Consider the following 57,095-nt stretch of genomic DNA (forward strand, 5'->3'; position numbering starts at 1 on the left):
TTCCTTCTTACTTGTGGTGAGTAAGCTGGAATATTCCGGCATGGGTTTCCTTCAGGCTAGAGCCTCACAGGTTCAATCACCACCTCCTTAGGAGGTGGTTTAAGGCTTACAATAAAAAAGGGCGCCTGAGCGCCCTTTATCGTTTTGCTGCCGCTACTTACTTGGCGGCGCCTTCCATGCCCACCAGCCCCACTTTCAGGTAGCCGGCTTTACGCAGGGTGTCCATCACGCTCATCAGCGTTTCATAGTCCACGCTCTTGTCCGCCTGGAAGAAGATGGTGGTTTCTTTGTTGGCCTGAGTGCGTTGATCCAGCACCGAAGTCAGCTGATCGGCATTCACCGGCTGATCGCCAACGTAGAGCTGCTTGTCGGCCTTCACCGACAGGAACACCGGTTTCTCCGGCCGCGGCTGCGGTTTGGCGGAAGAAGCCGGCAGATCGACGCGGATATCTACCGTTGCCAGCGGCGCGGCCACCATAAAGATGATCAACAGCACCAACATGACGTCGATAAACGGCGTCACGTTGATTTCATGCAGTTCGCCGCTGTCGTCCAGATCTTCATTTAAGCGCATCGCCATGACTCACCCCGCCCGCAGTTGGTGTGCGTGCTGTGAGCGCTTGGCTTCCGCCGTCGCGGCCAGATCCAGATCGCGGCCCTGCAGCAGCAAGACCTGCGCCGCCACGTCGCCCACCTGGGCGCGATGGCCGCTGATGACACGGGCAAAGATGTTGTAGATAACGACGGCAGGGATCGCCGCGACCAGGCCCAGCGCGGTCGCCAGCAGCGCTTCCGCGATGCCCGGCGCCACGACCGCCAGGTTGGTGGTCTGCGAATGGGCGATGCCGATGAAGCTGTTCATGATGCCCCACACGGTGCCGAACAGGCCGACGAACGGCGAGATGGCGCCGATGGTGGCCAGGAAACCGTTGCCGCGGCCCATGTTGCGGCTGTAGGCCGCCACGCGGCGCTCAAGGCGGAAGCCGGTACGCTCTTTGATGCCGTTGTTGTCGCTGGACTCTGCGGACAGCTCCAGCTCATTTTGCGCGTCGTTCAGCAAGACAGCGCTGACGCTCTGCGAGCCGAAGTTTTGCGCCAGCTCGGAAGCTTCATCCAGCGAGCGCGCGTCGGCCAGCGCCAGCTGTTCGCGGCGCAGGCGGCGTTTGGCGCGCAGCAATTCACTGCCTTTGGAGAACAGAATGGTCCAGGTCACGATCGAGGCCAGCACCAGGCCGATCATTACCGCTTTCACCACCGCGTCGGCGTGCTGATACATGCCCCAAACGGACAGATCCATGCCGCGGGTTTCCGGTGGCTGGATCGTTGGCGCCGGGTTCACCGGCGTGATGCTTTCCGGCGCGGCGGCTGCAGGTGCAGGCGCGGCGGTCGGCGCAACGCTTTCGGTAACGGCCGGATTGGCCGCCGGCGCCGCCTGCGCGCTGCCGGCCAGCCCCACGACCAACACCATTGAAGCCATCAGGCTGCGGCCAAAGGCCTTGCCCCACTGCGCCCGGCCTTGGCCGAACGATCCTTGATTTAAATTCTTGCCAGCCGTTTTCACGCTGTGCCTCCACCCATTACCGATCAAAATTAAGGAATAATTCAGCGTGCGATCATATCAAACCAACCGGGGATTGATAGTAGTTCTCATTATTATTTACCAAATAAACGAGAAAATTTTAGCCAACCCCGCGGCAAAGCGCCAATCCACGTCCGTTCACCGCCAAACGCCCCTTTTATGGGATTATTTCGTTACTTTTCCCCCACAACGGCGCAACAAGGCCACGCTGCCGAACGGCATCTCGACCGATGAATGGGCTTCTCTCTCGCCGCTCGGCAGAAGGATGAGGCGAGAAATGCGCAGTCGGCAGCCAATTATAGCCGTTTCTGTATCTGGAAGTTAAAACGTCTGGATGGCTATATTAACTCATGATAACGTAAGGGCTATCGCAAACGGGCACGTGCAGAGCAACCAGAGGTGAGCCAGGTACCATGACGTCAAAACATATCGAAACCACGCTGATCGGCGCCGGCCGTGGCAAGCGCTACACCCAGGGCTCCGTCAATCCCGTCACGCAACGCGCCTCTTCTTTGGTCTTCGACTCCGTCGCCGCCAAAAAACACGCCACCGCGCAGCGCGCCCACGGCGAGCTGTTTTACGGCCGACGCGGCACCCTGACCCACTTCGCGCTGCAGGATGCGATGGTGGAGCTGGAGGGCGGCGCCGGCTGCGTGCTGTATCCCTGCGGCGCGGCGGCGGTAGCCAATGCGATCCTGTCGTTCGTCGGCGCCGGCGATCACCTGCTGGTCACCGGCTCGGCGTACGAACCGACCCAGGATTTCTGCACCCATATCCTCGGCCGCATGAACGTCAGCACCACCTATTTCGATCCATTAATTGGCGCCGATATCGCCACGCTGATCCAGCCCAATACCCGCGTGGTGTTCCTGGAATCCCCCGGCTCCATCACCCTGGAAGTGCAGGATATCCCGGCGATGGTGCAGGCCATCCGCGCCGTGGCGCCGGAGGTGGTGATCATGATCGACAACACCTGGGCGGCGGGCGTGCTGTTCAAGGCGCTGGATTTCGACATCGACATTTCGATTCAGGCCGGCACCAAATATCTGATCGGCCATTCCGATTACATGCTCGGCACCGCCGTCGCCAACGCGCGCTGTTGGGATCGGCTGCGCGAGTACTCCTACCTGATGGGGCAGATGGTGGATGCCGACACCGCCTACATGGCGAGCCGCGGCCTGCGCACCCTGAGCGTGCGCCTGAAGCAGCACGAGCGCAGCAGCATCGAAGTCGCCAACTGGCTGGCGGCACGGCCGGAGGTGGCGACGGTCAATCACCCGGCCCTGCCCAGCTGCAAGGGCCACGAGTTCTACCGCCGCGACTTCAGCGGCTGCAACGGGCTGTTCTCCTTCGTGCTGAAAGAGCGGCTGGATGATGCGCAGCTGGCCGCCTACCTGGACAACTTCAGCCATTTCAGCATGGCCTACTCCTGGGGCGGCTTCGAGTCGCTGATCCTGGCCAACCAGCCGGAAGAGCTGGAAGCGATCCGTCCGGCGGGCGGCGTCGATTTCTCCGGCACGCTGGTGCGCCTGCACATCGGCCTGGAGAACGTCGAAGACCTGATCGCCGATCTGGCGGCCGGCTTCGATCGCCTCAGCGGCGTGCGCCAAGACGGATTCCGGTAATTTTCTTCGCCTTGTTTAATGTCGGCTTAAGCTATTAGCGGTACACTAATCGGGTAACTGTCAGATACGGTAACCGCCGCATCCTGGAGAACGTGACCCCGGGCGCAACCGGCATGCAACAGGACATAAAATGGATGTATTACGAGAGATTATTCATGCGCTTTGGCAGCAGGACTTTATCGCCCTCGCCGATCCAAGCGTAATTTGGGTGGTTTACGCCGTACTTTTCACCACCCTGTTTTTGGAAAACGGACTGCTGCCCGCCTCCTTCCTCCCCGGCGACAGCCTGCTGCTGCTGTCGGGCGCGCTGATCGCCAAAGGCGTGATGGGCTTTGCCCCCACCCTGCTGATTCTGACCGCCGCCGCCGGCCTCGGCTGCTGGCTGAGCTATATCCAGGGCCGCTGGCTGGGCCACACCGGCCTGGTGAAGAGCTGGCTGCTGCAGCTGCCGGCGCAGTACCACCAGCGCGCGCACAACCTGTTCAATCGCCATGGGCTGACGGCGCTGCTGATCGGCCGCTTCCTCGGCTTCGTGCGCACGCTGCTGCCGACCATGGCCGGCATTTCCGGGCTCAACAGCTCGCGCTTCCAGGTGTTCAACTGGCTGAGCGCGGCGATCTGGGTCTGTGCGCTGGTGGGCCTCGGCTACGCTTTCAGTCAAATCCCTCTGGTAAAACGCTACGAAAGCCAGGTGATGACCGGCCTGATGCTGCTGCCGCTGCTGCTGCTGTTCGTCGGCCTGCTGGGCGCCATGCTGGTGATCTGGCGCAAAAAGCGCGCTTCCTCTTCCTAAATCCGGCGCGCTACAGCGCCTTCTCGACCAGCGCCCGGCAAGATCGTCCTGCCCCCGTAAACGCGGCTCAGCCCTCCAGCAGCAGCGGGTTGGCCTCGCGCAGCCGGGCGACTTCATCGCTCGGCGTCATGCCGAACAGCCGCTTGAATTCACGGCTGAACTGCGACGCGCTCTCGTAGCCGACGCGGATCGCCGCGGTGCTGGCCTTCAGGCCGTCATGCACCATCAGCAGGCGCGCCTTATGCAGCCGGTACGACTTCACGTATTGCAGCGGCGAGGTGTTGGTCACCGCCTTGAAATTGTGGTGGAACGCCGAGACGCTCATGTTGACCTCGCCGGCCAACTGCTCGACGTTGAGGTTGTCGGCATACTGATGTTCGATGCGCCGCAGCGCCTTGGCGATCTGGCTGAAGTGGGTATGGCGATTGACCAACTCCTGCAGCGACGCGCCGCAGGTACCGCGCAGCACGTAGTAAAGGATCTCGCGCACGATCTGCGGCCCCAGCACCCGGGCGTCGAGCGGCTTGGCCATCACGTCCAGCAGGCGTTCGGTGGCGCACAGCAGCGCTTCCGTCAGCTCGGCCAGGTTCACCCCGTTGCTCTCCGCCCGCGGTTGCATCAGGTAGTCGTCGTCGCCGATGTCGATCAGCAAATCCTGCAGCATTTGGGTATCGATATTGACCGCCAATCCAACCAGCGGCAGTTCCGGGCTGGCGAAGGTTTCGCATTCGAACGGCAGCGGCACCGTCATCAGCAGGTAGTTGCGCGGATCGTACTGGAACACCTTACTGCCGCAATAGCCGACCTTGTGCCCCTGAAAGATGATGACGATCCCCGGTTCGTACATCACCGGTTGGCGCGGGCAATGGCGATCGACATACAGGATCTTCACCCGCGGCACCGGCGACGGCGTGTAGCCGTTGCCGGTGGCGATAGCCATCGCCTGGCGCGCCATGCGGCTGCGCTGCGCATCGATTTCAATCACGGAAACACCCTCTTACAGTCAGAACGATTCGGCATAAATCATAATTTAAAATTCGCCATTCCTACAGAGGATTGTAGAAATAGGCAAGAACCAAACAGGAATGTGCATTGTGCGCTGCCGGCAGGTTGCTGACAATACGGGCCAGAAACCTTTGCGCCATTTTGGCGCCCGCCTGACAGAAAGAGAGAAATCAACCATGCAAAACTTCATTCTGCATACCCCAACCAAAATCCTGTTCGGCAAGGACCAAATTGCCGAAGTGGCCGGCCAGATCCCGGCGGACGCACGCATCCTGATCACCTACGGTGGCGGCAGCGTGAAGAAAAACGGCGTGCTGGATCAGGTGTATAGCGCGCTGGCCGGCCGCGACGTGCGGGAGTTCTCCGGCATCGAGCCGAACCCAACCTACGAAACGCTGATGAAAGCGGTCGAGGTGGTGAAGGCAGAAAACATCGATTTCCTGCTGGCGGTCGGCGGCGGTTCGGTGGTTGACGGCACCAAGTTCATCGCCGCCGCCGCCCGTTACACCGCCGACGGTGATGCCTGGCATATCCTGCAGACCGTCGGCAGCCACATCGCCGACGCGGTGCCGATGGGCTGTGTGCTGACGCTGCCGGCCACCGGTTCCGAATCCAACAGCGGCGCGGTGATCACCCGTAAAAGCAGCGGCGACAAGCAGCACTTCTTCTCGCCGCTGGTGCAGCCGCGCTTCGCCGTGCTGGATCCGGTGGTGACCTATTCGCTGCCGCCGCGCCAGATCGCCAATGGCGTGGTCGACGCCTTCGTGCACACCCTGGAGCAGTATCTGACCTACCCGGTCGACGCCAAGGTGCAGGATCGCTTCGCCGAAGGCCTGCTGCTGACCCTGCTGGAAGACGGCCCGCGCGCGCTGGCCGAACCGGAAAACTATGCGGTGCGCGCCAACGTGATGTGGAGCGCCACCATGGCGCTGAACGGCCTGATCGGCGCCGGGGTGCCGCAGGACTGGGCAACCCACATGCTGGGCCACGAGCTGACCGCCATGCACGATCTCGACCACGCGCAAACGCTGGCCATCGTGCTGCCGGCGCTGCTGCACGAGAAGAAAGCGCAGAAGCGCGCAAAACTGCTGCAGTACGCTGACCGCGTTTGGGGCCTGCGCGAAGGCAGCGAAGACAGCCGCATCGACGGCGCCATCGCCGCCACTCGCGCCTTCTTCGAGCTGATGGGCGTACCGACCCGCATGGCGGATTATCAGCTCGACGGCAGCAGCATTCCGGCGCTGCTCGACAAGCTGCATCAGCACGGCATGACCGCCCTGGGAGAGCATCAGGACATTACCCTGGACGTCAGCCGCCGCATTTATGAAGCGGCGCGTTAATCGCAAAACGGCGATTTTTTGCTAGGCTTTAGTCTCCGCCAGCCATTTTTCGCCGCATCCGGCGCCCGGCCGATCACCGGGCGCCGTCAGGGGCCTCAGCGCGCCGCCGATCGTTTCGCACCACCCGTCTTACCGCTCATTCGCAGGGAGAGCGGCGAGAAAATCGCCCTCCCGCCACCGCTGAAATTAGGCTGGCAAACCCGGCAACCGCCCACTTTGCCAACTAGAATTTATCTATAGCCGTTTCGGTGCCGCAGGCGCCGCAATCCGTACACAAGGAGATGCGCATGACAACGCAACAACCCATCATCAAACTCCACGATGGTAATCTGATGCCGCAGTTGGGTCTCGGCGTTTGGCAGGCGAGTATTGAAGAGACCACCCGCGCGGTGAGCAAAGCGCTGGAGATCGGTTACCGCTCCATCGACACCGCCGCGATCTACAAAAACGAGGAAGGCGTCGGCGCCGCGCTGCAGTCCAGCGCGCTGCCGCGCAGCGACCTGTTCATCACCACCAAGCTGTGGAACGACGATCAGGGCGATCCGCTGGCGGCGCTGGAAACCAGTTTGGAAAAACTCAAGCTGGACTATGTGGATCTGTACCTGATCCACTGGCCGCGCCCGCAGCAGGATCAATACGTCTCCGCCTGGCGCGAACTGATCAAACTGCGCGATCAAGGCCTGGTGAAAAGCATCGGCGTATGCAACTTCCATACGCCGCACCTGCAGCGCCTGCTGGATGAAACCAACGTGGCGCCGGTCGTCAACCAGATAGAGCTGCATCCGCTGCTGCAACAGCGCCAGCTGCGCGCCTGGAACGCCACGCACCACATCGCCACCGAATCCTGGAGCCCGCTGGCGCAGGGCGGTGAAGGGGTGTTCGACCAGCCGCTGATCAAGGCGCTGGCCGAAAAATACGAGAAAACCCCGGCGCAGATCGTGGTGCGCTGGCACCTGGACAGCGGCCTTATCGTGATCCCGAAATCGGTCACGCCGTCGCGCATCCGCGAAAACTTCGAGGTGTTTGATTTCAAACTCGATAAGGACGAACTGGGCGAGATCGCCAAGCTGGACATCGGCAACCGCCTCGGGCCGGACCCGGATACCCTGTAAGTCCTCCCCAAGCCCTCTCCCGTCGGAGGGGGCTTTTCCTTTCCGCACATTGCTCCCTTGCGCCGCCTGACGTTATGATGACGACGCCGGAGGCTCCGCCCGCCGGTTAATACCGTTAAAAAACAGACAAGCACGGAGCACCATGAAATTCTCTTTCTCACACGGGTCACGGCTGGGCATGCTTTGCATCATGCTGGTGCTGGCGGGTTGCGCCGGCAAGAAACAGCGCGTCAGCTACGATCGCCACGCCTTCGACAGCGCCATTAAAGACGCCGCCAGCGAATACGGCGTAGACGCCAAGCTGATCACCGCCATGATCCAGGTGGAGTCCGGTTTCAACCCCGCCGCAGTGAGCAGATCCAATGCGATCGGCCTGATGCAGCTGAAAGCCGATACCGCCGGCTGCGACGCCTATCGTTACAAAGGCAAACGAGGTTGCCCGGACGATGACGATCTGCTGGATCCCGACACCAATATCGATCTCGGCGCCGCCTATCTGGCCACCTTGCAAAAACAACAGCTTAAAGGGATCGCCAATCCAGTTACGCTGCGCTACGCCACCATCATCGCCTACGTCAACGGCACCGGCGCGCTGCTGCGCACCTTCTCCAGCAACCGCCAGCAGGCCATCGCGATGATCAACAACCTGTCGCCGGAAGCCTTTAACTGGCACGTGCGCAAATACCATCCCGCTCCGCAGGCGCCGCGCCATTTGATGAAAGTGGAAGCCGCCTACGATCGGCTGTGATGAGTAAAAGTAAAAAGGAGAACCCGAGGGTTCTCCTTTTTGTTTGCGCCCGCGGCGTGGCCGTTACGGCTTGGCTTTGCGAATCGGTTTGCGTGGCGGCCGGTTGGACGGCGTGCGCTGCCGATTGATATCGGTATGTTTGGTCAGCGCCGGCCGGGTATGGCGCTGCAGGCGTTTCGCTTCGCGCTGCTCGTCGATGCTCGGCGCCGGCACCAGACACTCGCGGCGGCTGCCGATCAGGTGCTTCAGCCCCATCTCTTCCAGCGCGGCGCGGATCAGCGCCCAGTTGGCCGGATCGTGGTAACGCAGCAGCGCCTTGTGCAGGCGGCGCTGGCGATCGCCGCGCGGCACCACCACGTCTTCGCTCTTGTACCCCACCTTGCTCAGCGGGTTTTTGCCGCTGTAATACATGGTGGTGGAGTTGGCCATCGGCGAAGGATAGAAGTTCTGCACCTGATCGAGGCGGAAACGGTTCTTCTTCAGCCACAGCGCCAGGTTCACCATGTCTTCGTCGCGGGTGCCCGGATGCGACGAGATGAAGTACGGGATCAGGTACTGCTCTTTGCCCGCCTGCTTCGAATAGTGATCAAACAGCTGCTTGAAGCGATCGTAGCTGCCCATGCCCGGCTTCATCATCTTCGACAGCGGCCCTTCTTCGGTGTGCTCCGGCGCGATCTTCAGGTAGCCGCCGACGTGGTGGGTCGCCAGCTCCTTGATATAACGCGGATCTTCCACCGCCAGATCGTAACGTACCCCGGAGGCGATCAGGATCTTCTTGATGCCCTCCAGCGAACGCGCGCGGCGATACAGCTTGATGGTCGGCTCGTGGTTGGTGTCCATGTAGGTGCAGATCTCCGGATACACGCACGAGGCGCGGCGGCAGGTCTGCTCGGCGCGCGGGTTGGTGCAGCGCAGCATATACATGTTGGCGGTCGGGCCGCCGAGATCGGAGATCACGCCGGTAAAGCCCGGCACCTTGTCGCGGATCTCTTCGATTTCGCGAACGATCGAATCTTCCGAACGGCTCTGGATGATGCGCCCTTCATGCTCGGTGATCGAACAGAACGAGCAGCCGCCGTAGCAGCCGCGCATGATATTCACCGAGAAACGGATCATGTCATAGGCCGGAATGCGATCCTGGCCGTAGGACGGGTGCGGCACGCGCTGATAAGGCAGCGCGAAGACGCTGTCCATCTCCGGCGTGGTCAGCGGGATCGCCGGCGGGTTGATCCACACGTAGCGGTCGCCGTGTTTCTGCATCAGCGCACGGGCGCAGCCCGGGTTGGTTTCATGGTGCAGAATGCGCGAGGTGTGCGCATACAGCACCTTGTCGCCCTTCACTTTCTCGAAGGACGGCAGCAGCACATAGGTCTTCTCCCACGGCTTCGGCTTGGCGGCGCGCACGGTGACAGGCTTGGCTTCCGGCTCTTTCGGCTTGGCGCCGTCGGCGCACGGCAGATCGTCGCCGTACGGGTTCGGGATAGGTTCGATGCGGCCCGGCTTGTCGAGGCGGGTGGAATCCACGCCGCTCCAGCCCGGCAGCGCTTCTTTGCGCATTACGGCGGTATTGCGAATATCGTGGATGTCGCCAATCTTCTCACCGGCGGCCAGGCGATGCGCCACTTCCACCAGCGGGCGTTCACCGTTGCCGTAGATCAGCATGTCGGCCTTGGAATCCACCAGCACCGAGCGGCGCACGGTATCCGACCAGTAATCGTAGTGGGCGATGCGGCGCAGGCTGGCTTCGATGCCGCCCAGCACGATCGGCACGTCTTTGTAGGCTTCTTTACAGCGCTGGCTGTAGACCAGGGTGGCGCGATCCGGGCGCTTGCCGCCGACGTTGCCGGCGGTGTAGGCATCGTCGTGGCGCAGTTTGCGATCGGCGGTATAGCGGTTGATCATCGAGTCCATGTTGCCGGCGGTGATGCCGAAGAACAGGTTCGGTTTCCCCAACCGCATGAAGTCTTCTTTGTTGCTCCAGTCCGGCTGCGCGATGATGCCGACGCGGAAGCCCTGCGCTTCCAGCATGCGGCCGATGATCGCCATGCCGAAGCTCGGGTGATCGACATAGGCGTCGCCGCTGATGATGATCACATCGCAGCTGTCCCAGCCCAGTTGATCCATCTCTGCTCGCGACATCGGTAAAAACGGCGCGGTGCCAAAACATTCCGCCCAATAAGGCTTATAGGAAAACAGTTCACGATCGGGTTGGATCAGGCTGGTGGTGCTCATTCTGCTGCTCTTTTTACAGGTTAATTAATCGCCGGGCGGCGATTATACGCACTAGCTGCAAAAAGAGCATGGTTATTTCGCTAACCGTTCACTTCGAATTCATAAACGTCGCTGCGGCACAAGATATCGCTGAACTCCAGCGCCTCACCCTGGGCATTGCGGCTGGTCTGGGTGATGTGCAACAACGGCGCGCCGCACGGCACGTTGAGCAGCTCGGCAACCTCGTCGCTGCAGGATACCGCCTTCAGCAGAAAGTGTTTATCTTCGGGCACGATGCCGCGCGATTGCCATAACGCATACAGCGAATGTTCCAGCTGCCCCGGTTCGGGCAGGAAGCGCGGCGGAATATAGGTGGTTTCCAGCGAGACCGGGCTGCCGTTCAGCAAGCGCAAACGCCGCAGTTTGACCACCTCATCCCCTTCCGTCAGCCCCAGCGCCGCCGCGGCCTTGGCCGGCGCGCCGACCCGGGCGCGCAGCAGCCATCGATTGCTGACGCTGCTGCCGTGACGCAGCGCCTGAGCGGTGAAACCGCTGTCCTTATCGAGGGAATAGCCAATGTGCATCGCCACGCGGGTGCCAACGCCCTGCTGTCGCAAAATCAGCCCCTTCTCCTCCAGCAGTTTCATCGCCTTGCTGACGGTGACGCGCGACAGCGCCAGGCCTTCAGCCATCTGCCGTTCGGGCGGCAAAAACGCCTCCGCCGCCAGCACCTGCTGCCTGATTGCGGTTTCTATCGCCATCGCCAGCTGAATATAACGCGGCGCTACCGCCCCCTGCGCCAGATGGCCACGCAGCCAGGCCATAAAATCCGTCATTCGCCCGCCCTCTTACCTATGCCATTTGTCTGGATTTCGTTTTTTATCCTATCGCCGATCCGGCGATAAGCCCCTCACCTTAACTAAAATATCGCTAATGTTTTCAGAGTGGCATCACAATTTTTGCCTAATGGACTTTCATTGGATCTAGATCGCGCGTAATCTGTGCTTATTGATGTTGATACATCAATCGCACCAACACCAGGGACCCACTTTAAAAACAATAAAAAACCCGCTGCCAGCCCTAAAGGATACCCTTGATGGCCGGTAGCGGGGATATACTGTCAGCACAAACGGCCGAGAATAAGCAACGTAGCTAATGGATAGCTTGCTCACTGCTCATAGCCACATCACAGGATCCCCTCGCGGTGGGCGCAACGGATCGATGTCGGCAAATAGAAACGTTCCCGCTTCGCCAAACCCCGCTGCAGACCCACTCTTTGACTACACTCATTGGCGCCGTGCGGCCGACGTGCCTCACCCGATAAGGCGGATACCGCCCTCACTTTGACAGACCCGGCGGTCTCAGCCGCTACACACTGCGCGGAATCGGCGTCTTCACCGACAACGGAATAGCCGGCGTCAACCGCGCCAACGGAATCGATTTTCAGTCAACTGCGGCGGCCCTCGCGGCCCTGCGCTACAGGGATCATTTGCTATGACCGATATCAATCGCAATGAAGCATGGAAGGTAGAAAGCACCGGTATCGATCGGGTGCCGGACGCGGAACAGACCGGCAAGCCCATCGAGCTGTTTTGGATCTGGTCGGCGGCCAATATCGGCATTCTCGGCGTGGTGTACGGCGCCATTATCGTCGGCTTCGGCTTATCCTTCCTGCAATCGGTACTCGCCGCGCTGGTCGGCGTCGCCAGCTTCGTGCTGGTCGGCCTCACCAGCTTCGCCGGCAAGCGCGGGCGCACCTCTACGCTGACGCTCTCGCGGGTGATTTTCGGCCTGAAGGGCAACGTGGCGCCCACCCTGTTCAGTTGGATCAACCTGATGGGCTGGGAAGCGGTCAACGTGATCACCGGCACCCTGACGCTGGCGGCGCTGTTCGAGGCCTTCGGGTTGGGTAGCAGCCACCTGCTGACCGCGCTCAGCCTGCTGCTGTTCGGCGGGCTCACTGTCGTCGTCAGCCTGCTGGGGCAAAATACCGTGGTCTGGATGCAAAGCTGGTTCAGCCGCATCTTCGGCACCATGACGCTGATCGTGGTGCTCTATATCCTGTTCAACACCGAGTGGAGCCAGGTGCTGGCGCTGCCTTCCGGCAGCTGGTTGACCGGCTTCCTGCCGGCGGTATCGGTGATTGCCGCCGGCACCGGCATCAGTTGGGCGATCGCCGGCGCCGATTACAGCCGCTATCAAAGCCCGAGCTCGTCGAGCAAAAGCATTTTCGCCGCGGTGATGGGCGGCGCCTGTTTGCCGCTGATGCTGCTGATGCTGGCCGGCATCCTGCTTTCCGTGCAGCTGCCCGATCTGGCCAGCGCCGCCAACCCCATCGCGCTGATAGGCTCGGTGCTGCCCGCCTGGATGGCCATTCCTTATCTGCTGGCCGCCACCGCCGGCATCGTCACCATCGCGGTGCTCAGCCTGTATTCCGCCAGCCTTAACCTGCTGACCATCGGCGTGCAGGTCAAGCAGTGGCTGGCGGTATCGATCGACGCGGTGGTGGTGTTGGGCATCGCCCTGTATGTGCTGTTCATCTCCGGCGATTTCATGGGGCCGTTCATCTCCTTCCTGGTGTTCTGCGGCGTCTTCCTGGCGGCCTGGGAGGCGATTTTCCTGCTCGATTACCTGTGCCTGCGCCGCCGCCACGGGTATGATGGCAACGCTTTGTACGGCCTGCATGGCCAGAACCGCGGCGTGCGCAAAGCCCCGCTGTTCTGCTGGTTCCTCGGCGCCCTGTGCGGCCTGCTGGTCACCAAAACCGGTTTTATCGACGGCCCGCTGGCCAAAGGCCTGTTCGCCGATTCCAGCCTGGGGCTGTTTGTGTCGTTCGCGGTGAGTCTGATCGCTTACGGTCTGTACCTGACCCAACGCAGAGAACATCAATGAGTGAGTGGGAAGCTGTAACACCTGTCCTGGTGATTGGGGGCGCGGTCGGCGATCTGGTGATGACGCTGCCGCGCCTGCCGACCAGCGGCGAAGATATCGAAGCCCAGCCGCAGGCGCGGCAAATCGGCGGCTGCGCGTTCAACGTGGCGCGCGCGCTGGTGCGCCTGGAAACGCCGGTGATTAACGGCATGCCGGTTGGCAACGGCGAATGGGGCGCGGCTGCCGAAGCCGCCATGGGCGAGCTGGGGCTGGAGGTGCTGCTGCGCCACGGCCAGATGGACAACGGCTGGTGCCTGGCGCTGGTGGAGCCGAACGGCGAACGCACCTTCATCACGGTTTCCGGCTGCGAAAGCCAATGGAATAAAGCGCAGCTGGCGACGCTGCCGCTGACGGAGCACACCCTGATCTACGCCAGCGGCTACGAGCTGGCGGGCGAAAGCGGCGAGGCGCTACGCGAGTGGCTGACGCGCATGCCGTTCGATCAACCGCGCCTGATCGATCCCGGCCCGCGCATCGCTCAGCTCAGCGAAGATTTCTTCGCCATGCTCAGCGACAGCCACACCCTATTGACGCTCAACCGCGACGAAGTGGCCGCGCTGTGCGGCGCCGGCGACGCCGTGGAGGCCGCGCAGCGCTATGCCGCCGCCCGTAACCTGACGCTGATTTGCCGCCTGGATCGCGACGGCGCGTGGATCTGCGACGGCCGCACGCCGCCGCTGCACGTGCCCGCCTATCCGGTAGACGTCGTCGACACCATCGGCGCGGGCGATGCCCACTGCGCCGGTTTGCTGGCGGGCCTGTCCGCCGGCTGGCCGCTGCCGCAGGCGGTCGATCTGGCCAACCGGGTCGCCGCTTGCGTGGTGGCCAGCCTCGGCGCCGCCAATCCGCCGGACCGGCAGCAGTTGCAACAGCGCTTCCCGCAGGCCTGACGTTTCAGGGCGCAGCCAGCTGCGCCCCCAGTCTTACTGCGCCGCTACCGCACTCTCCTGCGGCGGGTGGCGATAGTTGAAGCTCAACGCGAACACGATCCCCAACACCAGCGTATACAGCGCAAACACCAGCCAGATGCTCTGCCAGTCTTTCACGCCGTCATGGCTGAAGAAGTCCACCACCTCGCCGCTGGCGAGCGCCCCCAGATAGGCGCCCAAACCGTTCACCATGGTCATGAACAGCCCCTGCGCGCTGGCGCGGATGCGGCGATCGGCCTCTTTCTCGACGAAGATGGCGCCGGAGATATTGAAGAAGTCGAACGCACAGCCGTAGACGATCATCGACAGCAGCAGCAGAACGAAACCAAAGCCGACCGGCGTGCCATAGGCCAGGAACAGGAAGCGCAGCGTCCAAGCCGCCATGCTGATCAGCATCACCTGCTTGATGCCGTAACGGCGAAGGAAGAAGGGAATGGTGAGGATAAAGAACACTTCGGAGATCTGCGACAGCGACAGCAGCACCGCCGGATACCGGACGCTAAGGCTGTCCTGATACAGCGGGTTGAGCGACAGATCGTGCAGGAACGGGTTGCCGAAGGTATTAGTTATCTGCAGCGCCGCGCCAAGTAACATGGCGAACAGGAAAAACAGCGCCATGCGCCGCTGGCGGAACAGCACCAGCGCATCCAGCCCCAGCACGCTCACCCAGCTCTTCGACTCGGCCGCGCGGTTGGTCGGGCAGCGCGGCAGCGTCAGTGAATAAGCGGACAGCAGCAGCGACGCCGCAGAAGCCAGATACAGCTGCAGATTGCTGAGCTCGATTCGGCTGAAGCCGACCAGCCACATCGCCAGAATGAACCCCACCGTGCCGTACACCCGCACCGGCGGAAAGTCCTTCACCGTGTCAAAGCCGTGCTTTTCGAGACAAAAATAGGAAATGGCGTTAGAGAGCGCGATGGTCGGCATATAGACCATGGCGTTGAACAGCATCACCCAGAACATCAGCATCGGCTGCTCGACCTGCGCCGCGCAGTACAGCGCCAGCGCCCCGAGCAGGTGACAAAGCGCATACAGGTAGTTGGCCTTCATCCACCGATCGGCGATGATGCCCGCCAGCCCCGGCATGATCAGCGCGGCGATGCCTTTGGCGCTGTAAACCATCCCCACCTGCATGCCGCTGAAATGCAGCGTGTTGATCATGTAGGAGCCCAGCGTCACCAACCAGGCACCCCAGATAAAGAACTGCAGGAAAATCATGACCTTCAATCGTGCTTTTATCGCCATCGCCATCACCTTGTTATTATGCTTTCAACGATGATTGGTGCGGCGGGCCCCCTGCAGCCCACCGCCGGTTTGCCTGCGGTGTTACAGCGTTTTGAACAGCTCGCGGATCAGGCGCATGAAATCGTCCGCCGCCAGCGCCGCGCAGCTGAGCGTTTGTTCATGAGAGAGTGGCGTATCCGACAGCCCTTCGGCGTAGTTGGTCATCGCGGACACCACCAGCACCTTGAGGCCGCAGTGGCGCGCCGTCAGGACTTCCGGCACGATCGACATGCCCACCACGTCGCAGCCCAGGGTCTGCATCATGCGGATCTCCGCCGGCGTTTCGAAATTCGGCCCGGTGTAGGCGGCGAACACCCCTTCCGCCAGCGGAATGCCCGCGCTTTCGGCCACCGCCGCCAGCCGGGCGCGCAGATCGCGATCGTAGGCGTTCGCCAGGCTGAAGAAGCGCGGCCCGAAGCGCTCGTCGTTGGCGCCGACCAGCGGCGATTCCGGCATGAAGTTGATGTGATCGGTGATGGCCACCAGGCTGCCCGGCGCCACCGAGCGGCGCAGCGAACCGGCGGCGTTGGTCGCCAGCAGGAATTCGCAGCCCAGCAGTTTGAAGGTGCGCACCGCGGTGGTCATCACCTGCATGCCGCGCCCTTCATAGAAATGACCGCGCCCTTTCATGCACAATACCGGCACGCCTTCCAGCTTGCCGGCGACCAGCTGCCCGGCATGACCGGCGACGCCGCTCACCGGGAAGCCCGGCAGCTCCCCGTAGTCGATGGTGACGGTTTCGGTCATCACCTCCGCCAGGGCGCCGAGCCCGGAGCCGAGAATCAAGGCCGCTTTCGGCTGGAAACCCGGCAGGCGTGCGCGGACGACATTGGCGCAGGTAAAAGCATCTTCTTGATTAAACATCGTATTCTCTCTTTCAGCGGGGGATAATAATCCCCATAGTAGAGAGCGAGGCGCGGCCGAGACCAATACATTCTTGGCGGCCGATTTATTCCATTTACCTATAAGTTGAGCTGCGTCACAAGGAGGCGATACCCCGGATGAACCCGCCCCATGCCCTGCCCGATCCCGGCCGGATTAACTTCCGCCTGCTGCACTATTTCCGCGTGGTGGCGGAAGAGATGAACTTCACCCAGGCGGCGCGGCGGCTGAATATGTCACAGCCGCCGCTCAGCAAGCACATCAAGGAGCTGGAAAGCCAGCTCGGCGTGGTGCTGTTCAAACGCACTACCCGCTCCATGACGCTGACGCCGGCCGGCCGCACGCTGCTGCGCAACGTCGAGCGGCTGCTGGATCAGGCCGACAGCGCGCTGCATCAGGTGCAACAGATGGGGCGCGGCGAAGGCGGCCACATGGTGGTCGGCATGGTCGGCACCTCGGCCTGGGGCGGCCTGATCGCGGCGCTGCGGCGGTTCAGCGAGCAAAACGCCGGCGTCACCTGGTCGTTGAACGAGCTGACGCCCAGCCAGCAAATCGCCGCGCTGCAAAAGCGGCATATCGATATCGGGGTCTGGCGAGAGGCGCAGCAGCAGACGCTGCCGGGGTTGACCTGCCAACGCTTGGCGAGCGAGAGCATCGCCGTGGTGCTGCCGCTCGATCATCCGCTGGCGCAGCAGGAAAGCATCCCGTTGGCGGCGCTGCAGAACGACAGTTTCATCGTGCTGCCGCCGCACGAGGCCAGCCTGGGGCTGTATCTGCACAATCTGTGCCTGCAGCAGGGATTTTTGCCGGACGTCGCTTATCAGGTCAACGAACCGCAAACCCTGCTGGCGCTGGTGGCGGAGGGCTGCGGCATTACGCTGCTGCCGGACAGCTACGGCCGCATCCCGTGGCCCGGCGTCCGCTTTTGCTCGCTGCAGCAGGCGCCGCCGGCGGATCTGTACGCGGTTTACCGCGCCGACAGCGTCACGCCGGTCGTAGAGGCCTTTCTGGAGATGCTGCGGGCGCCGTAAGCGGCCCGCAGCGCAGATTACATCGTCGGCTGCACCATCAGCTGGCCGGCGGTGCCGCGATCGGCCATCTCCAGCGTCTGGCTGTAATACAGGAACGGGAAGTGTTCGGAGGTAGGTTGGTTGAAATACACCAGCAGCTCGACGTCGCCATCGACCCAGACGGTGTCCTTCCAGCCGCGATCTTCCGCCATCGGCTGCGCGCCGTTGACGCGTTTGATCAGGAACTGCACGCCCTGAATATGGAACGACTGCGGCGTATCCGCATGAATGTTCCAGCGTTCCCAGGTGCCTTGCTGCGCCTGCACGTCGATGCGGTTCATGTCCCAAATCGCGCCGTTGATGCCGACGCCGCCGTCGCCCAGGCGGAAATCGCGGGTGCGGCTGGCGCTGCCGTCCAACAGTTGATCCGCCAGCAGGCGCATCGGCAGGTTGTCGGTCACCAGCGGCAGCAGGCCGGTCGGGCGCAGCGTCAGCACCTGGGTGGACACCAGAATGCTCGACGGCTCGAACAGGCCGCGCAGGCGATCCATGATGCCCGCCGCTTCACCGGCGGTGATGGTCACCTCCTCGCCCTTCGACATGTCGATCAGCACTTCCCGGCGTTCGCCCGGCGCCAGCGACAGCTGCTGCACCGCGACCGGCGCGGGCAGGAAGCCCTGATCGCTGGCGATCACGTTGAATGGGCGCCCGTCGCTGAGCTGCAGGGTATAGCGGCGCGCGTTGGAGGCGTTGAGCAGGCGCAAACGCACCCAGCCGCGCGACACCTCTACATACGGATTTTGCACGCCGTTGACCAACAGCGTATCGCCGACGAAACCGCCCTGCGACGGCGCATCGTATTGCGGCGTGCCGAAGTTATCGAAGCGCTTGTCCTGAATGATCAGTGGGAAATCGTCGACGCCGTAGTGGTTGGGCAGCGGCAGCGCTTTGCTGACGGCATCCTCCACCAGCCACAGCCCGGCCAGCCCGTTGTAAACGTGCGGCGCCATGCGGTTCGGCGTATTGGCATGGTACCAACAGGTGGCCGCCGCCTGGCGAATAGGCAGCACCGGCGACCAGTCGACGTTGGGCGACATCATGCGCGGCGCGCCGCCCATCAGCGTGCCCGGCACCTGCAGACCGCTGACGGTCATCGCCACCGGCTCCTGCAGGCGGTTGCTGTAGATCAGTTTGACGTCGTCACCGCTGTAAACCCGCACCGTCGGCCCCAAATACATGCCGTTGATGCCCCACACCGCCGCCTTGCGGTTATCCATAAACGCCCAGTGGGCGCGCTGCAGGGTCAGGAACAGCGGCTGACCGCGGCGAGACTCCAGCAGTGGAGGAATGGGTAATGGGGTCTGCGTTCCGCTCGCCTCTGCCCTCAGCGGCACGGCGCTCGCGCACAGCGCCAGGCCCGATGCCTGTATAAACTGACGTCGACTGAGTGACATATTTTCTCCATGAAAAGCAATAACTAAACCGTGTGCAAAACCCAAACGCCCGCCAATCAAGATTAGCAGGCGCTCAGGCGTTAACGGCGCTGAACGCCAATTAAAAACGTATTCTTTGAAGCCGGTAGACTCTTATTTTTTGGCGGCGTTGCGCTGGGCGACTTCGGCGTCCAATTGGGCGATTTTCGCCTCCATCAGCTTGCGGCAATGCGCCGCCAGCTCGCGCACGTTTTCTTTGCCGTATTTGCTGGTATCCACCGGCGCCAACATCTCGACGATCACGTGACCGTTATTCCAGCGATTAAGATTTATATTACCGCTGGTGGTCGATACGCAGATCGGCACAATCGGCACGCCGGCGGCGATGGCCGCGTGGAACGCGCCGGTTTTAAACGGCATCAGCCCGCGACCGCGGCTGCGGGTCCCTTCCGGGAACATCCAGATCGAAATGTCTTTCTTTTTGAACTGCTCCGCCACCTGGGCGATGGTGCCGTGCGCCTTAGCGCGATTATCACGATCTATCAGCAGATTACCGGTCAGCCAATACAGCGGGCCGAAAAACGGGATCCACACCAGACTTTTTTTACCGACGGTCACGGTGCGTGGCTGCACGATATTGGCGGCCGTCACCATGTCGTAGTTATTTTGGTGGTTGGCGATATAGATGCAGTTGCCGTTGTTGGCCGCATCGGCCGGCACGCGGGTTTCAACCTTGATGCCGAACAGCGTCGACAGGCGGCCGAAAAGGTGGCCGAAGGTCGCCACATGGCGGGGATTGCGCGGGCTGAACAAGCAATAAACAGAACCGAAAATACACACCAGAATACAGAAAAGAGTGGCGAGAACGGCACGCAAAATCAATAACATAACAACCTCATTAGCACACTGCCAACGCAGTTTACTTCGCTGCGCAGATTCCTTTACTCATTATTTGCCGGCCAGGCGATAAGCACGCCGATGTCGCCTGCCTTTCTCGCTATTTTCCCGCCAGCCGGCAATACGCACAATAATTTTATGCGCAGAAATGTTAACTATTTGGAAAATAAACGCCAGTAAAAATAAATAAGGCGGCCACAGCATGCTGCGACCGCCCGTTAACGCTGGCGCCAACGCTTACTCTTCGCTGTCGCCGCCCGACGCCCGCATCGGCGCATCCACTTCGACGCGATCGATGCGCTGCAGGCCGCGCGGCAGCTGGGTGCCCTTGCGCCCGCGCTCGGCGCGGAATTTCTGCAAATCCTCCGGCCGCAGCGTCAGCTTGCGTTTGCCGACGTGCAGCGTGACGGACGCCTGCGGCGGCAGCACGAACAGCCAGGCCAGCTTGTCGTCACCGGCCGCCGCCTGGGCTGCCGGAATGGAGACGATCTTGTTGCCTTTGCCCTTCGACAGCTGCGGCAGATCGGCGACCGGGAACATCAGCATGCGCCCGGCGGCGGTGATCGACAGCAGCATGTCGTCTGCGCCGTGGATTTCCATCGGCGGCAGCGCCCTGGCGTTGTCCGGCAGCGTGATCATCACCTTGCCGGCGCGGTTGCGCGCCACCAAATCGTTGAAGGTGCAAACGAAGCCGTAACCGGCATCGGACGCCATCAGCAGCTTCTGATCGTCGGCCGCCATCAGCACTTGCTCAATGGTGGCGCCCGGCGGCGGCGTCAGCTTGCCGGTCAGCGGCTCGCCCTGCCCGCGCGCTGAAGGCAGCGTCATCGGATCGAGTGCATAGCTGCGCCCGGTGGAGTCGATGAATACCACCGGCTGGTTGCTCTTGCCGCGCGCCGCGCCGCGGAAGCTGTCGCCGGCCTTGTAGCTCAGGCCGGCCGGATCGATGTCGTGGCCCTTGGCGCTGCGCACCCAGCCCATTTCCGACAGCACGATGGTCACCGGCTCGGACGGCACGAAGTCGTGCTCGCTCATCGCCTTGGCCTCCGCACGCTCGGTCAGCGGCGAACGGCGATCGTCGCCGTAGGTCTGCGCATCGGCCTGGATCTCTTTCTTGATCAGCGTGTTCAGCTTGCGCTCGGACGCCAGCAGCGCCTGCAGCTGATCGCGCTCTTTCGCCAACTCATCCTGCTCACCGCGGATCTTGACCTCTTCCAGCTTGGCCAGGTGACGCAGTTTCAGCTCGAGGATCGCTTCCGCCTGGGTATCGGAGATGCCGAAACGCTGCATCAGCACCGGCTTCGGCTCATCCTCGCTGCGGATGATGTGGATCACCTCGTCGATATTGAGGAACGCCACCAGCAAACCTTCGAGGATATGCAGGCGTTTCAGCACTTTCTCGAGGCGGTAGTTCAGGCGGCGGCGCACCGTGTCGCGACGGTAGGCCAGCCATTCGGTGAGGATCTCCACCAGCCCTTTGACCTGCGGGCGGTTATCCAGACCGATCATGTTCATGTTGATGCGGTAGCTGCGTTCCAGATCGGTGGTGGCGAACAGGTGGTTCATCACCTGCTCCAGATCGATACGGTTGGAGCGCGGCACGATCACCAGGCGCGTCGGGTTTTCGTGGTCGGACTCATCGCGCAGATCTTCGACCATCGGCAGTTTCTTGGCGCGCATCTGGCTGGCGATCTGCTCCAGCACCTTGGCGCCGGACACCTGGTGCGGCAAGGCGGTGATCACCGCGCTGCCGTCTTCTTTCTTCCACACGGCGCGCATGCGCACCGAGCCGCGCCCGCTCTGGTAAATTTTGCGGATTTCGTCGCGCGGGGTGATGATCTCGGCTTCGGTCGGGAAGTCCGGCCCCTGCACGAATTCGAGCAGATCGTCGAGCGAGGCGCCCGGCTTGTCGAGCAGCGCCACCGCAGCGGCGGCGACTTCGCGCACGTTGTGCGGCGGAATGTCGGTCGCCATGCCGACGGCGATGCCGGTGGTGCCGTTCAGCAGGATGTTCGGCAGGCGCGCCGGCAACATCTTCGGCTCTTGCAGCGTGCCGTCAAAGTTCGGGATCCAGTCGACGGTGCCCTGCCCCAGCTCGGCTAGCAGCACTTCGGCGTATTTGGAGAGGCGCGATTCGGTATAACGCATCGCCGCAAACGACTTGGGATCGTCCGGCGCCCCCCAGTTACCCTGGCCGTCCACCAGCGGATAGCGATACGAGAACGGCTGCGCCATCAACACCATGGCTTCATAACACGCGCTGTCGCCGTGCGGGTGGTATTTACCCAGCACGTCGCCCACGGTGCGGGCGGATTTCTTGAATTTGGCGCTGTTGTTCAGCCCCAGCTCAGACATGGCGTAGATGATGCGGCGTTGTACCGGCTTCAAACCGTCGCCAATGTACGGCAACGCCCGATCCATGATGACGTACATGGAATAGTTCAGATAGGCGTTTTCAGTGAATGTGTGCAGCGGTAAACGCTCTACACCATCATGAGTCAGATCACTCATTACTCAATTATCCTCAGACCGTGGCTTGGCAATCCCTGGACGACAATAAGGCATCGCTTGTCGATTCTGCCCGCGATAGTAACCCATCTGCGGGGTGGCTGTCACAGTTGGCGCAAGGATCGCCGGCCGAAGGCGCTACCGCCGGGACGTTTAGGCAAAATTCCATCGCGATTGTTGATTAAGAATCAACACTGTTGTGTCTGTCGTCACGTTTTTACTTGCCTGGCCAGCGATTACACTCTCGTTCAGCAAGCTGTTTTTGCGCACCGCAGCGGAAAACGGCATCTATCTTAACTCTGACGGGAGACGCAAAAGATGAGCAATATCCTGATTATCAACGCTAAAAAGCAATTCGGCCATTCCAACGGCGAACTCAACCAAACCCTGAGCGACGTGGCGGAAAGCTTCCTGCGCGATCTGCAGCACGAGGTGCAGGTCACGGTGGTCGACGACGGCTATGACATTGAGGCCGAAGTGCAGAAATACCTGTGGGCCGACGCGGTCATCTATCAGATGCCGGGTTGGTGGATGGGCGAGCCGTGGATCCTGAAAAAATACATCGACGAAGTGTTCACCGCCGGCCACGGCAGCCTGTACGCCAGCGATGGCCGCACCCGCTCCGACGCCGGCAAGAAGTACGGCTCCGGCGGCCTGATTCAGGGCAAAAAATACCTGCTGAGCCTGACCTGGAACGCCCCGCTCGAAGCCTTCACCGATCCGAACCAGTTCTTCCACGGCGTCGGCGTCGACGGCGTTTACCTGCACTTCCACAAGGCCAACCAGTTCCTGGGGATGGAAGCCTTGCCGACCTTTATCTGCAATGACGTGATAAAACAACCGGATATCGAAACGGACATCGCACGTTATCGCGAGCATCTGGCGGGAATTTTTGCTTAACTGGCAGCGAAGGGCTTAACCAACGAGGTAATGATGATCACCGTAATCGCAGAAATCAAAGTCAAACCCGGCCACCGCGCCACCGTGTTACAAGCCATTGAAAAACTGGTGCCGCTGGTGCTGGCGGAAGAAGGCTGCGGCGAATACACGCCGATGGTAGACAGCCACACGCAGGCCCCCTGGCAGAAACTGTCGCCGGATTCGGTGTTTATGCTGGAAAAATGGCAAAGCCAGGCGCATCTGGAAAAACACCTGCAGATCGACCATATGCTCAAGCACCGCGAGACCATCAAGGACTACGTGCTGGGCACCGAGATCTACGTGCTGGAAAACGCGCTGTAATCCCTTCAGAGGCCCTCTGCGGCCTCTGGCGGCTCTCCCTCAAGGCGGGCGCTGACGTAGTCGAGAAAACAGGTGAGACGCGCCGCCAGCTGAGCGTCGTGGTAATACACCGCGTTGATCGGCTGGCGCACGTCCAGCGTCTCCCGCACCAGCAGCGGTACCAGCCGGCCCGCTTCCCGATCGCGGCGGGTCATGAAGTCCGCCAGCTGGACAATGCCCGCTCCGCGCAGCGCCAACTCACGCAGCGTCTCCCCGCTGGAGGCCGAGATCGTCGGTTCGATGGCGAAATGCCGCGCCTGCCGGTGACGCAGCGGCCACTGGTTCAGCGATTCCGGGTAGGTGAATCCCAACAGGCAATGGCGGTGCAGATCTTCCACGCCGCGCGGTTCGCCATGCCGTTGCAGGTAATCCGGGCTGGCGAGGATGCGCAACCGGCTGTGCCCCAGCAGGCGCGCATGGAGCGTGGAGTCACGCAGCGCGCCGATGCGGATCGCGATATCGGCGCGTTTCTCCAACAGGTCGATATTGCGATCGTCGGTGTCCAGCTCCAGCTCAATCTGCGGATAACGGCGGCGGAACTCCGCCACCATCGGCACCAGCACGTGCGCCATGAAAGGGGCGGCGGCGTTGACCCGCAGCCGACCGGCGGGCAGCTGGCGCCGCAGCGCCATCAGTTCTTCGGCCTGATCCACCGAACGCAGTATTTCGCGCGCAGGCGCCAGGAAGCTCTGCCCTTCTTCGGTCAGGCTCAGGCGACGCGTGGTGCGGCGCAAGAGCGTAGCGTCGAGTTTCGTTTCCAGGCGGCTGAGTGCGCGGCTGACGCCGGAGGTGGTTTGGCCGAGCCGATCGGCGGCGGCGGTGACCGAACCGCTGTCGACCACCGCAGTGAACGCCAGCAGCTCTTCGAGGGTGATCTTCACGCGGTTCGCCCCAGGTTGACGGGCGCCGCATGCAACGCCCTGCGGGAAAGCAGGCCCGGCGTTTCACCGGGCCAGGGTCAGGCTCAGACCGCCAATTCGGCCATGTCGCCCTTGTCTTGCAGCCAGTTGCGGCGATCTTCCGAACGCTTCTTGGCCAACAGCATGTCCATCACCGCCAGCGTCTGATCGACGTCATCCTCTGCCACCGTCAGTTGCACCAGACGGCGGGTGTTCGGATCGAGGGTGGTTTCGCGCAGCTGCAGCGGGTTCATCTCGCCCAGCCCTTTAAAGCGCTGTACGTTCGGCTTGCCCTTCTTGCGCTTCAGCTGTTCCAGCACGCCGGCTTTCTCTTCTTCATCCAGCGCGTAGAACACCTCTTTACCGAGATCGATACGGTACAGCGGCGGCATGGCGACATAGACGTGGCCGCCTTTCACCAGCGAGCGGAAGTGGCGCACGAACAGCGCGCACAGCAGCGTGGCGATGTGCAGGCCGTCGGAGTCCGCATCCGCCAGGATGCAGATTTTGCCGTAGCGCAGCTGGCTGAGATCTTCGCTGTCCGGATCGATGCCGATCGCCACGGAAATGTCGTGCACTTCCTGCGAGGCCAGCACTTCGTCCGAGGAGACTTCCCAGGTATTCAGGATCTTGCCCTTGAGCGGCATGATCGCCTGATATTCACGATCGCGCGCCTGCTTGGCCGATCCGCCCGCCGAGTCCCCTTCCACCAGGAACAATTCGGTCATGGCCAGATCCTGCGAGGTGCAGTCCGCCAGCTTGCCCGGCAGCGCCGGCCCGCTGGTCAGCTTTTTGCGCACCACTTTCTTGGCGGCGCGCAGGCGGCGCTGGGCGCTGGAGATCGCCAGCTCGGCCAGCTGTTCCGCCGCCTGAACGTTCTGGTTCAGCCACAGGCTGAAGGCGTCTTTCACCACGCCGGAAACGAAGGCCGCGCACTGGCGCGAGGAGAGACGCTCTTTGGTCTGCCCGGCGAACTGCGGATCCTGCATCTTCACCGACAGCACGTAGGCGCAGCGATCCCAGATATCCTCCGCCGACAGCTTCACGCCGCGCGGCAGAATATTGCGGAATTCGCAGAACTCGCGCATCGCGTCCAGCAGCCCCTGACGCAGGCCGTTGACGTGGGTGCCGCCCTGCATGGTCGGGATCAGGTTGACGTAGCTTTCGGTCAGCAGCTCGCCGCCTTCCGGCAGCCACAGCAGCGCCCAGTCCACCGCTTCGGTGTCCCCGGCGAAATTGCCGACGAACGGCGCTTCCGGCAGGGTGATCAGGCCGTTGACCGCTTCCATCAGGTAGTCGGTGAGGCCGTCCTGATAGCACCAGCGCTGTTCGGTGTTGTTCACCTTGTCGATGAAATAGATCTCGACGCCGGGGCACAGCACCGCTTTGGCTTTCAGCAGGTGAGTCAGGCGCGATACCGAGAAGCGCGGGCTGTCGAAGAACTGCTCGTCCGGCCAGAAGTGCACGCTGGTGCCGGTGTTGCGTTTGCCGCAGGTGCCGGTCACCGTCAGATCTTGCACCTTGTCGCCGTTTTCGAAGGCGATGCCGTAGACGTTGCCGTCGCGGCGCACGTTGACTTCCACCCGCTTCGACAGGGCGTTGACCACCGAGATCCCCACGCCGTGCAGGCCGCCGGAGAACTGGTAGTTTTTATTCGAGAATTTACCGCCGGCGTGCAGCCGGCACAGGATCAACTCAACCGCCGGCACGCCCTCTTCCGGGTGGATGTCCACCGGCATGCCGCGGCCGTCGTCGATCACTTCCAGCGACTGATCGGCGTGCAAAATCACGTCGATGCGCTTGGCGTGACCGGCCAACGCTTCGTCGACGCTGTTATCGATCACCTCTTGGCCGAGGTGGTTTGGGCGCGTCGTGTCGGTATACATGCCGGGACGACGGCGCACTGGTTCTAGACCGCTGAGTACTTCAATGGCATCAGCGTTATAGCTGGATTGAGTCATCGTTGATTATTTTTTCGTGGTTAAAGGGAGGTGCCGGAACGGTCCGTCAGACCGCGTTTAGCCCTAAAAAATCCACAATCTGGGGGAAGTAGTGCTCGAAACCGACGAAGGCGTGGTTTCCACCCGACTCCACCGTTTGCCGACACGCGGTGTAATACGCCACTGCCTGGCCGTAATCGAGAATTTCATCGCCCGTTTGCTGCAGCAGCCAGATTAAATCCGGCGACTCCAAGGGATCGATCTGCATCACTTTCAGATCGTAAACGTGCCGAGACTCTAACACATATTGCTGGCCGGTGTAGGGGTTCTCGTTGGCGCCGAGATAGTCGACCAGCAGCTCAAACGGCTTGACCGCCGGGTTGACCACCACCGCCGGCAGCGAAAAACACTGCGACAGCCAGGTGGCGTAATAGCCGCCCAGCGATGAACCGACCAGCCCGAGCGTTTGGCCGGCGCGCTCCAGCACCATATTCTCCAGCATTTCGGCGGCCTCCGCCGGAAAAGCCGGCAGCTGCGGCACCAGCATCTCGATATCGGGATGGTGCTCGGCCAGCCAAGCCTTGAAGGCCACCGCCTTGGCCGACTGCGGCGAACTGTTGAAACCGTGCAGGTAGAGCAGTGTCGAAGGCATCAGTATCCATCCGAGTCCATATCGGGGCGGAAATCGTCGTTTTCCAGGCGGAACACCTGCGTCTCGACGCGGCCGTCCGGCAGCAGATCGAGGTAGCGCCAGCCGGGGGAGACGTCGTCAATGGTGAAGTTCGTGCAGTGCGGCTTGAATTGCACGCAGGTGGACGGCGTCGCCAACAGGCGTCGGCCCTGCCATTCCAGATCCAGATCCTGGTGAATGTGCCCGCACACCACGGTATTCACTTTCGGATAACGCAGCAGGATCGCGCCCAGCATATGCGGGTTGCGCAGGCTGTGCTGATCGAGCCAGGTGCAGCCGGAAGGCAGCGGATGATGGTGCAGCAGCAACAGCGTATAGCGCTCGGGGTGAGCCTGCAGGCAGCGCTCCATCCACTCGAGCTGGTATTCGCTCAATTCGCCGTGCGGCACGCCGAACACCTGGCTGTCCAGCATCAGCACCTGCCAGCTGTCGCCCAGCAGCACCTGTTTGGAAGGCGCGATGCCGGCGGCGGCCAACGCATCGACCATCGCCGGTTGAAAATCATGGTTGCCCGGCAGCCACACGCAGGGAGCCGGCAATTGCGCGATGCCGGCGGCGAAGTGGCGGTAGGCCTCTTGCGAATGATCCTGCGCCAAATCTCCCGTGGCGACGATCAAATCGACGTCGCGGCGCTGCGCCTGGATGGCGTCCAGCACCGCGTGATAGCTGCGATAGGTATTGATGCCGAGCAACGTCTCGTGTTCGCCGGCAAAAAGGTGGGTATCTGTTATTTGTAGAATCCTGACCGCGGCCCCACTCGCCACGGGCAGTTTAAACAGGCTTTCCAAATGGTGTCCTTTGTTATTTCAGTCTGTCTAACAAACCGGAACCGCCATCGCTCCATGCGCCAAACAGTAGCGCAGCCAATCAGCAAGAAACTGGTTAATTTGATGCTTTTCGTCGCGTTGATGCAACTTTTTATTAGGATAATCATAACGCGCTTTAAAGCGATAGATCTGCTGACTGGAACACACTTCCGCAACCATGGCGTCATGGTACAGCCGCACCGTCATCGCGGGCAGGCTCCAGTAGCTGACCGCCGGAAAGATCTGCTCGATCTCCACCAGCGACGTGTAACGCGTGGACTCAACGATGGTCAAACGATAGCCGGCGCCGTTCACCTGATAAGTCACCGTTTCGCCCGCTTCGTCGTTGCGCGGCAGCAAGCGGCGCAATTGCGCGAAGTTGGTTTCGCACAATCTCATCATTTCGGGGAAATCAGGGGTATAGCGCTGTTTCATTAGTTGGCCCACTCTTTTCTCAACGATTCATGGTGCAACGCCAGCCATTGCAATGCAATCACTGATGCGGCGTTATCGATCGCGCCCTCCTCAACCCAGCGGTAAGCCTGCTCACGGCTGACCACGTGGACGCGGATATCTTCATGTTCTTCCGCCAGGCCGTGGATGCCCTCAGCGGTGCCGGCGTCCACCTCGCCGACCATGATCGACAGACGTTCGCTGGTGCCGCCGGGGCTGGCCAGGTAGCTCAGCACCGGCTTGCAGCGCCCGACCACCACGCCGGCCTCCTCCTGCGCTTCGCGGCGGCACACGTCCTCGACGCTTTCGCCGGTCTCGATCATACCCGCCACCATTTCCAGCAGCCAGGGCGAATGGCTGGTATCAACCGCGGCGATGCGCAGTTGTTCAATCAGCACAACCTCGTCGCGCACCGGATCGTAGGGCAGCAGCACCGCCGCATGGCCGCGTTCGAAAATTTCACGCGTGATTTCAGGGCTCATTTCGCCATTGAACAACCGATGGCGAAACCGGTATAAATTGAGTGAAAAAAAACCACGGTACAGCGTCTCGCGTGCAATAATTTCTACATCTTTTTTCTCGAAAGTAACGGGCGACGGCTGCGAACGGTTCATGCGCGAATTCTCCTGCTTGAGTATGCCGATAAAATAATCGGTTTTGATGACAGAAACAGCGGGACTCTCCGCCGCGGCTTTATGTTAGGCTGTTTTCCGCCGCCGGATGCGGCACGTTTGTGCGCTCGCAGGTAATAGCGGGAAACAATCCGGATTGTCAGCCATAATATCAGCTGCAGTCGACCCGGGCAGTACGCCAAGGTAAATGGGCGGTCTGAAAGGTAAAAGTTACGTGAGATGGCACATTCAGCCACCTGATGCGTACCCCAGACTCTGCTAGAATCGGCAACTATTTCGTCTATCGTCAGCGCTAACATAGCAATATTGCTGCACAACAAGGAATGCAAATGAAGAAACTGCTCCCCCTTCTTATCGGACTGAGCCTGGGCGGCTTCAGTGCAATGAGCCAGGCAGAGAACCTGCTGCAGGTCTACAAACAGGCCAGGGAAAGTAACCCGGATCTGCGCAAAAGTGCTGCTGACCGCGACGCCGCATTCGAAAAGATCAATGAAGCGCGCAGCCCGTTGCTGCCGCAGCTCGGTTTAACCGCAGGTTACGATTACACCAACGGTTATCGTGACAGCAATGGCGTTAACAGCAACGTGACCAGCGGTTCGTTGGCGCTGACGCAAACTATTTTCGACATGTCGAAATGGCGCCAGCTGACGCTGCAGGAAAAGACCGCCGGCATCTCCGACGTCACCTTCCAGACCGCTGAGCAGTCGCTGATTCTCAACACCGCCACCGCCTACTTCAACGTGCTGAAGGCGATCGACACGCTGTCCTATACCCAGGCGCAGAAAGATGCGGTATACCGCACGCTGGATCAAACCACCCAGCGCTTCAACGTGGGCCTGGTGGCGATCACCGACGTGCAGAACGCCCGCTCGAACTATGACACCGTGCTGGCGGCGGAAGTCTCCGCCCGCAACGATCTGGATAACGCGCTGGAAACGCTGCGCCAGGTGACCGGGGCCTTCTACCCGGAGCTGGCCTCGTTGAATACCGATCGCTTCAGTACCCAGCGCCCGGAAGCGGTGAACAACCTGCTGAAAGAAGCGGAAGCGCGCAACCTGAGCCTGCTGTCCGCCCGTCTGAGCCAGGATCTGGCGCGCGAGCAAATCCGCGCAGCCCAAACCGGCTATATGCCGACGATTGACGTCAGCGCGTCAACCGGCATCAGCAATACCAAATACAACGGCTCCAACACCGGCGGCGCGAATGCCGCACGCTACAGCGACTCCGATGCGGGCCAAAATAAGGTCGGCATCAGCTTCAACCTGCCGCTGTACAGCGGCGGCGCGACCAACTCGCAGGTCAAACAAGCGCAGTACGGCTTCGTCGGCGCCAGCGAGCAGTTGGAAAGCTCACACCGCAGCGTGGTGCAGACCGTGCGTTCGTCGTTCAACAACGTTAACGCCTCGATCAGCAGCATCAACGCCTACAAACAGGCGGTGATCTCCGCGCAAAGCTCCCTGGACGCGATGGAAGCCGGTTATCAGGTCGGTACCCGCACCATCGTCGACGTGCTGGACGCCACCACCACGCTGTATAACGCCAAACGTCAGCTGTCCGACGCGCGTTATACCTATCTGATCAACCAGCTGAACATCAAGTCGGCGCTCGGCACGCTGAACCAGAACGATTTGCTGCTGTTGAACGGCGCGTTGGGCAAACCGGTGTCGACCGCACCTGACGCCGTGGCGCCGCAGAATCGCGCGCAGGACGCCTATGCAGACGGCTATCAGGACAATGCGCCGATGCAGCAAACCGCGGCGCCGGTACCGGCGGCCACTCGCGCATCCGCGCCGGCCGTTACCACCAGCCAACCGGCTCGCAACAGCGGCAACCCATTCCGCAACTGATGCGCGCACATTGATAAACACGGGGTTCGGCCTGCGCCGCGCCCCGTTTTTTTTTGCCTCGATTTCACCACTTCTGCCCGCCGTCTCACAGCCGCCGCCACGTCAGGTGGTATCATCGTCACTCTCGTTTTCGCAGTCTGGATGAGGTTCGATGGACAACGATTCACGCTGGCAGCGGCTGATTAACGACGGCGAACTGCCGCCGCCGCTGCGCCCGGCACAGGCGGTTTACGCCTCCTGGCTGCGCTGCCGCAGCCTGATGCAGCCCGACGTCTGGCAAGCACCGCACCGCGCTCAGGGCGCCACCTTCGAATCGATTTGCCGCCGCAAGAACGATCTGCTGACGCTCGGCCAGGCGGCGCTGGAAGACGCCTGCGAGTACATGGAGCCACGTCGTTGTCTGTTGATGATCCTCGACGAGAGCGGCTGCATGCTGTGGCGCTGCGGCGACGCCCAAATCTGGGAACATTTACAGCAACTGGGGTTCGCCCCCGGCGCTTACTGGGCCGAAGGGCAGATCGGCACCAACGCCCCGGCGCTGGCGGCAACGGAAGGCCATCCGGTGCGGGTGAGCGGCGGGGAGCACGTGCGCCGGGCGCTGCACGGCTGGTCGTTCTGCGCTACGCCGGTCTACGACAACAGCGGCCGCCAGCGCGGTTCGATCGCGCTGGGCTGTCTGTTGGCCGACTGCGCCGCCGGCGATCTGTCGCTGACGCTGGCCATCGCCCGCGAAATCGGCAACTCGCTGAACGCCGACGGCCTGCTGGCGGAATCCAACCGCCATCTGAATCAGCTTTACGGCCTGCTGGACGGCGTAGACGACGGCGTCATGGCCTGGGATCACCGCGGCTATCTGCAATACATCAACCAGCGCGCCGCCGCCCTGCTGAAGCTGGACGAGCAGCAGAGCCAGGGCAAACCGCTGGCGCAGCTGCTGACGCTGCCCGCCCTGCTCAAGCGCGCTATCGCCGACCGGCAGCCGCTGCAACACGTCGAAGTCACCTTCGAAAGCCAGCGGCAGTTTATCGCCGCCTTGCTGACGCTCAAGCCGATTTTCGACGGCGATCGCTGCAGTTTCATCGCCCTGCTGCACCCGCTCGATCGGCTGCGCCAGTATGTCAGCAGCCAGTTGGGGCGCGTCAGCCACAGCTTCGAGCAAATGCCCTCCGCCTCGCTGGAGATGCGGCGGCTGATCCGTTACGGGCAGCAGGCGGCCAAGGGCCAGCATCCAATCCTGCTGCGCGGGGAGGAAGGGGTTGGCAAAGAGCGGCTCAGCCAGGCTATCCACAACGCCGGCGAACGCGCCGCCGGGCCGTATATCGCCCTCAACTGCCAGCTGCTGCCGCAGGCGCAGGGGCTGCGTGAACTGCTGGGCAGCGACGCCAACGAAGAAGAGGCGGGCCAGCTGAGTAAATTCGAATTGGCCAACGGCGGCACGCTGTACCTCGAACAGATCGAATACCTGCCGGCGGAGATGCAGTCGGCATTGCTGCAGGTGCTGAAAACCGGCGTGGTGATCCGCCTCAATTCCAGCCGGGTGATCCCGGTCGATGTCCGAGTCATCGCCGGCAGCGCCGCCGATCTGCCGCTGCTGGTGCAGCAAAACCGCTTCCGCCGCCAGCTGTTTTACAGCCTGCAGGCGTTCGAGATCCAGATCCCGCCGCTGCGCCAGCGGCTGAGCGATATTCCGCTGCTGGTCAAACACCATCTGCGCACGCTGGAGCAGCATTTTCAGTGTCGCTTTCGGGTGGATGACGAAGTGATGGCCCAGCTGGCGCTCTACCTGTGGCCGGGCAACGATTTGGAACTGAAAGGGGTGGTGGAGCGCGCGGCAATGATCTGCCACGGCCACCACATCCAATTGGCGGATCTGCCGGCGCACCTGCTCGGCCAGCCGTCGCTGCTGGAAAGCGATCCGCAGCCCGGCGCGCCGCTGCTGACGCTGACGGACATGGAGCGCCAGGCGATCCTGCGCGCGGCGACCGTCAGCCGCGGCCAGCTGACGGAAATGGCGCAGCTGCTGGGCATCGGCCGCACCACCCTGTGGCGGAAGATCAAACAGCACGGGATCGACATCCGCCAGTTCAAGCTGCGCGCCTGAACGCCTAGTGGCTGAGCTGCAGTACCCCGCGCGCGGCGTCCAGCATCGCCTTCTGCCCGCTGCGGGTTTTGCTCAGGCAATCCTGCATGCCGACCACCATCGGCATGCCCATCGCCTTCGCCAGAATGGCGCTGTGCGACAGGGCATTGCCGCCGCTCAGGCAGATGCCGAGCACCAGCCGCCTGTCGAGCATCACCACCTCCGAAGGCATCAGTTCGTCCATCACCAGTATCGACGGCTCTGCCAGCGCAATCGTCGGTAACGGCAGCCCCTGCAGATGGCACAGCGTGCGGCGCAGCATGTCGCGCACGTCCAGTTCGCGCGCCCGCATATAGTCGTCATCCAGCTCGCGGTACTCTTCGGCGATCGCCTCCAGCACCTGTCGCCAGGCCTGCTCGGCGTTGCACAACTGCTGCGCGATGCGGGTGTACGCCGCCTGCTGCAGATCCGGATCGTCCAGCAGCATGCTGTGGGCGCCGAAGATCGCCGCCTGCGGCTTGCCGATCAGCGTGCCGGTGCGCTCTGCCAGCCGGTTCAGATCGCTCAGCGTGCGCTGTAGCGCCTCACGCAGGCGTTGCTGTTCGCCCAACACCTCGTCCGCGCCGATTCGTCGATCGACGGTTGGCGGCCAGAAGCTGTGGGCCTGGAACACCGGCCCGCTGGTGACGCTTTCCGCCACCGGAATGCCATGCAGCGAAGGCTGCCGCCGCTCGGAAACCGTCTCGCCGAAATGCTGTTCCGCCAGCGCTTTAAACGCCGCCAGCGCTTCGTCCGCCTGCGCGCCGTCGGCGATCAGGCGAATGGTGTCGCCGTGGCGCACCTGCAGCAGCGCCAGCTGATTGAGGCTGCGCGGATCGATGCACTGCCCCTGCTTTTCCAGCACCAGCTCGGCCTTGAACGGCGCCAGCGCCTCAACCAACCGCGCCGCCGGGCGCGCATGCAGCCCGTGCGGGTTCTGCACCGTCCAGGTTGCGCTTTTGCCCTGCGCCAGCGGCAAGGCCGCGCTTTTTGCGGCCGGCGAGCCTTCGCCCAGCTGCGCCTGTTTGGCCTGCAGCGCGCCCTGCGCCTCCGCCACCACCTGCTCCAGCGCGGCACCAGAGTTGGCGGCCACCACCGCCGCCAGCGTGCCTTCGACCAGCGGCGCCGCACACAGCCGCACGTTGGCGGCCAAATCCGGGTCCAGCAGATCGAGCGCGGTTTCGGCGCTGAGCAGCGCGCTGCCCAGATCCATCAGCACCAGAACGCCGTCGCCGTCGGCGACCGCTTCGATCGCCTCCATCACTTTGACGGCGTCCGTGCCGATCGGGTGCTGCTCGTCATCCACGCCCGCCGCCAGCGCCAGTTTGCAGCCGTCGCCGCGCATCATCTGCCGCGCCAGTTGCTCAACGCCGCGCGCCAGCAACGCGCTGTGCGAAACCACCACGATATTAATCATCTCGCCTCCTGCTAGCTGCCGGCGACCTCGGCCAGCGTTTTCATCATCAACATCACCGAAGTGGCGCCGGGATCCTGGTGGCCGATGCTGCGCTCGCCCAGGTAACTGGCCCGCCCCTTGCGCGCCTGCATGGTAATGGTGCTCTCCACCGCCCGCTCGGCGCTGTCGGCGGCGCGCTGCAGCGCCTCCGCCACGCTCAGGTTCTGCTGTGCGGACTGCCCGAGGCTTTCCACTACCGGCCACCAGACGTCGCACATGGTCTTGTCGCCCGGCTCCGCCTTACCGCGCATCACCACGCCTTCAACCCCCTCTTGCATCATTTGATGCAGCTCCGCCAGATCCAGGCTTTGCTTGGCGTTCGCCGCCTGCGCCGCGCGGATGAAGAAGGTGCCGAACAGCGGACCGCTGGCGCCGCCCACGCTCGACAGCAGCGTCATGCCGGTGTTTTTCAGGATAAAGCCGATGTCCTTGTCCGCCACCGACGGCAACTTTTCCACCACCTTGTTGAAACCGCGATTCATGTTCAAACCGTGGTCGGCATCGCCGATCTCGGTGTCCAGCCGGGTCAGAAAATCGCGCTCCCGGCTGAACACCTCGCCGCAACGCATCAGCCAATCGACAACCTGTTGTTTGGTCAACGCCATGATTCCTCCTCAGCAACCCCAACGCAGCGCAGGCGTTTTCACCGGCGCATCCCACAAGGACAACAGCTCGTCGTCCACGTTCAACAGCGTGATGGACACGCCCTGCATATCGAGCGAAGTGCAGTAAGAGCCCACCAGATTGCGCTCAATGATGATGCCCGCCTCGGCGCAGCGCTCCGCCAGCCGATGGTATACGCCGTACAGCTCAGACAGCGGCGTGGCGCCCAGGTTGTTGACCAGCGCGATCGCCCGATCGCCGCGCGTCAGCGGCTGCTTGGTCTGCATCTCGTCGCGCCACTCGCCCTGCTGACGATCCCAGACGCGGATCGTGCGCTGATAGTGGCCGTGGTCGATCAGCGTATGGAACATGTCGTCCACCGCCGCGTTGAGCGTGGTGAACGAGCGGCGCGCAATGCCCGGCTCGCCGTGAATGCCGACGCCGAACTCCATTTCGTTCTCCGCCAGGGTGAACGACGGCTTGCCGGCGGCCGGCACGGTGCAAGCGCCCAGCGCGATGCCGATCGAATGCCCGTGGTTATTGATGCGATGCCCTAACGTCACCACGCTGTCCAGATCGTCGCCGCGCGCCGCGGCGGCGCCCAGCAGTTTCTCCATCAGCACGGTGTTCGCCACCCCGCGCCGCCCGGCGGTAAACAGGCTGTCTTTGACCGCCACGTCGTCATCCACCAGCACCGTCGCCACCGCGACGCCGCTGTCGTGCAGCAGCTCGGTGGCGGTTTCGAAGTTGAGCACGTCGCCGGTGTAGTTCTTGATCAGCATCAGCACCCCGGCGCCGCCGTCGATCGCCTGGCCGCACTCGTACATTTTATCCGGCGTCGGCGAGGTGAAAATCTCGCCCGGGCAGGCGCCGTCGAGCATCCCTTCGCCGACGAAACCGCAGTGCATCGGCTCGTGGCCGCTACCGCCGCCGGACAGGATCGCCACCTTGCCCGCCACCGGCGCGTCGGCGCGGGTCACGAACAGCGGATCCGCGTGCACCAGCAGCTCGGGATGGGCCTCCGCCAGCCCCTGCAACTGCTCTTCCAACACCGACTCGACCTGATTAATCAGTTTTTTCACGATGGTTTCCTCTGTAAGAACAGGGGCGCGGCGCACCGCGCCCCAACGATATCAATGATGCTGCAGCCAGGCGGCGCCCAGCCGATCCGCCGTCAGGATCGCCGCCTGCACGCCCGCGGGAGTAACCTTGAACGGCATGTTGTGAATGGTTTCGCCGGCGGCGCAGCTGGCTTCGGCCACCGCCATCATCTTCGCCGCCGCATCGCCGGTGACGCCCATCTGCGCCAGCGTGATCGGCAGGCCGATGCCATGACAAAACGCCAGCACGGTTTCAATCTGCGCCATCGGGCTGTTCTGCAGCACCAGCTGCGCCAGGGTGCCGAACGCCACTTTCTCGCCGTGATACAGGTGGTGGCACTCCTCCAGCACGGTAAAACCGTTGTGAATGGCGTGCGCCGCCGCCAGCCCACTGCTCTCGAAGCCGATGCCGCTCAGATAGGTATTGGCCTCAATGATGCGTTCCACCGCTTCCGTCACCACGCCGGCCTCGACCGCCAGTTTGGCTTTCACCCCTTCCGCCAGCAGCGTGTCGTAGCACAGCCGCGCCAGGCTGAGCGCCGCCAGCGTCGATTTGCCGCCGGCCATGCTGGTGGCCTGGGCGTCGAAGCAGGCCTGCGCCTCGAAATAGGTGGAAAGCGCGTCGCCCATGCCGGCCACCAGCAGACGCACCGGCGCTTTGGCGATGATGGCGCTGTCCATCACCACCATGTCCGGGTTGCGCGGGTAAATCAGGTACTCGGCGAATTCGCCCTGTTCGGTGTAGAGAACCGACAGCGCGCTGGTCGGCGCATCGGTGGAGGCGATGGTGGGAATGAGCACCACCGGCAGCTGTTGGTAGTGCGCCACGGCCTTGGCGGTGTCGAGCGTCTTGCCGCCGCCGACGCCGATCACGCCGCGGCAGCCGTGAGCCTGCAACTCATGGCCGAGCCGGTCTATCTCCTTGCGGCAGCATTCGCCGTTGAAGCGGGCCGCATGATGTTTCACGCCGTGCTGCTGCAGGCTGCCCATCAGGGTGTCGCCCGCCAGCTGCATCACGAAGTCGTCGGCGATCACCAGATAGTGATCGGCGAGGGATTTGGCGTGTTCGCCGACGGCGGCCAGCGCATTGGCGCCCTGAATGTATTTGCCTGGTGACTGGATGATTCTCAACATAACCGGATCCTTGTAGGGAGTTGGCGATGGTAACGTTCAGATATCAGGTGATGACGCGCCGACTTCGCCGCCGGCTTGTTGTTGTGCTTCGACTATGAGCGCCCGCCGCCCGCCTGGCGAGCCTCGCGATTTTTGTTCCATTATGGAACATCATCATAGCGACAACGTTTCATGATGAAACGCCAACGCGCGTTTTTTCGCCGCGAAAGCGAACTGGCGCACACCCCAACGTATAACTGCGTAAAGAGTCGATTCTGCGGGCGTTTCAGCTTTAATTTTGACCATGTTTCCCCTATCCTTAGCGCCACTACTGGGAAAGGGCGAAAACAGCCCGCATGATGGGATTGATAACGATGAAACGGACAAAAAACATCAACCAAGAGACGTTCCGCAAATCCTGGCGCAGCTACCGTGTCGCGCCCGTGGCTTTGGCGATCAGCGCCGTCTTTATGCTGGCCGGCTGCGAGAAGAGCGATGAAACGGTCTCCCTGTATCAGAATGCCGATGACTGTTCGCGCGCCAATCCTTCGATGAGCGAGCAGTGCACCACCTCCTACAACAACGCCCTGCAAGAAGCGGCGAAAACCGCGCCGAAATACGCCACCCGCGAAGACTGCGTCGCCGAGTTCGGCGAAGCGCAGTGCACCCAGGCGCCGGCACAGGCCGGCATGGCGGCGGAATCGCAAAGCAGCGGCAGCTTCTGGATGCCGCTGATGGCGGGCTACATGATGGGCCGCCTGATGGGCGGTTCCGGCTTCGCGCAGCAGCCGCTGTTCACCTCCAAGAACGCCGCCAGCCCGGCGAACGGCAAGTTTGTCGACGCCAGCGGCAAGAGCTATGGCCCGGCCACCGCCGGCGGCCGCACCATGACGGTGCCGAAAACCGCCATGGCGCCGAAGCCTGCGGTCACCAACACCGTGACCCGCGGCGGTTTCGGCGAGACCGTAGCCAAGCAGACCAGCATGCAGCGCAGTAGCGCCACCTCCAACTCCGGCTCCCGCAGCATGGGCGGTTGATGCATGAAACGTATTGCTATTACCGAGCGCCCGGACTGGCGTGAAAAAGCGACCGAGTTCGGTTTCCGTTTCCACACCATGTACGGCGAGCCGTACTGGTGTGAAGACGCCTATTACCAGTTCACGCTGGCGCAGATTGAAGAGATCGAAAGCGCCACCGCCGAGCTGCACCAGATGTGTCTGCAGGTGGTGGAAAAAGTGGTCGGCAGCGACGAGCTGATGGCCAAGTTCTGCATCCCGAAACACACTTGGGAGTTCGTGCGCAGTTCGTGGCGCACCAATCAGCCGTCGCTGTATTCGCGTCTCGATCTGGCCTACGACGGCGTTAACCCGCCGAAGCTGCTGGAGAACAACGCCGATACGCCAACCTCGCTGTATGAGGCGGCCTTCTTCCAGTGGCTGTGGCTGGAAGACCAGATCAACGCCGGCAAGTTGGATCCGGAATCGGATCAGTACAACAGCCTGCAGGAGAAGCTGATCGAGCGTTTCGCCGAACTGAAAGCGCATCATGGCTTCGGCCTGTTGCACCTGGCGTGCTGCCAGGACAGCGAAGAAGATCGCGGCACGGTGCAATATCTGCAGGACTGCGCGCAGGAAGCCGGTCTGCCGACCGAGTTCCTGTTCATGGAAGAGATTGGCCTCGGCGAGAAAGGCCAGTTTACCGATCTGCAGGATCAGGTGATCGGCAACCTGTTCAAGCTCTACCCGTGGGAATTCATGCTGCGCGAGATGTTCTCCACCAAGCTGGAAGACGCCGGCGTGCGCTGGCTGGAGCCGGCCTGGAAGAGCATCATCTCCAACAAAGCGCTGCTGCCGCTGCTGTGGGAAATGTTCCCGAACCACCCGAATCTGTTGCCGGCTTATTTCGCGCAAGACGAGCATCCGGCGATGGACCATTACGTCACCAAGCCGCTGTTCTCACGCGAAGGCGCGAACATTCAGATCGTCGAAAACGGTCAGGAAGTGGCGCGCGTCGATGGGCCGTACGGTGAAGAAGGCATGATCGTGCAGCAGTTCCATCCGCTGCCGAAGTTCGAAGACAGCTACACGCTGATCGGCAGTTGGCTGGTGAATGATCAACCTTGCGGCATCGGCCTGCGCGAAGATCGCGAACTGATCACGCAGGATCTGTCGCGCTTCTATCCGCACACCATCCTCGGCTGATAGCCCCGCCGAGACCAAAACGCCAGTCTCTGACTGGCGTTTTTCTTTAGCCCACCTGCACCGACAGCATGCTCAGCGCTCCCATTTCGATACCGTCGATCGGCACGCTGATGGCCTCTTTTCCATCCCAACCGCCAAGCACGTACAGCAACGGCAGATAGTGTTCCGGCGTCGGATTCGACAGCGCCGCGCCTTCGTGGCGCATGAAATCCACCAGCGGATGGTTATCGCCCCGATAACGCAGGTTATCCCGGACAAAGTTATTGAACGATTCCGCCCACGGGTAGGCGCTGGTGTCGCCCTGCCATTTCACCATGCGCAGGTTGTGCACCACGTTGCCGCTGGCGACAATCATCACCCCCTCATCGCGCAGCGCCGCCAGTTTGCGCCCCAGCTCATAGTGATAGGCCGCCGGCTGCGTGCCGTCGACGCTGAGCTGCACCACCGGGATGTCAGCATTGGGGTACATCTTGATCAACACGCCCCAGGTTCCGTGATCCAACCCCCACTCGCCGAGATCGGCCGTCACCGGCACCGGCGCCAGCATTTGCTGCAGCTGCGCAGCCAGCGCGGGAGAGCCCGGCGCCGGATAACGGGTATCAAACAGCGCCTGTGGGAACCCGCCGAAGTCGTGAATGGTTTTGGGGTTTTCCATCGCGGTAACCGCAGTGCCGCGGGTATACCAATGCGCGGAAACCGCCACGATCGCCTTCGGGCGCGGCAATGACTCACCCAACGCACGCCATGCCCGGGTGTAGCGGTTGTCTTCCAGCACGTTCATCGGGCTACCGTGGCCAAGAAACAGTGCCGGCATACGAGAGGTGTTCATAGGGAGATCCTTAGTTCAAATTGTGCTATGCCGCTACATTACGCGCTTTGCCGCGCCAACACAGCCGGATAACCGTGATGAAGATATTCAATAAATTTGAATTAAAAGCGGAGGAATGCGCCGGCAGACAGAAAGATAAAAAATTAATATATTTCAATAGATTAATAAGATCAGTGAATGCCATGACATTACTGCCACACAGATCTAATTTGTGAATAATTTATGTATTTTTTGTTAACGCAATCTATACACTCCTCCTCTGCCGACGGGTAGCAGGCAACCCCGCCGCGCGATGGGAATTACGTCTCACCAAGGAGGAATTCATGTTCAGACTCACACTGGCAACCCGCCTGGCGCTTTCCATATCCTTGCTCACCGGCTGGACGGCCACCGCCGGCGCGGCGGACAACGCGCAGCTGACGCAGCGCGAAGATCCTTACTTCCTTCAGGCGCAAGCTCAGCTGCAACAGCGGCTGAAACAGACGCCAAACACCAACCGCGCCAAAAACGTCATTCTGGTGGTCGGCGACGGCATGGGGTTTTCCACCGTGACCGCCGCCCGCATTTTTGAAGGGCAGCAGCGCGGCGTGGACGGCGAATCCAACGTGCTGGCCTGGGAGGCCTTCCCCTATCTGGCTGCGGCCAAAACCTACTCCGCCGACGCCCAAATCACCGACTCCGCGCCCAGCGCGGTGGCGATGACCACCGGCGTCAAAACCATCAACGATCTGATGGGCCTCAACCATACGGCCACCCTCAACAATTGCGAGGATCAGCAAACCAACACCGTCACCACGCTGTGGGAGATGGCCGCAACGCTCGGCATGGCCACCGGCGCCGTGACGACCGCCACCATCACCCACGCCACGCCGGGCGCGACCTATGCCCATATCGCCAACCGCGATTGGGAATCCGACGCCAAAATGCCGGCAGCGGCTCTGGCCGCAGGCTGCCGCGATATCGCACGCCAGCTGGTGGAAATGAAGTACGGCAACGGCCTTAACGTGGCGATGGGCGGCGGGCGCACCAACTTCCTGCCCGATAGCGTGAGCGATCCGGAATACCCCGGCAAGAAAGGTGCCAGAAAGGATGGCCGCGATCTGACGCAGGCCTGGCTGCAACGCTATGGCGAGCGCGGGCAATACGTCTGGAATCAGGCGCAGTTCGACAAAATCGAACCGGGTAAGGTCGATCATCTGCTGGCCCTGTTCGAGCCGTCGCACATGAACTTCGAGCACGATCGGCGGCAAGACGCGGCGGGAGAACCCTCGCTGGCGGAAATGACCGGTAAGGCCATCGATATTCTGGCCAGGAATCCCGAAGGCTACCTGCTGTTGGTGGAGGGCGGACGCATCGATCACGGTAGCCACAACGGTAACGCCTACCGTACGCTGAGCGACGCGGTCGCCCTGAACGAGGCGGTGAAAACCATCGTCGACAAGGTCAACCTGGACGAAACCCTGGTGATCGTGACCGGCGATCACAGCCACACATTGACCATCGCCGGCTATGCCAAGCGGGGTAATCCTATCCTCGGCATTTCCGTCGGCGTCGACGGCAAACCGCGGCTGGGCAGCGACGGCAAGCCTTACACCACCGTCGGCTTCGCCAATGGCCCCGGCGGCACGATCCCGCTGACCGAACGCCCGACATTGACCATGGAACAGGCCACCGCGCCCGACTTTATTCAGCCGGCGCTGGTGCCGCTGAAAAGCGAGACCCACGGCGGGGAAGATCTCGGCATCTACGCCATCGGCCCTTGGGCCCATCTGTTCCAGGGTACGGTGGAAGAGAACTACACCTTCCACGTGATGAATTACGCCAGCCGCATCGGCGAACGCCTGTCAGAACGATAGCCACAAAAAAGCCGCGTTACGCGGCTTTTTTTATCGTTGAAAGCGACCGGCTATCAGCTGGCCTTTTTCTCGTGCGCCTGGCGGTAGGCCACCAGATCCTCGATGGTCAGCACCACCATGTCGTGCTGTTTGGCGAAGGCGATCACTTCCGGCGCGTGCGCCATGCTGCCATCGTCGTTGGTCAGTTCACACAGCACGCCGGCAGGTTTGAAACCGGCCATGGAAACCAGATCGATGGTCGCTTCGGTGTGGCCGCGACGGCTCAGCACGCCGCCCGGCTGCGCGCGCAGCGGGAACACGTGGCCCGGACGGTTCAGGTCGCTCGGCTTGGCGCTGTCTGCCACCGCCGCACGGATGGTGGTCAGGCGATCGGAAGCGGAAACCCCGGTGGTCACGCCCTGCGCCGCTTCGATGGTCACGGTGAAGGCGGTCTGGAATTGGCTGGAGTTGTTGGTCACCATCATCGGCAGCTCAAGCTGCTGACGGCGTTCTTCGGTGATGCACAGGCACACGATACCGCTGCCGTGGCGAATGGTCAGCGCCATCTGCTCAACGGTCATCGTTTCCGCGGCGAAGATCATGTCACCTTCGTTTTCACGGTTTTCATCATCGAGCACCATTACGCCGCGCCCGTTGCGCAGTGCGTCAATCGCGCGTTCAACGCGTTCTGTCGGCGTGCCGAAGTCTGAAAGTAGCGTCTGATTCATGGTAAAAAACCTCATTAAAAATTATGGATTACCAGAACCAGGGCGATCTTGAGGAGTAGCTAGAAATAGCTAAAAAAATAACGCAAGCGGGCGCAAGCCCGGCAGATACCGTTACTCTCTCCCATCCGGACTATAACCGTCGGCCCCGGAATTGCACCGGATCTGCTGACCTCTAACCGGCCTTTACAGGCTGGCTGAGCGCTCGCGGGCTTTCACCGTAGAAGGTGATTTACCGCCGGTGGGGACTTTCACCCCGCCCTGAGAATAAGCAGGATGACTATAACGCTAATGGGTAGACAGGGCAATTGGCAAAAGCACAATTCGGCCACGCGCGGCGAATGCGCTTAATGGTGTTTATCCGGCGGGCAACTCGCATTACACTAAGCGGCAGCAATTAAACTCTGAAAGGGATACGCCATGATTGACCCGAAAAAAATCGAACAAATCGCACGCCAGGTTCATGAGTCCATGCCTAAAGGCGTTCGTGAATTCGGGGAAGACGTTGAGAAAAAAATCCGTCAGGTGCTGCAGTCGCAGCTGACCCGCCTGGATTTGGTTAACCGCGAAGAGTTCGACGTGCAGACTCAGGTGCTGTTGCGCACCCGCGAGAAGCTGGCGCTGTTGGAACAGCGCCTGGCCGAGCTGGAAAGCAAGCTGAGCGCGGCGCCGGCAGCCAAGCAGGAAGACGAATAAATTCCCGCCAAGGGCGCGCACCTAAACCGCGCGCCCCTGTTCTTTCGGTCGCCCGGCGTTAGCCGCGCCCGTCTTTGATCGCTTTGATGATGTTGGTGGTCGACAGCCCGTCTTCAAAGTTCAACACTTTGACATCGCCGCCGTTGGCCCACACTTCCGCACTGCCGGCAATCTCTTCCGGTTTGTAATCGCCGCCTTTCACCAGCAGATCCGGCAGAATGTCGGCGATCAAGCGCTGCGGCGTGTCCTCTTCGAACGGCACCACCCAATCCACCGCTTCCAGCGCGCCCAGCACGATCATGCGATTCTCCAGCGCGTTGACCGGGCGTTTTTCCCCTTTCAGGCGTTTGGTCGAGGCGTCGCTGTTCACCGCCACGATCAGGCGGTCGCCCAGCTTGCGGGCGTTGGCCAGATAGGAGACGTGGCCGGCGTGCAGAATGTCGAAAATGCCGTTGGTCATCACCACTTTCTCGCCGCGCTGACGCGCCTGAGCAACAGCGGTTTTCAACTGCGCTTCGGTCATCACGCCAAAGCCGGTTTCGGCCCGGCCGCGCACCGCGTTTTCCAGCTCGATTGGCGACACGGTAGAGGTACCGAGCTTACCCACCACCACGCCGGCGGCGGCGTTGGCCAGGAAGCAGGACTCTTCCAGCGAATTGCCGGCGGCCAGCGAAGCGGCCAAGACGCCGATCACGGTGTCGCCGGCGCCGGTCACATCGAACACTTCCTGCGCCTGGGTCGGCAGGTGCAGCGGTTCAATGCCAGGCTGCAGCAGCGTCATGCCGTGTTCGGAACGGGTGACCAACAGCGCCGACAGCTCGAAATCCGCCACCAGCTTCATGCCGCGCGCCACCAGTTCCGCCTCATCCTTGCAGTGGCCCACCACCGCTTCGAACTCGGACAGGTTCGGCGTCAGCAGCGTCGCGCCGCGATAGCGTTCGAAGTCAGAGCCTTTAGGATCGATCAGCACCGGAACCTTGGCGGCGCGCGCCAGTTGGATCATGCCCTGCACCTGGCTGAGCGCGCCCTTGGCGTAATCGGACAGCACCAGCGCGCCGATCTGCGGCAGCGCCTGCTGAATGCGCTCCAGCATCGGCTGCGGATCGACGTTGGAGAAGCCTTCTTCGAAGTCGAGACGGATCAGTTGCTGGTTGCGCGACAGCACGCGCAGCTTGGTGATGGTCGGATGGGTCGGCACCGAGACGAAGTCGCAGCGCACGTTGACTTCATTCAGCTTGGCGCTCAGCGCCCGCGCCGCATCGTCGATGCCGGTCAGGCCCACCAGGCGGGAATTGGCACCCAGCGAAGCGATGTTCATCGCCACGTTAGCCGCGCCGCCGGGACGCTCTTCGATGGTGTCGACCTTGACCACCGGCACCGGGGCTTCCGGTGAAATGCGGCTGGTCGGCCCATACCAATAGCGATCCAACATGACGTCACCGACCACCAGCACACCGGCGCGGCGAAAATCAGGCAGCGTAACTTTCATCCGATAACTCCAAAAAAGAACAAAATTTTAGTGGCGCAGATATTACCACAGACCGCCGGAATACCCGCAAAAAGGTATTAATCCAGCCATTTGGTCCAGCTGGCGCGCACCTGCTCGCGCTCAGCGGTGAACAGCTCGCTGCCGACCTTGCCGGAATGCTCCTGCAGCGCCAGATGGTGGATCTCGTCGCGCATGGTGACATAGGCCTGGGTCAGCGCGCGCGCCTCCTCTTCCGGCATGATGTCGTAATTGGCCATCAGCTCGAAGATGCGCACGTTGTCTGACCAACGCGTCAGCCGCGGTTCACCCGGCGCATAGCGTAAGACCAGATATTGGGCGATAAATTCGATGTCGGTAATGCCGCCCTCATCGGTTTTGATATCAAACAGATCGCGCTGCTTGTTGCCGAGATGGTTGCGCATCTTTTCGCGCATCTCGCGCACTTCGCGCTTCAGGGTCTCCGCATCACGCGTTTTGCACAGGATTTCGCGCCGAATCGCGTCGAACTGCTGGTGCAGCGCCGGGTCGCCGTGCACGATGCGCGCGCGCACCAGAGCCTGATGCTCCCAGGTCCAGGCTTCGTTTTGCTGGTAATCGGCGAACGCCTCGACGGTGCTGACCAGCATCCCCGCGGCGCCGGAAGGCCGCAGACGCGCGTCCACCTCATACAGAATGCCGGAGGAAGTGCGGGTGCTGAACAGATGCATCACCCGCTGCGCCAGCCGCAGGTAGAACTGGCGGCCGTCGATGCAGCGATCGCCGTCGGTCATCACCTCCGGCGGGCAATCCAGCAGGAACACCAGATCGAGATCGGAACTGTAACCCAGCTCCCAGCCGCCCAGCTTGCCGTAGCCGATCACCGCAAAGCCGCGCCCTTCGCGCTCCTGCAGATGGGTCGGCTGGCCGTAGCGCGCCACCATGTCGCTCCAGGCCTGTTGCACCACCGCGTCGATGATCGCCTCCGCCAGATAAGTCAGGTGGTCGCTCACTTTCATCACCGGCAGCGCGCCGGCGATATCCGCTGCGGCGATGCGCAGCTGCTGCGCCTGTTTGAACTGGCGCAGCGCCTCCAGCTTTTGCTCTTCGTCGTCTTCCGGCACCCGCAGCAGGTACTGGCGCAGCTCGCTGCGGTAGGCGTCCAGCGCCACCGGCTGATACAGCGTGGCCGGATCCAGCAGTTCGTCCAGCAACAGCGGGTAGCGCGACAGCTGGTTGGCAACCATCGGCGAAGCGGCGCACAGGCGGATCAGATGGCTGAGCGCCGCGTGATACTCAACCAGCAGTTCGAGGTAAGTGGTGCGGGTGACGATGCTGAGCAGCAGCTGCGCCAGCCGCACCAGCGCGGTGGGCGCGTCCTGACGCGGGCACACCTCCGCCAGCAGGCGCGGCATCAGCTGATCGAGCACGTCGCGGCCGCGCGGGCCGATGGTGCGCTTGTCGACGTCATGGCGGAAATCGGCGATGGTGCGCAGCATCTGTCGGCGCCCCTCTTCGTCCAGGTGCGGCGTCAGCGGCGCCAGCTCGTTTTCCTCCAGTGCGTCCTGCCACAGGCTGTGATAGTGCTGGTAATCGGGATCTTCGCCGACATCTGGACTATCGTCGCCGATCAGATCGTCGAACACCGCCCGCACCGCCTGCATGTGCACCTCCAGCGTCGCCATCAGCGCCGGCCAATCCGCCAGCCCCATGCCGCAGGCCAGCCGCGCCTGGTCGAGCGCATCCTGCGGCAGCGTCTGGGTTTGCTGATCGCCGATCGCCTGCAGCAGATTCTCCAGCCGCCGCAGGAACAGGTAGGCGGCGCTCAGCGCCCGCACCTGCTCGGCCTCCAGCAGCCCCAGCTCACCCACCGCCTGCAGCGTCGGCAGCAGCGAACGCCCCTGCAGCGCCGGCTCACGGCCGCCGCGGATCAGCTGAAATACCTGGGTGATGAATTCGATTTCGCGAATGCCGCCGGCGCCCAGTTTGATGTTGTCCTTCAGGCCGCGCCGCCGCACTTCACGGGCGATCATGCCCTTCATGTTGCGCAAAGACTGGATGACGCTGAAATCGATATAGCGACGGAACACGAACGGCCGCAGCGTTTTGCGCAGCTCCTGGCTGTAGGCGTCTTCCGCGCCGCCCATCAGGCGCGCCTTCACCATCGCATAGCGCTCCCAGTCGCGCCCCTGCTCCTGATAGTAGTCTTCCAGCGCCGCGAAGCTCATCACCAATGGGCCGCTGTCGCCGAACGGCCGCAGCCGCATGTCGACGCGATAGACGAAGCCGTCGATGGTCTGCTGATCCAGCGCCTTGATCAGCCGCTGGCCCAGGCGGGTGAAGAACTGGGCATTGTCCAGCTCGCGCCGCCCGCCCTGGGTCTGGCCGTTTTCCGGGTAGGCGAAGATCAGATCGATATCCGACGAGAAATTCAGCTCGCCGCCGCCCAGCTTGCCCATGCCGAGGATCAGCAGCGGCTGCGGTTCACCGGCGGCGTTGCACGGCGTGCCCCACTCGCGGCAACAGGTTTGGTACAGCCAGTCGCGCGCGCTGACGATCAGCGTCTCCGCCAGCCCGCTCAGCTGCAGCAGCGTTTCTTCGGTCGAACACAGCCCCTGCGCCTGCGCCCAGGCAATGCGCACCAGCGTTTCACGGCGAAACAGACGCAGCGTGCGCATCAGCTGCGCCTCATCGCGCACCTCTTCCAGCTCGTCCTGCAGCCAGGCGGCATAGTGTTGCCACTCGCCGGGCGCCGGCGGCTGTTCGCGCAGCGTCGCCAGCCAGGCCGGCTGGGCGAGCAGTGCGTCGCTGACGAAGTCGCTCGACGCCAGCACCCACTGCTCCTGCTCGCTAAAGGCGCTGTCCGCGCCGTGAACTTCCTGAAAACGCTGCACAACCTGCTGTGCCTGAGCCTGTAACGCGGCTGAAAGTGGCGACATAGTGTATGACCCGTTCTGCGGCCCACGGCTGGCGGGCCGGCTTGATTAACGAAGCGCGCCGTTTAACCAGAATGGCGCATGCGATAAGGCCTGTTTGCGGCTGGCTTCATACCAGCCCTGACGGCGCTCGCTCAGCGCCGCCTGCAGTTCGCGCCAGGCCTCGATATAAGGGCCGGTCTGCTCGTCGGGGTAGGCGCCCGACAGCAGGACCAGCGCCGAAATCTGACGCGTCAGGCGCGGCAATTGTTCCTGATATTCATCTTCGTTCAGCGTACGGCTGAAGGCTTCTTTCAGCTCCGCGCCGCTGCGCCCCAGCATGATGTCGCTGAAGCGTTTGAAAGAACCGTCCAGCTTGGCCTGCCCTTTGGCGTCAATAAACGGCCGCCAGGCGCCGCTCACCAGCCATAATGTGAGCGCTAACTTACATTGCAGGTAGGCCGCGCTGTAGCACAGGCTCTCTGGTTGCGCGGCTTTGTCCGCCAACAGCGGTTCGAGTTCGGTCAGGCGGGCGCGCAGATCGGCGCTGGCCTTGCGCGGCACCAGGCCACCGAAGATCACCAACGCCTGGCGGATCGTGCCGACCGCCTCAATCACCGAAGCGCGCGCCTGCGCGTCGCCGCGCAGCCACAGCTCTTCATGGTACTGCCAGTGGCTGAGCGCCAGCTCGAAGGCGGCGATCATCCCCTGTTCGACGGTCGCCTTCGCCGCCGGCTTCAGCACCCGCAGCGGGCGCACCTCACGCGGCGGATTGCCCTGCGCCAGGTGGTAACCGCGCGCCGCCTTGCTCAGGCTGCCCTGACGCAGGCCGTCGTGCGCCGCCAGCTCACCGGCCAACGCCAGCAGATCGGTGGTATTGCCTTTCAGCAGCTCCAGCTCGATCTCGCTCAAGGCTTCGCTGAGATCACCGGCGCGCACCTCGCCCTGATCCAGGCCAATCTCTATCTCGCTTTGGCCGTAAGTAACCACCCACTTCTCACGCACGAAATCGGTACGGAACAGCGGTTGCAACGCCAGCTGCAGCGCTGCGATATCGCAATCCTGCGGCCAAATGTCGGCAGGAAACTGCGCCAACGCCAGCTGCGGCTCGGCGATAGCGACATTGTATTCCGGGCGCTGGTGCAGGCCGCCCACCACTTTACCGGCGGTTTTGATGGTCATCTCATAGCGATCGTCGAAACCGCGAATGCGCAGCCCCATGTCGTGACGGCGCAGGAAGTTGTCGGCCGTTTCGAAGTAAATGTTGGTCAGTTTTTGCGGCGCGGAATGCTGATGCGGCCAGGCGGCGAGCCAGTGTGGCAGAGCGGCCACCGCTTGCGGCGCAGCGATGAATTTCAGTTCAATTTCAACGGTCATAATTCTTTAACACCAATAAGTTATGCATTCACGTCGGTTTCAGCGCGGCGCGTTCGGCCCGCCGTATGCTGCCCACTGACGCACAGTTGCCGTTATCTTACCGCGATTCCCGGCGCCTTAACCCTGCTAACTGTAGAAAAAACCTGTTACGTTATAAAACACTGCGCAACTCACAGAATCAGCCACAGTAAGATAGTTCTCATTCCGGTTTTGGCGTTGCGTCGTCAGACTGAACCCTCTACTATCGTTCCATAAATTCACCCAGAAACGATGAACTAATGCAGAAATTACGCCTGATTTGCCTTGCCGCGCTGAGCTTCAGCATCACTTGGGCCGCACATGCCGAAGATAAACGCTATATCTCCGATGAGTTAAGCACTTACGTCCATAGCGGCCCAGGTAATCAGTACCGTATTGTCGGCACTCTCAACGCCGGTGAAGAAGTGACCCTGCTGAGCGTCAACGACAGCACCAACTACGGCCAGATCCGCGATCCGAAAGGCCGCACCACCTGGATCCCGCTCGACCAGCTCAGCCAGACGCCAAGCCTGCGCACCCGCGTGCCCGAGCTGGAACAGCAGGTGAAAACCCTGACCGACAAGCTGGCCAACATCGACAACACCTGGAACCAGCGTACCTCGGAAATGCAGGAAAAAGTCGCGGGCAGCGACAGCACCATCAGCAGCCTGCAGAAGGAAAACCAGGATCTGAAAAACCAGCTGGTGGTCGCGCAGAAGAAGGTCAACGCCGTTAACCTGCAGCTCGACGACAAGCAGCGCACCATTATCCTGCAGTGGTTCATGTACGGCGGCGGCGTCGCCGGCGTCGGTTTGCTGCTGGGCCTGCTGTTGCCGCACCTGATCCCGCGCCGCAAGAACAACAACCGCTGGATGAACTGATCTCAGTATCGTTCAGTTTGAGTATGGGCGCCTGCGGGCGCCCTTTTCATTGGCGCCGACATCCCGCGGCCAATTCATGTAATCTGATAGACAGAGCCTTACACGATATTCAGGAGTCAACAGTGCAGATTTATCTGGTCGGCGGCGCCGTTCGCGACAGCCTGCTCAATATTCCGGTGGTCGATCATGATTGGGTGGTGGTGGGCGCCACGCCGGCAGAGCTGCTGGCGTTGGGCTACCAGCAGGTCGGTAAAGATTTTCCGGTGTTCCTCAATCCCGACTCCCACGAGGAGTACGCGCTGGCGCGCACCGAGCGCAAATCCGGCCAGGGGTACACCGGTTTTACCTGCTATGCCGCGCCGGACGTGACGCTGGAAGAAGATCTGCTGCGGCGCGATCTGACCATCAACGCCATCGCCCGCTCCGCCGAAGGAGAGCTGATTGATCCTTACGGCGGCGTGGCCGATCTGCAGGCGCGCGTGCTGCGCCACGTTTCCGACGCGTTCGGCGAAGATCCGCTGCGCGTATTGCGCGTGGCGCGATTCAATGCCCGCTTCGCCCATCTGGGTTTTCGCATCGCCGACGAAACGCTCGCCCTGATGCGCCAGATGGCGCACAGCGGTGAACTGGCCGCGCTGACCGCCGAACGCGTCTGGAAGGAAACCGAAAAGGCGCTGCAAAGCCAGAGCCCGCAGGTCTATTTTCAGGTGCTGCGCGATTGCGGTGCGCTGGCGGTGCTGTTCCCGGAAATCGACGCGCTGTTCGGCGTGCCGGCTCCCGCCAAGTGGCACCCGGAGATCGACACCGGCGTACACACGCTGATGGCGTTGGCGATTGCCGCCCGCCTCACGCCGGAGGTGGACGTGCGCTTCGCCACCCTGTGCCACGATCTCGGCAAAGGGTTGACGCCGAAAGAGTTCTGGCCGCATCACCACGGCCACGGCCCGGCGGGCGTGCGGCTGGTCGAAGCGCTGTGCCAGCGGCTGCGGGTGCCCAACCCGGTACGGGATTTGAGCAAGCTGGTGGCCGAGTACCATGATTTGATCCACACCGTGAACAAGCTGCGTCCGGAGACCCTGTTGAAGCTGTTCGACGCCATCGACGTCTGGCGCAAACCGCAACGGCTGGAGCAGATGATCCTGACCAGCGAAGCGGATGCGCGCGGCCGCACCGGCTTTGAGGAGAATCCTTATCCGCAGGGCGAATATCTGCGCCAGGCGTATCAGGTGGCGAACGCGGTATCTATTAAAGAAGTGGTAGCCAGCGGGCTGCAGGGCACCGCGATCCGCGACGAGCTCAAACGCCGTCGCCAGCAGGCGCTGGCCGACTGGAAGCTCAATCAAACCATCCTCAACGATCAGGCATAAAAAAACCCCGCAGAGCGGGGTTTTTTCCTGGCATCGGGCTTACAGGAACACCATGTAAACCACGGCCGCCACGATAAAGCGGTAGATGGCGAACGGCACGAACGAGATGCGTTTGATCAGCGACAGGAAGGTCTTGATCGCAATCAGCGCCACCACGAAGGCAGTAACGAAACCGACGGCGAACATCGGCAGGTCGCCCCAGGTCAGGAAGTGCAGGCTCTTGTACAGATCCAGGCCGCTGGCGCCTATCATCATCGGCACCGCCAGGATGAATGAAAATTCGGACGCCGCATAGCGGTTTACGCCCACCAGCATGCCACCGGCGATGGTCGCTCCCGAACGGGAGAAGCCCGGCCACAGCGCCAGGCACTGGAAGCAACCGATCAAAAACGCCTGCCGGTAGGTGATGTCATCCAGCCCTTCCGCACGCGGCTTCTTCGGCTTCAGCCATTCCGCCGTCAACAGCAGCAGGCCGCCGACCACCAACGCGTACATCACGTTTTTCGGCGCGAACAGCGATTTAATGACATCGTGGAATATCAACCCCAGCACCACCGCCGGGATCATCCCCAACAGGATGTGCCCCAGCTTCAGCCGGCCGTGGGTTTTGCCCTCGTGCTCCACCGGCTTGCCGCCGAAATGGATGCCGATCAGGCCGAACAACCGGCGCCAGAACATCACTACCACCGCCAGGATCGACCCCAGTTGGATGATGACTTCAAAGGTCTTGGCTTTGTCGCCGGTAAAGCCCAGCCACTCGCCAACGATGATCATATGCCCGGTGGAAGACACCGGCAGAAATTCGGTTAATCCCTCAACAACCCCAAGAACAAACGCAATAAACAGTGAATGCATGTCCGTCATGTGCTTCGCTCACCCCATAAATTTGCGACTAACATAAACATAAAAAAGCGGCAGTGCTTAAAGACAATGCCGCTAAAACAATTCTCAGGATTAAGACCAGCTTAACGGTCTTTCGTTGCAAGCAGATGACATAAAATCATGCGGGACGAGTGCCGCGCTCAATGATCACGCCGACCCGATTGGCATGTGCTACAGCGCCCGGTTTGCTGACCTTAATACGGACCCACGGGGAATTGAAGCGCTGAAGCAAAATTTCGGATATTTCCTCCGCCACGCGTTCCACCAGCGCGAACCGGTTCGATTCAACGTGCCGGATCACGGCGTCGCTGACGTCGGCATAGCTCAGACAGTCAGTTACGTCGTCGCTGGCGGCGGCCGGCCGGTTATCCCAGCCCATTTCGATATCGAACACCAGCTTCTGACGAATGCCCTGTTCCCACTCATAAACGCCAATGGTGGTAATTACGGTAAGCTCTTCAATAAATACGATATCCATCACGTCATTCTCTGTTTTTGGCCTTGCCGGATACCACTTCCAGCGGAATGTGCGTATTATCCATGGATGTTGCGAGTAAAACGACCATTATTAAACGGAACCGCGTTATGAGTGCTACCGCGCTTGGCATGATTATCTTCGCGTATCTGTGCGGCTCGATTTCCAGTGCGATCCTGGTTTGCCGGATCGCCAGGCTGCCGGATCCGCGTGAACATGGCTCAGGAAACCCCGGGGCGACCAACGTCCTGCGCATCGGCGGCCGGCTGGCGGCAGCGGCGGTGCTGGTGTTCGATATTCTGAAAGGGATGCTGCCGGTCTGGCTGGCCTACAAACTCGATGTGCCGCCGCTGTACCTCGGCCTGACGGCGATCGCCGCCTGCCTGGGGCACATCTATCCGGTGTTCTTCCACTTCCGTGGCGGTAAAGGCGTGGCGACGGCATTTGGCGCCATCGCGCCTATCGGCTGGGATCTGACCGGCCTGATGACCGGTACCTGGCTGTTGACGGTGCTGCTCAGCGGTTACTCTTCGCTCGGCGCCATCGTCAGCGCGCTGATCGCCCCGTTCTACGTCTGGTGGTTCAAACCGCAGTTCACCTTCCCGGTGGCGATGCTCTCCTGCCTGATCCTGATGCGGCATCACGACAATATTCAGCGCCTGTGGCGCGGTCAGGAAGGCAAGATCTGGGGCAAGCTGCGCAAGAAGAAAAACGACGCGGATAACGGCGACCAGCCGAAAGACGAATAGCAGAAGGGCCGGATAATCCGGCCCTTTGTTTTATACCGCAGGCAATTCCGCCAGCGGCCAGCGCGGCCGCACCGAAACGCTCAGCTCCGGGTTGGCGCCGCTCTTCAGGCGCACCATGCCGGCATAGGCGATCATCGCGCCGTTGTCGGTGCAAAATTCCGGGCGGGCATAGAACACTTCCCCACCGCGTTTATGCATCATCTCCGCCAGTTTGGCGCGCAGCGTGCGGTTGGCGCTTACGCCGCCGGCCATCACCAGGCGCTTGAAGCCGGTCTGCTCCAGCGCGCGTTTGCATTTGATCGCCAGCGTATCCACCACCGCATCCTCGAAGGCGCGGGCGATGTCGGCACGCGTCTGATCGTCGTTGCCGTTGGAGCGGATGGTGTTGGCGGCGAAGGTTTTCAGCCCGGAGAAACTGAAGTCCAGCCCCGGGCGATCGGTCATCGGCCGCGGGAAGGTGAAGCGCCCCGCCGTGCCCTGCTGCGCCATCTTCGACAGCATCGGCCCGCCGGGATAATCCAGGCCGAGCAGCTTGGCGGTCTTGTCGAACGCTTCGCCGGCCGCGTCGTCGATCGACTCGCCCAGCAGCTCATACTCACCGATGCCGGTGACGCTGATCAGCTGGGTGTGGCCGCCGGAGACCAGCAGCGCGACGAACGGGAATGCCGGCGGATTGTCTTCCAGCATCGGTGCCAGCAGGTGGCCTTCCATATGGTGCACCGGCACCGCCGGCACGTTCCAGGCGAACGCCAGCGCGCGCCCGACGGTCGCGCCGACCAGCAGCGCCCCCACCAGACCCGGCCCGGCGGTGTAGGCCACGCCGTCGATGTCGGCCGGGGTCAGGTTGGCCTCTTTCAGCGCCGCCTGAATCAGCGGCACGGTTTTGCGCACGTGATCGCGGGAGGCCAGTTCCGGCACCACGCCGCCGTAGTCGGCGTGCAGCTTCACCTGGCTGTATAATTGGTTGGCCAACAAACCGGTTTGATCGTCATACACTGCAATTCCGGTTTCATCGCAGGACGTTTCTATACCCAGTACTCGCATTACATTTCCCATCATTCACGTGCGGCCGCCAGTCTACCACATTCCGCCGCATTTACCGCCGGCGCGGCGCATCTTGTCACCGGCTCGCACCTATGTCGATGATTCGTCCAGAAAATGCCCATGCGATTAAACACGAGCATTTTTTTCTGATTAGTCTATAATCAGCGCCCGGTGCAAAATTGCGCACGTTGCGGCAGAGCGACGCGGGTTTCAATTTGCTGTGGTGCTTTACAAAGCAGCATCCATTGGAGTAAAATTCCGCACCATTTTGAAAAGGCTGGCGCTTGGCCAGCAACAAACCGAATTTTATTGAGGTGAGAGGCACATGCCGGTAATTAAAGTACGTGAAAACGAGCCATTTGACGTTGCTCTGCGTCGTTTCAAACGCTCTTGCGAAAAAGCGGGTGTTTTAGCTGAAGTTCGTCGTCGTGAGTTTTATGAAAAACCAACTACCGAACGTAAACGCGCTAAAGCTTCTGCTGTGAAACGTCACGCGAAGAAACTGGCTCGCGAAAACGCACGCCGCACTCGTCTGTATTAATTCTTCGGGGGCAACCCCACCGCGTGAATTTCTGATTTTCAAAATCGCGCAGACCGAGTAGTTGCATACGAAGGCCGTGCTTTCCGAAAGGAATGCGCGGCTTGTTCTCGTTTATAGGCTAATGAAGTAAGGGCTTATGGCTGGACGAATTCCGCGCGTATTTATCAATGACTTGCTGGCTCGCACCGACATCGTCGATCTGATCGACGCCCGCGTGAAGCTCAAGAAGCAAGGCAAGAACTACCACGCGTGCTGTCCGTTCCACCACGAAAAGACGCCTTCATTTACCGTTAATGGCGAAAAGCAGTTTTATCACTGTTTTGGGTGTGGTGCGCACGGCAACGCCGTCGACTTTTTGATGAATTACGACCGGCTTGAGTTTGTCGAAACCATCGAAGAGCTGGCGACCATGCACGGGCTGGAAGTGCCTTACGAAGCGGGCACCGGGCCAACCCAGATCGAACGCCATCAGCGCCAGAGCCTGTACCAACTGATGGAGCAGCTCAGCGCGTTCTATCAACAGTCACTGCAGCAGTCCTCCGGGGCACCGGCGCGCAGCTATTTGCAGCAGCGCGGATTAAGTGACGACGTTATTCGCCATTTCGCCATCGGCTTCGCGCCGGCGGGATGGGACAACGCCCTGAAGCGTTTCGGCCGCGACGCCGACTCGCGCCGCGCATTGAACGATGCCGGCATGCTGGTGACTAACGATCAGGGGCGTTCGTACGACCGTTTCCGCGAACGGGTGATGTTCCCCATCCGCGACAAACGCGGGCGCGTGATCGCCTTCGGCGGCCGCGTATTGGGCGATGGCATGCCGAAGTACCTGAACTCGCCGGAAACCGAAGTTTTCCATAAGGGCCGCCAGCTTTACGGCCTGTATGAAGCACAGCAGAACCACCCTACCCTGCAGCGGCTGCTGGTGGTGGAAGGGTATATGGACGTGGTGGCGTTGGCGCAATTCGGCATCGATTATGCCGTCGCCTCGCTCGGAACCTCGACGACGGCTGAACACATTCAGCTGCTGTTCCGCGCCACCGACAACGTCGTCTGCTGTTACGACGGCGACCGCGCCGGCCGCGAAGCGGCATGGCGGGCGTTGGAAACCGCGTTGCCGTACCTGAACGACGGGCGCCAGCTGCGGTTCATGTTTTTGCCTGACGGCGAAGACCCGGACACCCTGGTGCGCAAGGAAGGTAAAGAAGCCTTCGAACAGCGAATGGAGCAGGCGCAGCCGCTGTCCACTTTCCTGTTCGAAAGCCTGCTGCCGCAGGTGGATCTGAGCAGCCCGGACGGGCGCGCCAAGCTGAGCACGCTGGCGCTGCCGCTGATTACTCAGGTGCCGGGCGAAACGTTGCGCTTGTACCTGCGCCAGGAGCTCGGCAACAAGCTGGGGCTGCTGGACGACAGCCAGCTCGACAAGCTGATGCCCAAGCAGGCGGAAAATGCGAATCCTTATCAGGCGCCCCAGCTAAAACGCACAACCATGCGTATACTGATAGGGTTACTGGTGCAAAATCCGCAGTTGGCTACACTTATCCCTTCGCTTGAAGGGCTGGAGCAGACCAAACAGGCGGGATTGCCGCTGTTCGTCGAACTGGTGCAGACCTGTTTGGCGCAGCCGGGCCTGACGACCGGGCAATTGCTGGAGCTGTATCGCGACAACAAATTCAGCCAGCAGCTTGAAACCTTGGCGACCTGGAACCATATGATCGTTGAGGATATGGTCGAGCAGACCTTTTTGGATACGTTGGCCAGCCTGTACGACTCGGTGCTCGAGCAACGGCTGGAAACGCTGATCGCCCAGGCCAGAACGCGCGGCCTGAGCCCGGAGGAACGTGAAGAAGTCCGTTCCCTCAACCAGGTTT

Annotated in this window: 49 protein-coding genes and 1 riboswitch (1 of these 50 running past the window's edge); of the genes, 21 read left to right on the forward strand and 28 right to left on the reverse strand. The window is 61.7% G+C overall.

Features of this window, described 5'->3' with window-relative positions:
* Positions 1–157 precede the first annotated feature (157 nt).
* Together exbD and exbB are read right to left on the reverse strand one after the other, a co-directional pair.
* Positions 158–580 carry a TonB system transport protein ExbD gene (exbD, locus tag ACJ8HB_RS23425; protein ID WP_004937307.1) on the reverse strand — a complete coding sequence of 141 codons (423 nt, stop codon included), beginning with the start codon at positions 578–580 and terminating at the stop codon, positions 158–160.
* A gap of 3 nt (positions 581–583) precedes the next feature.
* A complete protein-coding gene (gene exbB, locus ACJ8HB_RS23430; protein ID WP_072270421.1) occupies positions 584–1,561 on the reverse strand; it encodes a tol-pal system-associated acyl-CoA thioesterase in 978 nt (325 codons plus the stop codon).
* 431 nt (positions 1,562–1,992) lie between these two features.
* Here exbB and metC point away from each other — a divergent pair, with 431 nt between their 5' ends.
* Entirely contained in the window at positions 1,993–3,204 is a 1,212-nt protein-coding gene (metC, locus tag ACJ8HB_RS23435; RefSeq protein ID WP_047570493.1) for a cystathionine beta-lyase, read from the forward strand.
* Positions 3,205–3,334: 130 nt separating this feature from the next.
* Entirely contained in the window at positions 3,335–3,997 is a 663-nt protein-coding gene (locus ACJ8HB_RS23440; RefSeq protein WP_033636044.1) for a DedA family protein, read from the forward strand.
* A gap of 67 nt (positions 3,998–4,064) precedes the next feature.
* On the opposite strand, the gene ACJ8HB_RS23445 is transcribed toward ACJ8HB_RS23440, so the two are convergent.
* The gene (locus ACJ8HB_RS23445) at positions 4,065–4,952 is read right to left on the reverse strand and encodes an AraC family transcriptional regulator (protein WP_194243347.1); all 888 of its coding nucleotides are present in this window, start codon (positions 4,950–4,952) and stop codon (positions 4,065–4,067) included.
* Positions 4,953–5,178: 226 nt separating this feature from the next.
* On the opposite strand from ACJ8HB_RS23445, the gene yqhD reads away from it, so the two are divergent.
* The 3 genes from yqhD to ACJ8HB_RS23460 all read left to right on the forward strand — a co-directional run bounded on the left by yqhD (position 5,179) and on the right by ACJ8HB_RS23460 (position 8,202).
* Positions 5,179–6,342, forward strand: a complete 1,164-nt coding sequence (gene yqhD / locus ACJ8HB_RS23450) for an alcohol dehydrogenase (protein WP_047570491.1) — start codon at positions 5,179–5,181, stop codon at positions 6,340–6,342.
* A 287-nt stretch (positions 6,343–6,629) separates the two neighbouring features.
* Positions 6,630–7,454: a 2,5-didehydrogluconate reductase DkgA gene (gene dkgA / locus ACJ8HB_RS23455; protein WP_047570489.1), complete on the forward strand. Its 825-nt coding sequence runs from the start codon at positions 6,630–6,632 to the stop codon at positions 7,452–7,454.
* Positions 7,455–7,596: 142 nt separating this feature from the next.
* On the forward strand, positions 7,597–8,202 hold the full coding sequence (locus ACJ8HB_RS23460; protein WP_033649078.1) for a transglycosylase SLT domain-containing protein: 606 nt from the start codon (positions 7,597–7,599) through the stop codon (positions 8,200–8,202).
* A gap of 63 nt (positions 8,203–8,265) precedes the next feature.
* On the opposite strand, the gene ACJ8HB_RS23465 is transcribed toward ACJ8HB_RS23460, so the two are convergent.
* Positions 8,266–10,434 carry a YgiQ family radical SAM protein gene (locus ACJ8HB_RS23465; RefSeq protein ID WP_033649077.1) on the reverse strand — a complete coding sequence of 723 codons (2,169 nt, stop codon included), beginning with the start codon at positions 10,432–10,434 and terminating at the stop codon, positions 8,266–8,268.
* An 80-nt stretch (positions 10,435–10,514) separates the two neighbouring features.
* Positions 10,515–11,249 (reverse strand): GntR family transcriptional regulator, encoded by a 735-nt coding sequence (locus ACJ8HB_RS23470; protein ID WP_047570487.1) that lies wholly within the window; start codon positions 11,247–11,249, stop codon positions 10,515–10,517.
* Positions 11,250–11,907: 658 nt separating this feature from the next.
* Here ACJ8HB_RS23470 and ACJ8HB_RS23475 point away from each other — a divergent pair.
* Both ACJ8HB_RS23475 and ACJ8HB_RS23480 read left to right on the forward strand, forming a co-directional pair.
* On the forward strand, positions 11,908–13,305 hold the full coding sequence (locus tag ACJ8HB_RS23475; protein ID WP_025304294.1) for a purine-cytosine permease family protein: 1,398 nt from the start codon (positions 11,908–11,910) through the stop codon (positions 13,303–13,305).
* Positions 13,302–14,234: a PfkB family carbohydrate kinase gene (locus tag ACJ8HB_RS23480; RefSeq protein WP_094860195.1), complete on the forward strand. Its 933-nt coding sequence runs from the start codon at positions 13,302–13,304 to the stop codon at positions 14,232–14,234. The genes ACJ8HB_RS23475 and ACJ8HB_RS23480 overlap by 4 nt, the downstream gene beginning before the upstream one ends.
* 33 nt (positions 14,235–14,267) lie before the next feature.
* On the opposite strand, the gene ACJ8HB_RS23485 is transcribed toward ACJ8HB_RS23480, so the two are convergent.
* Positions 14,268–15,518: a nucleoside permease gene (locus ACJ8HB_RS23485; RefSeq protein ID WP_033636053.1), complete on the reverse strand. Its 1,251-nt coding sequence runs from the start codon at positions 15,516–15,518 to the stop codon at positions 14,268–14,270.
* Positions 15,519–15,599: 81 nt separating this feature from the next.
* Entirely contained in the window at positions 15,600–16,421 is an 822-nt protein-coding gene (gene xapA, locus ACJ8HB_RS23490; protein WP_094860194.1) for a xanthosine phosphorylase, read from the reverse strand.
* Between the two features lie 137 nt (positions 16,422–16,558).
* Between xapA and ACJ8HB_RS23495 the strand changes: the two genes are divergently transcribed.
* Positions 16,559–17,470 carry a LysR family transcriptional regulator gene (locus tag ACJ8HB_RS23495; protein ID WP_033636055.1) on the forward strand — a complete coding sequence of 304 codons (912 nt, stop codon included), beginning with the start codon at positions 16,559–16,561 and terminating at the stop codon, positions 17,468–17,470.
* Positions 17,471–17,487: 17 nt separating this feature from the next.
* Here ACJ8HB_RS23495 and ftsP read toward each other — a convergent pair whose 3' ends face one another.
* The 3 genes from ftsP to parC form a co-directional block, all read right to left on the reverse strand.
* Complete coding sequence (ftsP, locus tag ACJ8HB_RS23500) at positions 17,488–18,903, reverse strand: cell division protein FtsP (RefSeq protein ID WP_039569305.1); 1,416 nt, start codon at positions 18,901–18,903, stop codon at positions 17,488–17,490.
* Between the two features lie 132 nt (positions 18,904–19,035).
* Entirely contained in the window at positions 19,036–19,770 is a 735-nt protein-coding gene (locus tag ACJ8HB_RS23505) for a 1-acylglycerol-3-phosphate O-acyltransferase (RefSeq protein WP_060422915.1), read from the reverse strand.
* A gap of 246 nt (positions 19,771–20,016) precedes the next feature.
* Entirely contained in the window at positions 20,017–22,290 is a 2,274-nt protein-coding gene (gene parC / locus ACJ8HB_RS23510; protein WP_039569308.1) for a DNA topoisomerase IV subunit A, read from the reverse strand.
* A 315-nt stretch (positions 22,291–22,605) separates the two neighbouring features.
* Here parC and ACJ8HB_RS23515 point away from each other — a divergent pair, with 315 nt between their 5' ends.
* Together ACJ8HB_RS23515 and ACJ8HB_RS23520 are read left to right on the forward strand one after the other, a co-directional pair.
* Positions 22,606–23,187: an NAD(P)H-dependent oxidoreductase gene (locus tag ACJ8HB_RS23515; protein WP_033636059.1), complete on the forward strand. Its 582-nt coding sequence runs from the start codon at positions 22,606–22,608 to the stop codon at positions 23,185–23,187.
* Positions 23,188–23,220: 33 nt separating this feature from the next.
* Positions 23,221–23,529, forward strand: coding sequence for a putative quinol monooxygenase (locus ACJ8HB_RS23520; protein ID WP_033638602.1), 309 nt, complete (start codon positions 23,221–23,223; stop codon positions 23,527–23,529).
* 5 nt (positions 23,530–23,534) lie between these two features.
* On the opposite strand, the gene ACJ8HB_RS23525 is transcribed toward ACJ8HB_RS23520, so the two are convergent.
* The 6 genes from ACJ8HB_RS23525 to nudF form a co-directional block, all read right to left on the reverse strand.
* Positions 23,535–24,449 carry a LysR substrate-binding domain-containing protein gene (locus tag ACJ8HB_RS23525; RefSeq protein ID WP_047570479.1) on the reverse strand — a complete coding sequence of 305 codons (915 nt, stop codon included), beginning with the start codon at positions 24,447–24,449 and terminating at the stop codon, positions 23,535–23,537.
* An 83-nt stretch (positions 24,450–24,532) separates the two neighbouring features.
* Positions 24,533–26,428, reverse strand: coding sequence for a DNA topoisomerase IV subunit B (gene parE / locus ACJ8HB_RS23530; protein WP_025304305.1), 1,896 nt, complete (start codon positions 26,426–26,428; stop codon positions 24,533–24,535).
* Positions 26,429–26,474: 46 nt separating this feature from the next.
* Entirely contained in the window at positions 26,475–27,059 is a 585-nt protein-coding gene (yqiA, locus tag ACJ8HB_RS23535) for an esterase YqiA (RefSeq protein WP_025304306.1), read from the reverse strand.
* Complete coding sequence (gene cpdA / locus ACJ8HB_RS23540) at positions 27,059–27,886, reverse strand: 3',5'-cyclic-AMP phosphodiesterase (protein WP_033636061.1); 828 nt, start codon at positions 27,884–27,886, stop codon at positions 27,059–27,061. The genes yqiA and cpdA overlap by 1 nt, the downstream gene beginning before the upstream one ends.
* Before the next feature lie 27 nt (positions 27,887–27,913).
* A complete protein-coding gene (locus tag ACJ8HB_RS23545; protein ID WP_004937244.1) occupies positions 27,914–28,339 on the reverse strand; it encodes a DUF1249 family protein in 426 nt (141 codons plus the stop codon).
* Positions 28,339–28,971 (reverse strand): ADP-ribose diphosphatase, encoded by a 633-nt coding sequence (gene nudF, locus ACJ8HB_RS23550; protein WP_033649068.1) that lies wholly within the window; start codon positions 28,969–28,971, stop codon positions 28,339–28,341. Before nudF ends, ACJ8HB_RS23545 begins: the two co-directional genes overlap by 1 nt.
* A 347-nt stretch (positions 28,972–29,318) precedes the next feature.
* On the opposite strand from nudF, the gene hasF reads away from it, so the two are divergent.
* Entirely contained in the window at positions 29,319–30,836 is a 1,518-nt protein-coding gene (hasF, locus tag ACJ8HB_RS23555; protein WP_033654823.1) for a multidrug efflux transporter outer membrane subunit HasF, read from the forward strand.
* Between the two features lie 151 nt (positions 30,837–30,987).
* On the forward strand, positions 30,988–32,937 hold the full coding sequence (gene dhaR / locus ACJ8HB_RS23560; protein WP_047570476.1) for a dihydroxyacetone kinase operon transcriptional regulator DhaR: 1,950 nt from the start codon (positions 30,988–30,990) through the stop codon (positions 32,935–32,937).
* 4 nt (positions 32,938–32,941) lie between these two features.
* Here the strand turns inward: dhaR and dhaM are convergent, their stop codons facing one another.
* From dhaM to ACJ8HB_RS23580, 4 genes are read right to left on the reverse strand one after another with little or no spacing between them, the layout of a single operon-like run.
* A complete protein-coding gene (dhaM, locus tag ACJ8HB_RS23565; RefSeq protein WP_047570474.1) occupies positions 32,942–34,372 on the reverse strand; it encodes a dihydroxyacetone kinase phosphoryl donor subunit DhaM in 1,431 nt (476 codons plus the stop codon).
* An 11-nt stretch (positions 34,373–34,383) separates the two neighbouring features.
* Positions 34,384–35,016, reverse strand: coding sequence for a dihydroxyacetone kinase subunit DhaL (dhaL, locus tag ACJ8HB_RS23570; protein WP_033636066.1), 633 nt, complete (start codon positions 35,014–35,016; stop codon positions 34,384–34,386).
* A gap of 9 nt (positions 35,017–35,025) precedes the next feature.
* Positions 35,026–36,096, reverse strand: a complete 1,071-nt coding sequence (gene dhaK / locus ACJ8HB_RS23575) for a dihydroxyacetone kinase subunit DhaK (protein WP_047570472.1) — start codon at positions 36,094–36,096, stop codon at positions 35,026–35,028.
* A 51-nt stretch (positions 36,097–36,147) separates the two neighbouring features.
* Entirely contained in the window at positions 36,148–37,248 is a 1,101-nt protein-coding gene (locus tag ACJ8HB_RS23580; RefSeq protein ID WP_047570470.1) for a glycerol dehydrogenase, read from the reverse strand.
* A 353-nt stretch (positions 37,249–37,601) separates the two neighbouring features.
* On the opposite strand from ACJ8HB_RS23580, the gene ACJ8HB_RS23585 reads away from it, so the two are divergent.
* Complete coding sequence (locus ACJ8HB_RS23585; RefSeq protein ID WP_025304315.1) at positions 37,602–38,264, forward strand: DUF1190 family protein; 663 nt, start codon at positions 37,602–37,604, stop codon at positions 38,262–38,264.
* A gap of 3 nt (positions 38,265–38,267) precedes the next feature.
* A complete protein-coding gene (locus tag ACJ8HB_RS23590) occupies positions 38,268–39,428 on the forward strand; it encodes a glutathionylspermidine synthase family protein (RefSeq protein WP_094860193.1) in 1,161 nt (386 codons plus the stop codon).
* A 46-nt stretch (positions 39,429–39,474) separates the two neighbouring features.
* Here ACJ8HB_RS23590 and ygiD read toward each other — a convergent pair whose 3' ends face one another.
* Entirely contained in the window at positions 39,475–40,257 is a 783-nt protein-coding gene (ygiD, locus tag ACJ8HB_RS23595; protein ID WP_164146177.1) for a 4,5-DOPA dioxygenase extradiol, read from the reverse strand.
* Between the two features lie 323 nt (positions 40,258–40,580).
* Between ygiD and ACJ8HB_RS23600 the strand changes: the two genes are divergently transcribed.
* Positions 40,581–42,113 (forward strand): alkaline phosphatase, encoded by a 1,533-nt coding sequence (locus ACJ8HB_RS23600; protein WP_094860191.1) that lies wholly within the window; start codon positions 40,581–40,583, stop codon positions 42,111–42,113.
* Positions 42,114–42,166: 53 nt separating this feature from the next.
* On the opposite strand, the gene ribB is transcribed toward ACJ8HB_RS23600, so the two are convergent.
* Entirely contained in the window at positions 42,167–42,820 is a 654-nt protein-coding gene (gene ribB / locus ACJ8HB_RS23605) for a 3,4-dihydroxy-2-butanone-4-phosphate synthase (RefSeq protein ID WP_033636071.1), read from the reverse strand.
* 109 nt (positions 42,821–42,929) lie between these two features.
* Positions 42,930–43,090, reverse strand: a riboswitch (FMN riboswitch).
* A 147-nt stretch (positions 43,091–43,237) separates the two neighbouring features.
* Between ribB and ubiK the strand changes: the two genes are divergently transcribed.
* Positions 43,238–43,513, forward strand: a complete 276-nt coding sequence (gene ubiK, locus ACJ8HB_RS23610) for a ubiquinone biosynthesis accessory factor UbiK (protein ID WP_033654817.1) — start codon at positions 43,238–43,240, stop codon at positions 43,511–43,513.
* A 58-nt stretch (positions 43,514–43,571) separates the two neighbouring features.
* Here the strand turns inward: ubiK and hldE are convergent, their stop codons facing one another.
* The 3 genes from hldE to ACJ8HB_RS23625 form a co-directional block, all read right to left on the reverse strand.
* Positions 43,572–45,002, reverse strand: a complete 1,431-nt coding sequence (hldE, locus tag ACJ8HB_RS23615; protein ID WP_094860190.1) for a bifunctional D-glycero-beta-D-manno-heptose-7-phosphate kinase/D-glycero-beta-D-manno-heptose 1-phosphate adenylyltransferase HldE — start codon at positions 45,000–45,002, stop codon at positions 43,572–43,574.
* Between the two features lie 77 nt (positions 45,003–45,079).
* Positions 45,080–47,917, reverse strand: a complete 2,838-nt coding sequence (gene glnE / locus ACJ8HB_RS23620) for a bifunctional [glutamate--ammonia ligase]-adenylyl-L-tyrosine phosphorylase/[glutamate--ammonia-ligase] adenylyltransferase (RefSeq protein ID WP_094860189.1) — start codon at positions 47,915–47,917, stop codon at positions 45,080–45,082.
* A 45-nt stretch (positions 47,918–47,962) separates the two neighbouring features.
* Positions 47,963–49,270: a CYTH domain-containing protein gene (locus ACJ8HB_RS23625; protein ID WP_047570462.1), complete on the reverse strand. Its 1,308-nt coding sequence runs from the start codon at positions 49,268–49,270 to the stop codon at positions 47,963–47,965.
* A gap of 278 nt (positions 49,271–49,548) precedes the next feature.
* On the opposite strand from ACJ8HB_RS23625, the gene ACJ8HB_RS23630 reads away from it, so the two are divergent.
* A complete protein-coding gene (locus tag ACJ8HB_RS23630; protein WP_019453078.1) occupies positions 49,549–50,169 on the forward strand; it encodes a TIGR04211 family SH3 domain-containing protein in 621 nt (206 codons plus the stop codon).
* A 122-nt stretch (positions 50,170–50,291) separates the two neighbouring features.
* Positions 50,292–51,536 carry a multifunctional CCA addition/repair protein gene (locus ACJ8HB_RS23635; RefSeq protein ID WP_047570459.1) on the forward strand — a complete coding sequence of 415 codons (1,245 nt, stop codon included), beginning with the start codon at positions 50,292–50,294 and terminating at the stop codon, positions 51,534–51,536.
* Positions 51,537–51,575: 39 nt separating this feature from the next.
* On the opposite strand, the gene bacA is transcribed toward ACJ8HB_RS23635, so the two are convergent.
* Both bacA and folB read right to left on the reverse strand, forming a co-directional pair.
* Complete coding sequence (gene bacA, locus ACJ8HB_RS23640) at positions 51,576–52,400, reverse strand: undecaprenyl-diphosphate phosphatase (RefSeq protein ID WP_033649055.1); 825 nt, start codon at positions 52,398–52,400, stop codon at positions 51,576–51,578.
* Between the two features lie 136 nt (positions 52,401–52,536).
* A complete protein-coding gene (gene folB / locus ACJ8HB_RS23645; protein WP_033636077.1) occupies positions 52,537–52,896 on the reverse strand; it encodes a bifunctional dihydroneopterin aldolase/7,8-dihydroneopterin epimerase in 360 nt (119 codons plus the stop codon).
* A gap of 107 nt (positions 52,897–53,003) precedes the next feature.
* Between folB and plsY the strand changes: the two genes are divergently transcribed.
* Positions 53,004–53,642 carry a glycerol-3-phosphate 1-O-acyltransferase PlsY gene (gene plsY, locus ACJ8HB_RS23650; RefSeq protein WP_033636078.1) on the forward strand — a complete coding sequence of 213 codons (639 nt, stop codon included), beginning with the start codon at positions 53,004–53,006 and terminating at the stop codon, positions 53,640–53,642.
* Positions 53,643–53,672: 30 nt separating this feature from the next.
* Here plsY and tsaD read toward each other — a convergent pair whose 3' ends face one another.
* Positions 53,673–54,686, reverse strand: coding sequence for a tRNA (adenosine(37)-N6)-threonylcarbamoyltransferase complex transferase subunit TsaD (gene tsaD / locus ACJ8HB_RS23655; RefSeq protein ID WP_033654813.1), 1,014 nt, complete (start codon positions 54,684–54,686; stop codon positions 53,673–53,675).
* Between the two features lie 325 nt (positions 54,687–55,011).
* On the opposite strand from tsaD, the gene rpsU reads away from it, so the two are divergent.
* Positions 55,012–55,227 (forward strand): 30S ribosomal protein S21, encoded by a 216-nt coding sequence (rpsU, locus tag ACJ8HB_RS23660; RefSeq protein WP_001144069.1) that lies wholly within the window; start codon positions 55,012–55,014, stop codon positions 55,225–55,227.
* 136 nt (positions 55,228–55,363) lie between these two features.
* Positions 55,364–57,095 carry the 5' portion of a DNA primase gene (dnaG, locus tag ACJ8HB_RS23665; protein WP_025304325.1) on the forward strand. It continues 17 nt past the right edge of the window, so 1,732 of the gene's 1,749 nt are visible here — the first part of the coding sequence; it begins with the start codon at positions 55,364–55,366; its stop codon lies off the right edge, out of view.

This window comes from Serratia sp. CY27727, from assembly GCF_052169275.1.
In the GTDB taxonomy this organism is placed as follows: Bacteria; Pseudomonadota; Gammaproteobacteria; order Enterobacterales; family Enterobacteriaceae; genus Serratia; species Serratia sarumanii.

What these genes read in the sequence shown, in the direction of transcription:
- exbD (WP_004937307.1), bottom strand. Translation starts at nt 580, where the DNA reads ATGGCGATGCGCTTAAATGAAGATCTGGACGACAGCGGCGAACTGCAT.
- metC (WP_047570493.1), top strand. Translation starts at nt 1,993, where the DNA reads ATGACGTCAAAACATATCGAAACCACGCTGATCGGCGCCGGCCGTGGC.
- ACJ8HB_RS23440 (WP_033636044.1), top strand. Translation starts at nt 3,335, where the DNA reads ATGGATGTATTACGAGAGATTATTCATGCGCTTTGGCAGCAGGACTTT.
- ACJ8HB_RS23445 (WP_194243347.1), bottom strand. Translation starts at nt 4,952, where the DNA reads ATGGCGCGCCAGGCGATGGCTATCGCCACCGGCAACGGCTACACGCCG.
- yqhD (WP_047570491.1), top strand. Translation starts at nt 5,179, where the DNA reads ATGCAAAACTTCATTCTGCATACCCCAACCAAAATCCTGTTCGGCAAG.
- dkgA (WP_047570489.1), top strand. Translation starts at nt 6,630, where the DNA reads ATGACAACGCAACAACCCATCATCAAACTCCACGATGGTAATCTGATG.
- ACJ8HB_RS23460 (WP_033649078.1), top strand. Translation starts at nt 7,597, where the DNA reads ATGAAATTCTCTTTCTCACACGGGTCACGGCTGGGCATGCTTTGCATC.
- ACJ8HB_RS23465 (WP_033649077.1), bottom strand. Translation starts at nt 10,434, where the DNA reads ATGAGCACCACCAGCCTGATCCAACCCGATCGTGAACTGTTTTCCTAT.
- ACJ8HB_RS23470 (WP_047570487.1), bottom strand. Translation starts at nt 11,249, where the DNA reads ATGACGGATTTTATGGCCTGGCTGCGTGGCCATCTGGCGCAGGGGGCG.
- ACJ8HB_RS23475 (WP_025304294.1), top strand. Translation starts at nt 11,908, where the DNA reads ATGACCGATATCAATCGCAATGAAGCATGGAAGGTAGAAAGCACCGGT.
- ACJ8HB_RS23480 (WP_094860195.1), top strand. Translation starts at nt 13,302, where the DNA reads ATGAGTGAGTGGGAAGCTGTAACACCTGTCCTGGTGATTGGGGGCGCG.
- ACJ8HB_RS23485 (WP_033636053.1), bottom strand. Translation starts at nt 15,518, where the DNA reads ATGGCGATAAAAGCACGATTGAAGGTCATGATTTTCCTGCAGTTCTTT.
- xapA (WP_094860194.1), bottom strand. Translation starts at nt 16,421, where the DNA reads ATGTTTAATCAAGAAGATGCTTTTACCTGCGCCAATGTCGTCCGCGCA.
- ACJ8HB_RS23495 (WP_033636055.1), top strand. Translation starts at nt 16,559, where the DNA reads ATGAACCCGCCCCATGCCCTGCCCGATCCCGGCCGGATTAACTTCCGC.
- ftsP (WP_039569305.1), bottom strand. Translation starts at nt 18,903, where the DNA reads ATGTCACTCAGTCGACGTCAGTTTATACAGGCATCGGGCCTGGCGCTG.
- ACJ8HB_RS23505 (WP_060422915.1), bottom strand. Translation starts at nt 19,770, where the DNA reads ATGTTATTGATTTTGCGTGCCGTTCTCGCCACTCTTTTCTGTATTCTG.
- parC (WP_039569308.1), bottom strand. Translation starts at nt 22,290, where the DNA reads ATGAGTGATCTGACTCATGATGGTGTAGAGCGTTTACCGCTGCACACA.
- ACJ8HB_RS23515 (WP_033636059.1), top strand. Translation starts at nt 22,606, where the DNA reads ATGAGCAATATCCTGATTATCAACGCTAAAAAGCAATTCGGCCATTCC.
- ACJ8HB_RS23520 (WP_033638602.1), top strand. Translation starts at nt 23,221, where the DNA reads ATGATCACCGTAATCGCAGAAATCAAAGTCAAACCCGGCCACCGCGCC.
- parE (WP_025304305.1), bottom strand. Translation starts at nt 26,428, where the DNA reads ATGACTCAATCCAGCTATAACGCTGATGCCATTGAAGTACTCAGCGGT.
- yqiA (WP_025304306.1), bottom strand. Translation starts at nt 27,059, where the DNA reads ATGCCTTCGACACTGCTCTACCTGCACGGTTTCAACAGTTCGCCGCAG.
- ACJ8HB_RS23545 (WP_004937244.1), bottom strand. Translation starts at nt 28,339, where the DNA reads ATGAAACAGCGCTATACCCCTGATTTCCCCGAAATGATGAGATTGTGC.
- nudF (WP_033649068.1), bottom strand. Translation starts at nt 28,971, where the DNA reads ATGAACCGTTCGCAGCCGTCGCCCGTTACTTTCGAGAAAAAAGATGTA.
- hasF (WP_033654823.1), top strand. Translation starts at nt 29,319, where the DNA reads ATGAAGAAACTGCTCCCCCTTCTTATCGGACTGAGCCTGGGCGGCTTC.
- dhaR (WP_047570476.1), top strand. Translation starts at nt 30,988, where the DNA reads ATGGACAACGATTCACGCTGGCAGCGGCTGATTAACGACGGCGAACTG.
- dhaM (WP_047570474.1), bottom strand. Translation starts at nt 34,372, where the DNA reads ATGATTAATATCGTGGTGGTTTCGCACAGCGCGTTGCTGGCGCGCGGC.
- dhaL (WP_033636066.1), bottom strand. Translation starts at nt 35,016, where the DNA reads ATGGCGTTGACCAAACAACAGGTTGTCGATTGGCTGATGCGTTGCGGC.
- ACJ8HB_RS23580 (WP_047570470.1), bottom strand. Translation starts at nt 37,248, where the DNA reads ATGTTGAGAATCATCCAGTCACCAGGCAAATACATTCAGGGCGCCAAT.
- ACJ8HB_RS23585 (WP_025304315.1), top strand. Translation starts at nt 37,602, where the DNA reads ATGAAACGGACAAAAAACATCAACCAAGAGACGTTCCGCAAATCCTGG.
- ACJ8HB_RS23590 (WP_094860193.1), top strand. Translation starts at nt 38,268, where the DNA reads ATGAAACGTATTGCTATTACCGAGCGCCCGGACTGGCGTGAAAAAGCG.
- ygiD (WP_164146177.1), bottom strand. Translation starts at nt 40,257, where the DNA reads ATGAACACCTCTCGTATGCCGGCACTGTTTCTTGGCCACGGTAGCCCG.
- ACJ8HB_RS23600 (WP_094860191.1), top strand. Translation starts at nt 40,581, where the DNA reads ATGTTCAGACTCACACTGGCAACCCGCCTGGCGCTTTCCATATCCTTG.
- ribB (WP_033636071.1), bottom strand. Translation starts at nt 42,820, where the DNA reads ATGAATCAGACGCTACTTTCAGACTTCGGCACGCCGACAGAACGCGTT.
- ubiK (WP_033654817.1), top strand. Translation starts at nt 43,238, where the DNA reads ATGATTGACCCGAAAAAAATCGAACAAATCGCACGCCAGGTTCATGAG.
- hldE (WP_094860190.1), bottom strand. Translation starts at nt 45,002, where the DNA reads ATGAAAGTTACGCTGCCTGATTTTCGCCGCGCCGGTGTGCTGGTGGTC.
- glnE (WP_094860189.1), bottom strand. Translation starts at nt 47,917, where the DNA reads ATGTCGCCACTTTCAGCCGCGTTACAGGCTCAGGCACAGCAGGTTGTG.
- ACJ8HB_RS23625 (WP_047570462.1), bottom strand. Translation starts at nt 49,270, where the DNA reads ATGACCGTTGAAATTGAACTGAAATTCATCGCTGCGCCGCAAGCGGTG.
- ACJ8HB_RS23630 (WP_019453078.1), top strand. Translation starts at nt 49,549, where the DNA reads ATGCAGAAATTACGCCTGATTTGCCTTGCCGCGCTGAGCTTCAGCATC.
- bacA (WP_033649055.1), bottom strand. Translation starts at nt 52,400, where the DNA reads ATGACGGACATGCATTCACTGTTTATTGCGTTTGTTCTTGGGGTTGTT.
- folB (WP_033636077.1), bottom strand. Translation starts at nt 52,896, where the DNA reads ATGGATATCGTATTTATTGAAGAGCTTACCGTAATTACCACCATTGGC.
- plsY (WP_033636078.1), top strand. Translation starts at nt 53,004, where the DNA reads ATGAGTGCTACCGCGCTTGGCATGATTATCTTCGCGTATCTGTGCGGC.
- tsaD (WP_033654813.1), bottom strand. Translation starts at nt 54,686, where the DNA reads ATGCGAGTACTGGGTATAGAAACGTCCTGCGATGAAACCGGAATTGCA.
- rpsU (WP_001144069.1), top strand. Translation starts at nt 55,012, where the DNA reads ATGCCGGTAATTAAAGTACGTGAAAACGAGCCATTTGACGTTGCTCTG.